Annotated in this window: 44 protein-coding genes (2 of these 44 running past the window's edge); 9 read left to right on the top strand and 35 right to left on the bottom strand. The window is 71.5% G+C overall.

Annotated elements, in window-relative coordinates:
• From IE250_RS06850 to topA, 4 genes are all read right to left on the bottom strand, one after another.
• Window positions 1–390, bottom strand: partial view of a DNA polymerase III subunit delta' gene (locus tag IE250_RS06850; RefSeq protein WP_189668551.1) — the 5' portion only. Its footprint begins 747 nt before the window's first position; 390 of the gene's 1,137 nt are visible here — the first part of the coding sequence; the start codon lies at window positions 388–390; the stop codon falls past the left edge of the window.
• Window positions 387–1,097, bottom strand: coding sequence for a dTMP kinase (gene tmk, locus IE250_RS06855; protein ID WP_189668552.1), 711 nt, complete (start codon window positions 1,095–1,097; stop codon window positions 387–389). Before tmk ends, IE250_RS06850 begins: the two co-directional genes overlap by 4 nt.
• Before the next feature lie 46 nt (window positions 1,098–1,143).
• Window positions 1,144–1,545 carry a pyridoxamine 5'-phosphate oxidase family protein gene (locus IE250_RS06860; protein WP_189668553.1) on the bottom strand — a complete coding sequence of 134 codons (402 nt, stop codon included), beginning with the start codon at window positions 1,543–1,545 and terminating at the stop codon, window positions 1,144–1,146.
• A gap of 111 nt (window positions 1,546–1,656) precedes the next feature.
• On the bottom strand, window positions 1,657–4,467 hold the full coding sequence (gene topA / locus IE250_RS06865) for a type I DNA topoisomerase (RefSeq protein ID WP_189668554.1): 2,811 nt from the start codon (window positions 4,465–4,467) through the stop codon (window positions 1,657–1,659).
• A 217-nt stretch (window positions 4,468–4,684) separates the two neighbouring features.
• On the opposite strand from topA, the gene IE250_RS06870 reads away from it, so the two are divergent.
• Window positions 4,685–5,776, top strand: a complete 1,092-nt coding sequence (locus tag IE250_RS06870; RefSeq protein WP_229872219.1) for a phosphatase PAP2 family protein — start codon at window positions 4,685–4,687, stop codon at window positions 5,774–5,776.
• Between the two features lie 92 nt (window positions 5,777–5,868).
• Here IE250_RS06870 and IE250_RS06875 read toward each other — a convergent pair whose 3' ends face one another.
• From IE250_RS06875 to IE250_RS06910, 8 genes are all read right to left on the bottom strand, one after another.
• Complete coding sequence (locus tag IE250_RS06875) at window positions 5,869–7,320, bottom strand: S1 family peptidase (protein ID WP_189668555.1); 1,452 nt, start codon at window positions 7,318–7,320, stop codon at window positions 5,869–5,871.
• A gap of 188 nt (window positions 7,321–7,508) precedes the next feature.
• Window positions 7,509–8,630, bottom strand: coding sequence for a S1 family peptidase (locus IE250_RS06880; protein WP_189668556.1), 1,122 nt, complete (start codon window positions 8,628–8,630; stop codon window positions 7,509–7,511).
• A gap of 165 nt (window positions 8,631–8,795) precedes the next feature.
• Window positions 8,796–9,737, bottom strand: coding sequence for a LysR family transcriptional regulator (locus IE250_RS06885; RefSeq protein ID WP_229872220.1), 942 nt, complete (start codon window positions 9,735–9,737; stop codon window positions 8,796–8,798).
• Window positions 9,738–9,879: 142 nt separating this feature from the next.
• Entirely contained in the window at window positions 9,880–11,463 is a 1,584-nt protein-coding gene (locus tag IE250_RS06890; RefSeq protein ID WP_189668557.1) for a DUF7059 domain-containing protein, read from the bottom strand.
• Between the two features lie 17 nt (window positions 11,464–11,480).
• Window positions 11,481–12,614: a hypothetical protein gene (locus tag IE250_RS06895; protein ID WP_189668558.1), complete on the bottom strand. Its 1,134-nt coding sequence runs from the start codon at window positions 12,612–12,614 to the stop codon at window positions 11,481–11,483.
• A gap of 79 nt (window positions 12,615–12,693) precedes the next feature.
• Window positions 12,694–13,026, bottom strand: a complete 333-nt coding sequence (locus IE250_RS06900; protein WP_189668559.1) for a CD225/dispanin family protein — start codon at window positions 13,024–13,026, stop codon at window positions 12,694–12,696.
• Between the two features lie 67 nt (window positions 13,027–13,093).
• Window positions 13,094–14,797 carry a M20/M25/M40 family metallo-hydrolase gene (locus tag IE250_RS06905; protein ID WP_229872221.1) on the bottom strand — a complete coding sequence of 568 codons (1,704 nt, stop codon included), beginning with the start codon at window positions 14,795–14,797 and terminating at the stop codon, window positions 13,094–13,096.
• 178 nt (window positions 14,798–14,975) lie between these two features.
• On the bottom strand, window positions 14,976–17,669 hold the full coding sequence (locus tag IE250_RS06910) for a M14 family zinc carboxypeptidase (protein WP_229872222.1): 2,694 nt from the start codon (window positions 17,667–17,669) through the stop codon (window positions 14,976–14,978).
• Window positions 17,670–17,838: 169 nt separating this feature from the next.
• On the opposite strand from IE250_RS06910, the gene IE250_RS06915 reads away from it, so the two are divergent.
• Window positions 17,839–18,417, top strand: a complete 579-nt coding sequence (locus IE250_RS06915; RefSeq protein WP_189668560.1) for a DinB family protein — start codon at window positions 17,839–17,841, stop codon at window positions 18,415–18,417.
• A gap of 94 nt (window positions 18,418–18,511) precedes the next feature.
• On the opposite strand, the gene IE250_RS06920 is transcribed toward IE250_RS06915, so the two are convergent.
• From IE250_RS06920 to IE250_RS06945, 6 genes are all read right to left on the bottom strand, one after another.
• Window positions 18,512–20,815 (bottom strand): sodium-translocating pyrophosphatase, encoded by a 2,304-nt coding sequence (locus IE250_RS06920; protein WP_189668561.1) that lies wholly within the window; start codon window positions 20,813–20,815, stop codon window positions 18,512–18,514.
• 188 nt (window positions 20,816–21,003) lie between these two features.
• The gene (locus IE250_RS06925; RefSeq protein ID WP_189668562.1) at window positions 21,004–21,756 is read right to left on the bottom strand and encodes an HAD family hydrolase; all 753 of its coding nucleotides are present in this window, start codon (window positions 21,754–21,756) and stop codon (window positions 21,004–21,006) included.
• The gene (locus tag IE250_RS06930) at window positions 21,753–23,249 is read right to left on the bottom strand and encodes a helix-turn-helix domain-containing protein (protein ID WP_229872223.1); all 1,497 of its coding nucleotides are present in this window, start codon (window positions 23,247–23,249) and stop codon (window positions 21,753–21,755) included. Before IE250_RS06930 ends, IE250_RS06925 begins: the two co-directional genes overlap by 4 nt.
• Window positions 23,250–23,673: 424 nt before the next feature.
• A complete protein-coding gene (locus IE250_RS06935; RefSeq protein ID WP_189668564.1) occupies window positions 23,674–25,047 on the bottom strand; it encodes a M18 family aminopeptidase in 1,374 nt (457 codons plus the stop codon).
• Between the two features lie 119 nt (window positions 25,048–25,166).
• Window positions 25,167–26,864, bottom strand: coding sequence for a hypothetical protein (locus IE250_RS06940; protein WP_189668565.1), 1,698 nt, complete (start codon window positions 26,862–26,864; stop codon window positions 25,167–25,169).
• Window positions 26,861–27,454 carry a sigma-70 family RNA polymerase sigma factor gene (locus IE250_RS06945; RefSeq protein WP_189668566.1) on the bottom strand — a complete coding sequence of 198 codons (594 nt, stop codon included), beginning with the start codon at window positions 27,452–27,454 and terminating at the stop codon, window positions 26,861–26,863. Before IE250_RS06945 ends, IE250_RS06940 begins: the two co-directional genes overlap by 4 nt.
• 112 nt (window positions 27,455–27,566) lie before the next feature.
• Here IE250_RS06945 and IE250_RS06950 point away from each other — a divergent pair, with 112 nt between their 5' ends.
• Window positions 27,567–29,078, top strand: coding sequence for an oxygenase MpaB family protein (locus tag IE250_RS06950; protein ID WP_229872224.1), 1,512 nt, complete (start codon window positions 27,567–27,569; stop codon window positions 29,076–29,078).
• On the opposite strand, the gene IE250_RS06955 is transcribed toward IE250_RS06950, so the two are convergent.
• The 6 genes from IE250_RS06955 to IE250_RS06980 form a co-directional block, all read right to left on the bottom strand.
• Entirely contained in the window at window positions 28,979–30,010 is a 1,032-nt protein-coding gene (locus IE250_RS06955; RefSeq protein ID WP_189668567.1) for a hypothetical protein, read from the bottom strand. The two genes, IE250_RS06950 and IE250_RS06955, sit on opposite strands and share 100 nt — an antisense overlap.
• Window positions 30,007–30,558: a sigma-70 family RNA polymerase sigma factor gene (locus IE250_RS06960; RefSeq protein WP_189668568.1), complete on the bottom strand. Its 552-nt coding sequence runs from the start codon at window positions 30,556–30,558 to the stop codon at window positions 30,007–30,009. Before IE250_RS06960 ends, IE250_RS06955 begins: the two co-directional genes overlap by 4 nt.
• Before the next feature lie 140 nt (window positions 30,559–30,698).
• Window positions 30,699–32,441, bottom strand: a complete 1,743-nt coding sequence (locus IE250_RS06965) for a hypothetical protein (RefSeq protein WP_189668569.1) — start codon at window positions 32,439–32,441, stop codon at window positions 30,699–30,701.
• Window positions 32,438–33,019, bottom strand: coding sequence for a sigma-70 family RNA polymerase sigma factor (locus tag IE250_RS06970; protein WP_189668570.1), 582 nt, complete (start codon window positions 33,017–33,019; stop codon window positions 32,438–32,440). The genes IE250_RS06965 and IE250_RS06970 overlap by 4 nt, the downstream gene beginning before the upstream one ends.
• A gap of 75 nt (window positions 33,020–33,094) precedes the next feature.
• The gene (locus tag IE250_RS06975) at window positions 33,095–34,867 is read right to left on the bottom strand and encodes an RNA polymerase sigma factor (protein WP_189668571.1); all 1,773 of its coding nucleotides are present in this window, start codon (window positions 34,865–34,867) and stop codon (window positions 33,095–33,097) included.
• Window positions 34,868–35,229: 362 nt separating this feature from the next.
• On the bottom strand, window positions 35,230–37,053 hold the full coding sequence (locus tag IE250_RS06980; protein ID WP_189668572.1) for an RNA polymerase sigma factor: 1,824 nt from the start codon (window positions 37,051–37,053) through the stop codon (window positions 35,230–35,232).
• A 113-nt stretch (window positions 37,054–37,166) separates the two neighbouring features.
• On the opposite strand from IE250_RS06980, the gene IE250_RS06985 reads away from it, so the two are divergent.
• Complete coding sequence (locus tag IE250_RS06985; protein ID WP_189668573.1) at window positions 37,167–37,664, top strand: GyrI-like domain-containing protein; 498 nt, start codon at window positions 37,167–37,169, stop codon at window positions 37,662–37,664.
• Window positions 37,665–37,675: 11 nt separating this feature from the next.
• Here IE250_RS06985 and IE250_RS06990 read toward each other — a convergent pair whose 3' ends face one another.
• The 8 genes from IE250_RS06990 to IE250_RS07025 all read right to left on the bottom strand — a co-directional run bounded on the left by IE250_RS06990 (window position 37,676) and on the right by IE250_RS07025 (window position 48,961).
• Window positions 37,676–38,827, bottom strand: coding sequence for a uroporphyrinogen-III synthase (locus IE250_RS06990; RefSeq protein WP_189668574.1), 1,152 nt, complete (start codon window positions 38,825–38,827; stop codon window positions 37,676–37,678).
• Complete coding sequence (gene cobA / locus IE250_RS06995; RefSeq protein ID WP_189669127.1) at window positions 38,820–39,647, bottom strand: uroporphyrinogen-III C-methyltransferase; 828 nt, start codon at window positions 39,645–39,647, stop codon at window positions 38,820–38,822. Before cobA ends, IE250_RS06990 begins: the two co-directional genes overlap by 8 nt.
• A gap of 2 nt (window positions 39,648–39,649) precedes the next feature.
• A complete protein-coding gene (gene nirD / locus IE250_RS07000) occupies window positions 39,650–40,060 on the bottom strand; it encodes a nitrite reductase small subunit NirD (protein WP_189668575.1) in 411 nt (136 codons plus the stop codon).
• Window positions 40,057–42,693: a nitrite reductase large subunit NirB gene (gene nirB, locus IE250_RS07005; RefSeq protein WP_189668576.1), complete on the bottom strand. Its 2,637-nt coding sequence runs from the start codon at window positions 42,691–42,693 to the stop codon at window positions 40,057–40,059. Before nirB ends, nirD begins: the two co-directional genes overlap by 4 nt.
• Before the next feature lie 261 nt (window positions 42,694–42,954).
• Window positions 42,955–44,622, bottom strand: a complete 1,668-nt coding sequence (locus IE250_RS07010) for an FAD-dependent oxidoreductase (protein ID WP_189668577.1) — start codon at window positions 44,620–44,622, stop codon at window positions 42,955–42,957.
• Entirely contained in the window at window positions 44,619–46,922 is a 2,304-nt protein-coding gene (locus IE250_RS07015; protein ID WP_229872309.1) for a molybdopterin oxidoreductase family protein, read from the bottom strand. The genes IE250_RS07010 and IE250_RS07015 overlap by 4 nt, the downstream gene beginning before the upstream one ends.
• A 65-nt stretch (window positions 46,923–46,987) precedes the next feature.
• A complete protein-coding gene (locus tag IE250_RS07020; RefSeq protein ID WP_189668579.1) occupies window positions 46,988–48,358 on the bottom strand; it encodes an MFS transporter in 1,371 nt (456 codons plus the stop codon).
• A gap of 213 nt (window positions 48,359–48,571) precedes the next feature.
• On the bottom strand, window positions 48,572–48,961 hold the full coding sequence (locus IE250_RS07025; RefSeq protein WP_189668580.1) for a VOC family protein: 390 nt from the start codon (window positions 48,959–48,961) through the stop codon (window positions 48,572–48,574).
• A 119-nt stretch (window positions 48,962–49,080) separates the two neighbouring features.
• On the opposite strand from IE250_RS07025, the gene IE250_RS07030 reads away from it, so the two are divergent.
• From IE250_RS07030 to IE250_RS07040, 3 genes are read left to right on the top strand one after another with little or no spacing between them, the layout of a single operon-like run.
• Window positions 49,081–50,484 (top strand): molybdopterin molybdotransferase MoeA, encoded by a 1,404-nt coding sequence (locus IE250_RS07030; protein ID WP_189668581.1) that lies wholly within the window; start codon window positions 49,081–49,083, stop codon window positions 50,482–50,484.
• Entirely contained in the window at window positions 50,481–51,131 is a 651-nt protein-coding gene (gene mobA, locus IE250_RS07035; protein ID WP_229872225.1) for a molybdenum cofactor guanylyltransferase, read from the top strand. The genes IE250_RS07030 and mobA overlap by 4 nt, the downstream gene beginning before the upstream one ends.
• Window positions 51,132–51,159: 28 nt before the next feature.
• Window positions 51,160–51,420 carry a DUF6457 domain-containing protein gene (locus tag IE250_RS07040; RefSeq protein WP_189668582.1) on the top strand — a complete coding sequence of 87 codons (261 nt, stop codon included), beginning with the start codon at window positions 51,160–51,162 and terminating at the stop codon, window positions 51,418–51,420.
• Here the strand turns inward: IE250_RS07040 and IE250_RS07045 are convergent.
• Entirely contained in the window at window positions 51,410–51,568 is a 159-nt protein-coding gene (locus tag IE250_RS07045; protein WP_189668583.1) for a hypothetical protein, read from the bottom strand. The genes IE250_RS07040 and IE250_RS07045 overlap by 11 nt on opposite strands.
• A 57-nt stretch (window positions 51,569–51,625) precedes the next feature.
• On the opposite strand from IE250_RS07045, the gene IE250_RS07050 reads away from it, so the two are divergent.
• Window positions 51,626–52,174 (top strand): methylated-DNA--[protein]-cysteine S-methyltransferase, encoded by a 549-nt coding sequence (locus IE250_RS07050; RefSeq protein ID WP_189668584.1) that lies wholly within the window; start codon window positions 51,626–51,628, stop codon window positions 52,172–52,174.
• 28 nt (window positions 52,175–52,202) lie between these two features.
• A complete protein-coding gene (locus IE250_RS07055; protein ID WP_189668585.1) occupies window positions 52,203–53,783 on the top strand; it encodes a UDP-N-acetylglucosamine 1-carboxyvinyltransferase in 1,581 nt (526 codons plus the stop codon).
• Between the two features lie 128 nt (window positions 53,784–53,911).
• Here IE250_RS07055 and IE250_RS07060 read toward each other — a convergent pair whose 3' ends face one another.
• On the bottom strand, window positions 53,912–56,221 hold the full coding sequence (locus IE250_RS07060; protein WP_189668586.1) for a hypothetical protein: 2,310 nt from the start codon (window positions 56,219–56,221) through the stop codon (window positions 53,912–53,914).
• A 49-nt stretch (window positions 56,222–56,270) separates the two neighbouring features.
• Window positions 56,271–57,671 carry the final stretch of a hypothetical protein gene (locus IE250_RS07065; RefSeq protein WP_189668587.1) on the bottom strand. 1,770 nt of this gene lie beyond the right edge of the window, so the window shows 1,401 of its 3,171 coding nt (coding positions 1,771–3,171); its start codon lies off the right edge, out of view — the gene reads right to left on this strand; the stop codon is at window positions 56,271–56,273.

Below are 57,671 nucleotides of genomic sequence, written 5' to 3' on the forward strand. Positions count from 1 at the left end.
GATGACCTTGAGCAGCACGTTCGTGGTGCGCTCCGCCATGCGGTCGGCGTCCTCGATCACGATCACGCGCCAGCGTCCGCCCGACGGCGACCGCGACGCCGTCATGATCAGGTCCCGCACCTCGTCGATGGTGATGACCACCTTCTCCGTGGCCAGCAGCGTCACGTCCGGGTGGGTGCCCGCCATGGTGGTGGTGCACGCCTGGCACACGCCGCACCCGCCCTGCAGGCACTGGAGAGCGGCGGCGAACGCACGCGCCGCCACCGACCGGCCCGACCCGGGCGGTCCGGTCACGAGCCACGCGTGCGTCATCGCGGCGGGGTTGGCCACGGCGCCCCGGAGCGCGGCGACGGCGGACTCCTGGCCGACGACGTCGTCCCACACCGTCATGAGGGTTCCTCGCTGCCCGACTCCGTGAGGTCGCCGGCCTCGGCGAGGCTGCTGGCCTCCGCGACGACGGGCGTGAGACCCAGCCGGGCCGAGACGTCCACCCGGATCTGCGCCTGGATGTCGTCGATGGGCGCCGCCGCGTCGATGATCACCCAGCGGTCCGGGTCCGCGGCCGCGCGCTGGAGGAACGTGTCCCGGACACGGGTATGGAACTCGACGCCGGCGCGCTCAAGGCGGTCCAGCGCGCCCTTGCCCTCGGCTGCGGCGCGGCGGGCCGCGGCGGCCACGGGCTCGAGGTCGAGCAGGACGGTGACGTCCGGCCGCAGCCCCTTGGTGGCCCACAGGGAGAGGTGCTCCACCTCGTTGCCGGGCAGGTCGCGTCCGCCCGACTGATAGGCGACGGACGAGTCGAGGTAGCGGTCGGTGATCACCACGGCGCCGCGGCCCAGCGCGGGCCGCACCACGGTCTCGACGTGGTGGGCGCGGTCCGCCGCGTAGATGAGCGCCTCGGCCCGCGCGCCCATGTCCTGGCCGTGCATGACGGCGGCCCGCAGCTCCTTGCCGAGCGCGGTGCCACCCGGCTCGAACGTGAGCACGACCTCGCGGCCGGTGAGCTCCGCCAGCCAGTCGCCGAGGAGGCGCGACTGGGTCGACTTGCCCACGCCCTCGCCGCCCTCGAAGGAGATGAAGTAGCCAGGTGCGTTCACGCCGTAACCCTAACCGCGCCCACCGACATCGCCTGGCTGCGCCGCTCTAGCGCTGCAGCCGACGACCCGTCACCTGCGTCGGCGTGATTCGCACCCACGTGTCCCTCGTGTCGTCGAGGTAGCTGACCAGGTTGGTCGACTCGGCCGCGGCGATGTCGGCGTCGTTCTCCAGGATCTCGGCGGTGCCCTTCACGACGACGCTGTACGCGATCTCGGGACCCCACTGGTCGACCTCGAAGGCAACCTTCTCGTTGATCGCGACCTCCGCGACCTTGGTTCCGGGGATGGTGTGGAAGTAGATGGTGCGGTCCGCCATGGCGAAGTTCAGGGGAAAGATCTCAGGCTCGCCGGCGACGGCGGTGCCGAGCCGCCCGATGGGCTGCATCGAGAGGAACTCCCAGCACTCGTCCTCGGTCATCGGCGTGATGCTCTGCTCGTTGAGGTCCATGGGTCCATCGTGCGCTCGGCGGGCGGACCACGCGCTGTGAGGGACCCGACACCGACCACAGCAGACGCCGGACGTGCAGGTCACCGGGTGACCTGCACGTCCCCACATTGGCTACTTCGTCGAGGTCGACGGCTTCTTGGCGGCCGGCTTCTTCGCCGGCGCCTTCTTCGCGGGCGCCTTGCTCGTCGACCGGGTGGTGCGCTTCTTCGCCGGGCCTTGGGCTCGCTTCTCCGCGAGCAGCTCGATGGCACGCTCCGGGGTGATGGACTCCGCCGTGACGTCGCGCGGCAGGGTGCGGTTGGTCTCGCCGTCGGTCACGTACGCGCCGAACCGGCCCTCCTTGACGTGGATCGGCTTGCCGCTGTTCGGGTCGTCGCCGAGCTCGCGCAGCGGCGGCGTCGCGGTCCGCCCGCGTCCGCGCTTGGGCTGCTTGTAGATCTCCAGCGCCTCGTCGAGGGTGACCGTGAACATGGCCTCCTCGGACGGCAGGGTGCGCGAGTCCGTGCCCTTCTTCAGGTAGGGGCCGTAGCGGCCGTTCTGCGCGGTGATCTCGTCACCCGTCTCCGGGTCCACGCCCACCACGCGCGGCAGCGACATGAGCTGCAGAGCCTGCTCAAGCGTCACCGAGTCGAGGGCCTGCGACTTGAGCAGCGACGCCGTCCTCGGCTTGGGCAGGGCGGCCAGCGCCCGCTTCTTCGCCGCGGCCGACAGGTCCGGGTCGAGATCCGGCTCGGGCAGCTGCTCCGTCACGTACGGGCCGTACCGGCCGTTCTTCGCCACGACCGGGTGACCCGACTCGGGGTGCATACCGAGCACACGGCCGTCGTCGGCCCCGGCAGCCAGGAGCTCGCGCGCCTTGGCGACGGTCAGCTCGTCGGGCGCTATGTCGTCCGGCACGGAAGCGCGGGGCGGGGTCTTGCCCTCCTCGACCTCGGCCGCGACGTCCTCGATGTAGGGGCCGTAGCGTCCCACGCGCACGCGGATGCCCTCGCCGATCTCGACGGAGTTGATCGCCGCGGCGTCGATCTCGCCGAGGTTCGCCACGAGCGCACGCAGGCCGCCGCCCTCGCTGTCCACGCCGAGCTCGTCGGACGTGCCGATGTTGCCCGGGACCTCGCCGAAGTAGAACTCCCGCAGCCAGGCCACACGCTCGCGCGAGCCGGCGGCGATCTCGTCGAGGTCTTCCTCCATCGTCGCCGTGAAGTCGTAGTCCACGAGCCGGTCGAAGTGCTCCTCCAGCAGGCGGATCACCGCGAACGCGAGCCACGTCGGCACCAGCGCCTGGCCGCGCGTGATCACGTAGCCGCGGTCCTGGATCGTCGAGATCGTCGCGGCGTAGGTGGACGGGCGGCCGATGCCGCGCTCCTCCAGCGCCTTGACCAGCGACGCCTCCGTGTAGCGGGCCGGCGGGGACGTGGAGTGGCCGTCCGCGGTGAGGTCGGTGCCGACCAGCGCGTCGCCCTCCGACATCGTCGGCAGGCGCGTCTCCTTCGCCGCCGTGGCGCTCTCGGGCGCCTCGGTGTCGACGTCCGCGCCCTCCTCGTAGGCGGCGAGGAAGCCGCGGAACGAGATCACCGTGCCCGACGCCGAGAACACCGCCTCGTTGCCGTCCTGCGCGCCGCCCACGACGACGGCGCCGAGCCGGACCGACGCCGTCGAACCCTTCGCGTCGGCCATCTGCGACGCGACCGTGCGCTTCCAGATCAGCTCGTACAGGCGGAACTGGTCGCCGCTCAGCTCGCCGGCGACCTGGGCCGGGGTGCGGAACGAGTCGCCCGCCGGGCGGATCGCCTCGTGCGCCTCCTGGGCGCCCTTCGACTTGCTGGCGTACAGGCGGGGCGCACCCGGCACGTACTCGGGGCCGTACAGCTCGGCAGCCTGCCGGCGCGCGGCGTTGGTGGCCTCGGCCGACAGCGACGGGCTGTCGGTACGCATATAGGTGATGTAGCCGTTCTCGTACAGGGCCTGCGCGGTGCGCATCGCCTGACGCGACGACATCCGCAGCTTGCGGCCCGCCTCCTGCTGCAGGGTGGAGGTGGTGAACGGCGCCGCGGGGCGGCGCGTGTACGGCTTGGTCTCCAGGCTGCGGACGGAGAAGTCGGCGGCCTGGAGCCCTGCGACGACAGCGTTCGCGGTCGACTCGGAGAGCTGCACCACGCCGGTGCGGACCTTGAGCCGCCCCCGGTCGTCGAAGTCGCGGCCCGAGGCGACCTTGTCGCCCGCGAGCTGGCTGAGCCGGGCGCGGAAGGAGGGCTGGCCGGGGGCGGCACCGCCGTCGGGCGAGACCGCGAAGGTGCCGGCGACGTCCCAGTAGTCCGCCGACACGAACGCCATGCGCTCGCGCTCCCGCTCGACGACGAGGCGCGTCGCGACCGACTGCACACGGCCGGCGGACAGCCCCTGACGGACCTTGCGCCACAGCACCGGCGACACCTCGTAGCCGTACAGGCGGTCGAGGATGCGCCGCGTCTCCTGGGCGTCCACGAGGTCCTGGTCCAGCTCGCGCGTGTTCTCCAGCGCTCGGAGGATCGCGTCCCGGGTGATCTCGTGGAACACCATGCGCTTGACCGGGACCTTGGGCTTGAGCTCCTGGATCAGGTGCCAGGCGATGGCCTCGCCCTCGCGGTCCTCATCGGTCGCGAGGAAGAGCTCGTCGGCGTCCTTGAGCGCCTTCTTGAGCTCGCTGACCTTCTTCTTCTTGTCCGCGTGGACCACGTAGTACGGGTCGAACCCGTTGTCGACGTCCACGGAGAACCTGCCGTAGGGGCCCTTCTTCATCTCCGCGGGCAGGTCCTTGGGCTGCGGGAGGTCGCGAATATGCCCGACGCTGGCTTCGACCTCGTAGTCGTCGCCGAGATAGCTCTGGATCTTGCGAGCCTTCGTGGGCGACTCGACGATCACGAGCTTGCGTGCCTGGGACATCCGGTCCTGCCTGCTTCCTGCGGGGTTTGGGGAGTGCGCCGAGCGGCGTTGGAGAGTTCACGGTACGCCAGGCGCGACGGATCGCACCCTATCCGGGCTCACAGCGGGCCGCCCGGCGTTTCTCATGACCGTGGTGATTTTCACCTGTGGCATTACGGACAGCGGAGCGTCACATCAGCCACACGGTCTCTTCAGGCGGCTCCCCTACGGTGAGCCTATGACCGACCGCACCCGCCCGCTGCCGGAGCTGCCGCAGCCCTCGCGGAGCCGCGTCACCGGTACGGCCAAGGGTTACACGCAGCCGGCCGCTTCCGCGCCCAGGGCCCGCAAGACCCGCCCGGTGCGACCTCCTGCGGGTCCGCCGTCGGGCCAGGTGGGCCCGCCCTCGGCTGCGCCGTCGCGCAGGTTCGGCGGCCGCCCGACGCCGGCCCGCGTGCCCGGCCTCCAGCCGCGGCTGCGGCCGCGCGTGATCGCCGGCGTCGTCGCGGTGCTCGCGCTGTGGGGCGTGTGGGCCACCTGGGACACCTTTGTCGCCTCGGAGCGCGGCCAGCGCGCCGACCAGCTCGCGCTCGAGGGCGCCGCCCGCGGGCAGGGCGTGCTGTGGGAGCTCGCCGAGCCGGTGCTGGGTGTGGTGTCGAACACGTTCGTCGGTCTGGGCCTGGCGGCCGCCGTGATACTCGCGCTGGCCCGCGGGCGCTGGTGGCTCGCGGCGCAGGTGGCGATCCTCGTGGCCGGCTCGAACCTCACCACGCAGGTGCTCAAGCACGCGGTCCTCGACCGGCCGGCGCTGCTCGACGTCGCCCGCGCGGATGTCAACACCCTGCCCAGCGGACATACGACGGTCGCGGCGTCCGTCGCCGCGGGCCTCCTCATCGCGGTGCCACGGCGCTGGCGGCCGGTCGTCGCGGTGGTGGGCGCCGCCTACACGGGGGCCACGGGGGTGTCGACGCTGATCGGGCAGTGGCACCGGCCCTCCGACGTCGTCGCCGCGATCCTCGTGGTCCTCGCCTGGGGCGCCGGCGTCTGCGCGGTGAGCTCGGCGTCGTCCCTGGACGCGCCGCGGGGCGGCGGGGAGCGGGGCGGCGTCGAGCCGGGATCGTCCAGCGCGGCCGGCCTGCTCCTGGTCGGCGCCCTGGGCACCGGGGCGCTCGCCCTCGGCGCGCTCGGGAGCGTGCGCGGCTATGGCTGGGCGCTGCCGATCGGCGGTGACGTCACCGCGTACACGGGTGGGTTGTTCGGCGTGGTGGCCGTGACGCTGGGCTCGTTCGCCCTGCTGCTCCTGGTCCGCCAGTCGACGGCGCGCCCCTGATCCGGCTTGTCCCGCTGGTCGAGCTTGTCGAGACCTGGGTCTCGACAAGCTCGACCAGCGGGCGGGCAAGCTCGACCAGCGGGGTCAGGACGTCACGGGGTGGAGTACCCGCCCGTGTAGGAACCGGACCCCGAGTAGGCGAGCACGCGCCACCGGTACGTGCCGGAAGTGCCCGAGTAGCTGATGCTCTCGTCGGGGGCCGAGGTGATGCCCTGGGCCACGTTGGACCACGTGCTGCCCGAGAGCTTCTGCAGGTAGAGGTCGAAGTCAGTTCCGCTGGGGCCGTCGAGGCAGCCCGTGATCGTGCCGGCCGACGACGAGAAGCCGCTGCTGCTCGGCTTGTAGGTGGAGGCACCGCTGCTCAGCGAGCCGCTGAACGCCGTCTCCTGGCTCGAGCAGGCCGAGCCGCCACCGCCACCACCACCGGTGATCAGCGAGACGCCCGCAGCGCTGAGTGCCTCACCCACCGGCTGGAAGTAGGTGGTGCCACCCGAGGAGCAGTTGCCGGAGCCGCCGGAGGTCATGCCCTGAGCCTGCGTGCCGGCCAGGAGCGAGCCGCCCGAGTCGCCGGGCTCGGCGCACACGTTGGTACGGATCAGGCCGGACACGGTGCCCTCGGCGTAGGTGACCGACGCGTTCAGGGCCTGGATGGTGCCACAGTGCCAGCCGGTGGTGGAACCGGAGCGACACACGGTCGCGCCGACGGCGGCCGCGGTCGAGCCCGCGACGCCCACCGTGCCGCCGGAGTAGTTGTTGACCGAGCCGACGGGGGTGTCGTCCGTGCCGACGTTCACGTACGCGTAGTCGTTGCCCGGGAACGAGGAGGTCCGGAATGTGCCGCTCGGGCTGGTCGTGGCGTTGCCGACGTCGCCGCAGTGGCCCGCGGTGACGAATCCGCCCGTGGCCGAGAAGCCGACCGAGCAGCGCGACCCGCCGATGTAGTACGCGTTGCCGCCGATCACGTTGATGAAGGTGCGGGGCATCTCCGCGACCTCGACGAGGGAGACGGAGCTCGCCGGGATACCGGCCTGCCTGACGGCGGTGGCGACGGCGGCCTTTGCGCCCTTGGCCACCTCCATCACCACCGCGTTGGACTCGACGTCCACGTAGGCGGCGGCGATCTTGGCCTCCGGCGCCGCCCGGTAGGCCTTGGTGGCGAGCCGGTTGAGCTGGCTCAGAGACTTGTCGACCGTGACCGCCGTGGCCCCGGCGGCACTGACCTCGGCCGCCCCGGCCTTGTCGGTGACGGCGACGAACAGCTCGGTGCCCTCCACCCAGGCGCCCGCGTAACCCTTGTCGAGGGACTTGGCGATGGCGTGCTGCGTGTCGGACAGGGCTGCGTCCGTCTTGAGGCGGGCCACGGCCTGCGAGGTGGTCAGGCCGAGGTCACGCTCCATGGCGGCGACCATGCCCGGCGCGTAGCTGGAGACCGCGGGCTTGTCGGGTCCGGCGGCTGCGCTTGCGGTAGCAGCGGTGATGCTGCCGGCGAGGAGCGTCATCGCGGCTGTAGCCACGCTGATCGCCTTGAAGGATGTGCGTCTCATGTCCTGCGACTCCCTGTCGTCGGGGCAATGGATTCACCCGGTGCGGCAAAGCGTAGGGTCGCTTCCAGGAAACTCCCAGATACCGATTGGGACATATCGGCACAATATGCGGGCATGTCGCAGGGCAGGTAGGGCGTCCCCTACCTGCCCCGCGAACCGACCGACAGGCAGCGCCTAGCGCGTCCGGGTCAGCTCGTGACGAGCGAGACGCCCGCTGCGCTCAGGGCCTCGCCCACCGGGTTGAAGTAGGTGGTGCCACCGGACGAGCAGTTGCCCGAGCCGCCCGAGGTCATGCCCTGGGCCTGGGTGCCGGCGAGCAGCGAGCCGCCGGAGTCGCCGGGCTCGGCGCACACGCTGGTCCGGATGAGGCCGGTGACGGTGCCCTCGGCATAGTTCACCGTGGCGTTCAGGGCCTGGATGGTGCCGCAGTGCCAGCCGGTCGTGGAACCGGACCGGCACACCGTGGCGCCGACGGCGGCAGGAGACGAGCCCGTGACACGCACCGTGCCGCCGCTGTAGTTGTTGACCGCACCGATCGGGGTGTCGTCCGAACCGACGTTCACGTACGCGTAGTCGTTGCCCGGGAACGAGGACACCTGGAAGGTACCGCTCGGCTGGCTGGTCGTGGCGCCTCGCGTTCCGCAGTGGCCGGCGGTGACGAAGCCGCCGGTGGCAGCGAAGCCGACCGAGCAGCGGGAGCCGCCGATGAAGTACGCGTTGCCGCCGATCACGTTGATGAGCGTCCTTGGGCGCTCCGCGGCCGCCGTCAGGGAGACGGCATCGGCGGGCACGCCTGCGTCGCCCACCGCGGCCTCGACGTCGGCCCGGGCGCCGTCGACTACGGAGATGACTATCTCGTTGGTCTCCACGTCCACGTAGTACGAGGTCACGTCCGACTCGGACAGAGCACCGTCCAGGTCCGCCGTCCAGGCGTCGAGCGCCTTGAGCGAGTTGTCCGCGATCACGGGGGTGGCCCCAGCCGCACGGACGTCGGCCGCATCGGCGGCATCGGTCACCGCGACATGGAGCTCGTCCGCACTCTCGACCCAGGCGCCGGCGTAGGACGCACCGAGCGACTTCTCCAGGCTGCGCTGCGTGCCCGCCAGGATCTCCTGGGTCTTGATCTGAGCCACTGCCTCAGCAGTGCTCAGGTTGAGGTCACGCTCCATGGCGGCGACCATGCCTGGGGCGTAGCGCGTCGAGGCGGTCTCGGCGTCGGACCGTGCAGCGGCGACGGCGTTGATGGTGCCGGCGAGGAGGCCCACGGTGGCGGTTGCCACGGCCAGGCCCCGGAGGGAAGTACGTCTCATCTCCAGCGACTCCTTGTGTCGTAGAGCAGCAGGTGAAGTTCCACCCCGCGAGCGATTTTTCACCCGCTGGCTCAACGTAGGAGAAACCGGGCTTCACGTACAGATCACACCCAGGTCATACATATCTCGTATGGAGGTCAAACCGCCACAGCGCCTCTGGTGCGGTCAGCCGAGCATCCCGTACATCGCCAGCCACTGTTCGTACTGCGGGCTGCGGCGGACGGCGTCGCGGTGCGCGCGGTGGGCGGCACCCTCGACGGCCTCCAGGTCCACCCGCAGGTCGGCGTCGTGCCGCCAGCCCAGGTAGTGGGTGCGGCGCAGCGGCGCCCCGGCGAGGGGGACCGTCACGACGCCCGGCGGGTCCGGCTGCCCGGGCTCGACGACCGCGACGGCGCGGCCGGCCCGCACCTGGTCGACGGCGGTCGTCCACTCGGCCTCGCCCATGCCGCGCGGCGTGAACCCCGCGCGCACGCAGGCCGACACGAGGCACTCCTCGAGGCAGCCGCCCGACGGCACGTAGAGCCACTGCTCCTCCGCCAGCTCGGCGAGCGAGACCTCGGGCTTGCCTGCGTACGGGTGGTGCTCGTCGATCAGCACGAACATCGGGTCGGTGCAGACCCGGGTCCACGCGACCTCCACCGCGGCCGGCGGCGAGGCGTCGGAGCACATCCCCACCAGCCCGACGTCGATGGTGCCCCGGGCGAGCTGGGACGCGACGTCGTCGGGCTGGTGGGGCATGGCCGTCGTGACCTCGGCGCCGGGGATGCCGACGTGCAGCTGGTTGACGAACAGGCCGCCCAGCCCGGTGCCGGTGATGCCCACCCGGACGGCCTCGCCGCGGGCGACGTCGCCGCTAAGGAGGCGCTCGGCGTCGTCGGCGAGGGCCGCCATGGCGGGGAGAAGCACGCGAGCGTGCCTGAGTACCAGCTCACCGAGCTCTGTCGCGCGCGCACCGAACCGGTCGCGGACGAAGACGTTGCCGCCCAGCGCCCGGTCGATGCGGTTGAGCTGCGCAGTCAACGCCGGCTGCGCGATGCCGAGGGCAGCGGCCGCCTTTGTGACGCTGCCCGACTCGGCAACGGCGACGACCATCCTCAAGTGCCGCATGTCGAGTTCCACACGGTGGAAAATATCTGTCATAACCCCGTATGTCTCTGATATCGACAAGATTTATCGGTCATCGGCAGGACTGTTACGTCCCGGAAACCGGACTGAGGCCAACTACAACAACGTTCGCCGGGGTCGGGTCTCACTCTTCGAGGAAGCCGTCACGGACCAGACCGCGCACCGCCGGGAGGAGCTCGGCGGCCAGGGCGTCCGCCGGGACCTCGAACAGCGAGGCGAGCGCGCCGACGATCTGGCCCACCGTGAGCTCGCCGTCGCACGCGCCGACCAGGGCCGCGAGCGGGCTCGACGCGTGCACGCCCCGCCCGAGCCCGTCCCCCTGCCGCAGGACCACGACGTTGGGGTCGGCCTCCCCCGGCGTCAGGTAGCGCTCCTCCGTGACGTCCGCGGCGGTGACCAGGTGGGCTGCGGCGAGCGCTGCGTCGTCGCGCTGCGCCAGCCAGTCGTGGCCGGCGAGGCTGCGGGCGATGTGCGCCCCGAGCGGCTGGCGGACCGACCCCGTGTGCTCTTCGAGACGCCGCAGCGTCGGCGCCCCGGCTCGGGGGCGCCGGAGAGTCACCATCCCGAAGCCGACCGCCTCGACGTCCCGCGACGCGAAGTCGTCGAGCCAGGCGCCGTAGGCGGCCGCCCAGGCTTCCGGCTCGCGGTCCGGGGTGGTGCCGCCGTCACGGATCCACGTCTCGGCGTACTCGGCCGGGTCGAGGACCTCACGCTGGATGACCCAGCCGTCCAGTCCGGCATCGTCGAGCCAGGCGCCGACCCGTTCGGTCCACGGCTCGCCCCGACGGTGCTCCCAGTTGCCGAGCAGCTGCGCCGTACCGCCTGGCACGAGCACGCCGCCGACGCCCAGGACCAGGTCGCGCACGAGGTCGTCGCCCGCCCGGCCGCCGTCGCGGTACTCGTAGTCCCCGAGCGCGTCGGCCACCGCCCGGCCGGCCGCCCCCGCGTGCGGCGTGATGACGAACGGCGGGTTCGACACCACGAGATCGAACTGCTCACCCGCGACCGGCTCCAGCATGGACCCGTGCCGCAGCTCCACGTCCGCGCCGGCCTGCGTGTTCAGCGCTACGTTGAACCCGGCGAACGACAGCGCCCGCCGCGAGATGTCCGTTGCCACCACCTGCCGCGCGTGCCGCGCCGCGTGCAGGGCCTGGATACCGCAGCCGGTGCCCAGGTCGAGCACGCGGGCGGTCGGGTTCCGCACGGTGACCTGGGCCAGCGTCAGGGAGGCGCCGCCCGCGCCGAGCACGTGGTCGGTGGCCAGGCGGCCGCCGGTCGCCAGCTCGCCCAGGTCGGAGGCCAGCCACCAGCGCGCGTCGCCGACGGCGTCCACCGACGCGTAGGGGCTCAGGTCCACGAGGGGGCGCACCTCGTCGTCGTCCCCGGAGCCCTGGGCCGCGACCAGGCCGAGGCGCTCCGCGCCCTGCGCGCCGGTTGCGGGCAGCGCCCGGTCCAGGGCGGCGCGCGGCACGGGCACGCCCAGCAGGAACAGCGCGGTCAGGGTGGCCCGCGGGTCCCGGTCCGACGGCGGCTTGCCGTCCACCGCCGCTGCCACCGCCCGGCGCGCAGGCAGCGACTGCTCCCGGTGCAGGGCGGCCGCGGCGAGCGGCCCGAGGAGGTCCTCGACGCCGTCGACGTCGTAGGCGGCGGAGGCCAGGTCGTCCCGGAGGGAGGCGACGAGGGCGGGGTCGGTCACAGGAGGCTGCACGGGGCCATCCTGACGGGCTACTGCTTGCAGTTCGAGTTGACGTAGAGGGAGATGGTCTCGGACGCCTCGACCATGGCCGCGGTGTCGAGCTCCTGCTGTGCGCCGCCCACTGCCGAGACCACCGCGGGGCCGTCGTTGGCCTTCACCTTCTCGATGTTGTTCGCCACGGTCGAGTAGTAGGTGAAGGCGACCGCCCAGTCCTTCGCTATCGCCTCGGGCGGGGTCACGCCCTCCAGCGCGTTGCGCGCGTTGATGAACCCCTTGCGCAAGGTCTCGGGCTGGTCCTCGACCATCGCCGACTGCGCGTTCGCGGCCTGCGTCCACGCCATCTGGGTCTGCGCGCACGACGCGGCGTCCGCCACCGGCAGGGAGCCGGCCGTCCGGTAGAGACTCATGCCCCAGCCGGCGCCAAGGCCCAGGACGGCGGCGATGACGCCCGACAGCACCAGGACCATCGGCTTGTCGAGGACCTTGGGCAGGCCGCGGCGCAGCGTCCTCTTGATCTTCCGCTGCTGCGCCGTGCTGGGGGCGGAGATGCGCCCCTTGGGACCCTTGGCGGCCTTCTTGGAAGCTGACTTGGACGCCGACTTGGACGCCGGCTTGCTGGGCAGGACGGACGGGGCGTCGTCCGGCAGCGGCGCGGGCAGGGCTTCGACGTCCTCTTCCACCGGGCCCGGGTTCGGCGGGAAGCCGCCGGCGGGCGTTGGAGCGGGGTCGCTCTTCGGTTCGCCCTTGGTGCCCGACTTGGCGCCCTTGCCCCGGGACCTGGTCTTGCTGACCTTGCCGCTCGCGTTCTTGCTCCGGCCGCGGGTCACGGAGGGCTCGGTAGCTGCCACCGAGCCCCACGGATTCGCGTCGCCGTCGCCGTCGCCGCCCGGCACGACGGGCGCCGGAACCGGCCCCCAGAGGGAGCTGGTGGCCTCCTCGACAGGCGTGGGATCAGCGGGGGCGGCGGCGCCCACGCTGCCCCACGGACTGGGCGCGGCGTCGTTCTCCGCGAGCCCCTCGGCCCACTCGAGGGCGCTGGAGCCGCGTGCGGCGTCCCCTGCCGCGAGACTCTCCGCCCACGTGAGCGCATTGCTTGCGGGGGGACCTCCAGCGCGGGAAGCAGCACGACCGCCCCGCGAGCCCTTGCGCCGTGTCGCACTCATAGCCGCGCACTTTACCCGCACCCCCGGCAGGACAGGAGGGGCAATCGTGTGATAGGTGACGAACGGCGGGTGAAGTTGCTTACCCGTTGAGGTAGTTGATGCTCGCCCAGAGCACCACGACCACAACCGCCACCATGCCGATGGCTAGCGTCAGTAGGCCCCAGTTGCGCGCGCGGCGGGATGCCTTCCGAGCCTTGTCGTGCTGCTGCCTCTTCCACAGCGAATTGACGCGCAGCGCGTTTCCGAGGGCGACGATTCCCGTTGGCGGGAAGCAGAAGAACGTCACCAGAACGGCGAACACAAGATACGACCGTGGCGGGTACTGCAGCTGCGCCGGGTAGGTGTGCACGTTGACGTTCACGGGCGCGCGCGACCCGCCCGGGACTACCGGCGGTACAGCGGAGCTGGTCATGGACGTCCCCCTCGCCTATGTAAAGGGAGAACTTAGTCTAATTTCGGTGATTTGTTGAATGCGCAGGTCAGCCGGGGATCTTGCGAAGCACCTCACGATAGAAATGCACTCCGCGGCCCAGGGAATCGACGCTCAGGTTTTCCCCTGCCCCGTGAATCGACTGCCGCTGCGCGCGCGTCATGGCGAAGGGGCTGAACCGGTAGACGTGGTCGCTGATGGGCGTGAACGTGCGAGCGTCGGAGGCGGTGAGGGTCACGTACGGCGCCACGACGGCGTCCGGGTACGACGCACCGATCGCCTCGCTGAGCAGCGCGAACTGCTGGCTGTCCGTGGGCGAGACCTCACTGGGCTCGCTGCTGTCCACGACCTCGATCTCGACCCTCTTGTCCCGGATGGTGCGCCGCAGCCGCGCCACGGTCCGGTCCACCGTCTCGCCGAGCGCCACCCTGATATCGAGGTGCGCGCGGGCCGACGACGCCGCGACGTTCGCCGCGGCGCTGCCCTCCAGCTCGGTGACCGCCACGGTGGTGCGGACCATCGCCGACGCCTCAGGGCCGCTTCGGGCCAGCGCCAGCGCCGCGAGCTTGCGGAACGGCCCGGAGGCCGCCCGGGTCACCATCCTGAAGAACATGCCCTTCAGGCCGGTGGTGCTCGGGGCGACTCGCTCCAGCATGTCGACAGTCGGTGCGTTGACCCGGGCCGCGTACCGCCGTCGGCCCACGCGCGTCACCGCGCGCGCGAGGCGCGTGGTCGCGGTATGCCGGCCGGGCGTGGCGGCGTGGCCGCCGACGCCGGTGGTGTACAGGTCGACCCCGACCAGGCCCTTCTCCGCGACGCCCACGAGGGCCGTCTGCCGGCCGAGGCCCGGGAAGGCTTCGGTCACGACGGCTCCGCCCCCGTCGATCACGAGCCACGGACGCACGCCGAGCTCGTACAGGCGGCGGACCGCGATCTGGGCCGACTCCCCAGCGGTCTCCTCGTCCGCGCCGAAGAACAGCCAGATGTCCCGCTCGGGCACGAAGCCCTCGCCCAGCAGCGTCTCCACGGCGTCGAGCACCGCCACGAGCGAACCCTTGTCGTCGAGCGTGCCGCGGCCGTGCACCGCGCCGTCGCGCACCTCGCCCGAGAACGGGTTCTCGGTCCAGACCATGCCCTGGACCGGCGCCACGTCCTGGTGCGCCATGAGCACCACGGGGTACGGGTGCAGCACGTCCTGGCGCCCCCGGCCGGGCCAGCGGTAGAGCAGGCCGTGGTCGCCCGACGGCTCGCTCTGCAGGGCGTGCACGCGGGGGTAGAAGGCCGCCAGCGCTGCTCGGTGGCGGGCGAACGCGTCGTGGTCGATGTACTGCGGGTCCCACGAGGACACGGTCGGGATCTGCACGAGCGAGGCCAGGTGCCCGGCCGCGATGTGGCCCGCGGAGAAGTGCCGCTCGCTGTACGGCTCCGACGCGACGAACGGGGAGGAGCCCGGCTGCTCGGGCAGCGCGGCGTCCGGCGCCGCAGGCTGCTCGGTGACCTTCTTCTCCGGCCGGCTCTTCTCGGGCGCGTCGCGCTCGGCCGACGTCAGGGACGCGGCCTGCGGAAGGCGCGCGCGCGACGTGTCCGGGCGCGTGGCCGACAGCAGTGGCGACGCCGTCGGCGCCGCCGTCTGCGGGCGCGCCTCGGGCTTGGGTTCGACGGCGGGCGACGGGGCCTGTCGGGCTGCCGTCTTCGCGATCATTTCGGCCGTGACCTGAGGGATGGCCTCGGTCGGGTCGATGTCGGCACTCACGGGACCTTCTCCTGCTCCGGGTCTCCCACGACGGGGGCTCCTGCATCGGGGCTCTCGTTCGCACCCGCGGACCGCGGGGCGTGCGGGAGCGCAACACCGCAGACGATAGCGGTAGCACCGGGTTTTCCACACAACCCGCGGTGATCCTGGATACCCCAGCCTCCGATGTCCATCGAGGTCACCGTGCCGCCCAGTGGATCGCCGTCGCCGCCTGGCTGAGACCACCCCGGGGGTGGGTGCGAAAGAACACCGAGGTGCCGAACACAAACGCCCGCGCCTGTCCTACTTTGCCTGATACTGCACCGATCTGCCCGTTGACCGCGGATGGCCCGGCCGCGTCGCCCGGCTCGGCCCAGTGGCCCGCCAGGAAGCTGCCGTACGTCAGTTCCGCCGTGGTCTCCCTGCCGAGGTCCGTGAACCACACGGCGGGGTAGACAAACCCTTGGTCCTGCGGGTGGTCGTCCAGCACCTCGCCCGCGACGTCGGTCTCGATGATGCCGTTGCCGGCCGGATCGCCCGTCACCGCAGTGCCGCTGACCAGCCCGTACGTCTCCGCGGCCGCGAAGGCGCCCGCCCCGCGCCCGACGATGGCGCCGCCGTCACGCAGCCAGGACCGGACGTACGCTCGGCCGGCCGAGCCGGCCGAGAGCCCCAGGGACGAGCCCACCCACAGCACGTCCGCGCGCTCGAGGCCGGTCGGCGTCCCGGCGGACGCTCCCGTCTCGATCCCCCTCGCCGAGACCGCCACCAGGTCGTCGAACCCGAGTGCCAGGAGCGACAGCCGGTCGTCCTGGTTGCCGGTGTAGGCGATGGTCAGGTCCTCGGCCGGCTCCCCCGCTCGGTAGTCCGCGCGTGCAGCGGCAGCGAAGTCGACGCCGTACCGGTCGGCCGCGTCGCGCGCCGCCCGCCGCCCGTGCGGCCCGACGACGGCGTTCCCGTCCGCCGTCAGCCGCACCGCCACGCCCTGTCCGAGCAGGTAGTTCAGGGTGCGGTGGTCCGCGACGCCGGCCAGGTCGAAGCGGACGTACCGTGCCTCGCGGGGGACGCTCCCGTCCCGGTCGGCGGCGCGGACCGGGGTGGTCCGCCCGACGGGGCCATCCGTCGTTGCGCCCACGCTGTCCACGGTCGCGCCCCAGAGAGCCGCGAGGGACCACGCCGAGATGTCGTACATCGTGGGGACCTTGGCGGAGATGTCGGAGCCGAGCGCGAGCAGCGAGCTCGCGAGCCCGCGCAGCGGCTGGTGCAGGTCGACCACGTACGAGCCCGCCGGGTAGGTGGTCCCCTCGACCCGCGTGGGGGCGACCAGCCGCTCCACCTCGACGCCGTGGAACAGCAGCGTGTCCACGAGGTCCTCGGCGTCGCTCGCCGACCGCTGCCCGGCGCCCACCGGGATCACATAGGCGCGCGGCAGACGCACCGGGTCCTGATCGTCCACGACGTCCCAGAGCGGCTTCCACTCGTCCGGGCCAGGAACGGCATCGACGTTCTCGGAGGTCAGTGGAACCCTTGGCGCACCAGCGACGCCGCGGCGGAACATCTCGATCTGGTCGGCGAGCATCGCTCCGGAGTAGGTGTGGACGTAGTCGATCATCGAGGTCATCGTCGTGACCGCCACCTGGGTGTCCACCGTCGAGTCCGCCGGCGTCGTGGTGGCGCCCGTCCGGCCCAGCGGCAGCTCGACGGTGGTGCTCACCGCGCCGTGGAGCGGCATGTACTGCGCGGTGAAGACCGGCGGGTAGTCGTCCCAGCCCGACGGCGTGTCCCGGTACGGGATCTTGATGAACCCCGTGTTGTCCTCGACGACGCCGCCCGTGTCCGGGTCGTAGTAGGTGTTGCCCTCGATCCCGGCCGCGACGACGACGTCCTCCACCTGGCGCGCTATCGCGTAGCTGTGCGGGATGAACAGGTCGTACTCGTAGTTCTCGCCGTGCGGTGGGCCGGCAGGCTCCACCTGGAGCACGTCCGTGTACCCGTGGAAGTCGGCCGCGTACAGCGGCTGCACCGCCTGCGCCGTCCGCACGAACGAACGCGCCTCCGGTGTGGCGAGCGTGATCATGTCGCGGTTGGCGTCCAGGCCGAGCGACGTCGAGCGGGTCGCGTGCGTGCGGCCGTCGGGGTTGAGCGTGAGGCTGAACGTGAGCCGGTGGTTCTCCAGCGTCTCCCGCGTGGCGGCGTCGTCCGCCGTCGCGAGGTCCTCGACGACGCGCAGCGCGGCGTCGGTGCCCTCCCACTCGTCGCCGTGGAGGTTCGCGCTGATCCAGATCGGGGTCTTGTAGCCCGACCGCAGCGCGCGGTCCCGCGCGGCGCGCGCCGGATGCTCCCTGATCTCCTCCCGCCAGGCGGCCTGCCGGGCGGTCTCCAACCGCCGCTCCGGAGCCGTCACGGTGACCAGGTACAGGTCACGCCCCTCGGACGACCGCCCCACGACCTGCGTCGATACCCGGTCGCTCCGCTCCATCAGCTTCGTCAGGCGCGGCGCGAGGTCCGCGTGGCTGACTGTCCCGTTCCGCTCCGTTGCGTCCCGGGCGTTCCGCGGGAAGACCCGGAGCTCCGGCTGGTACGGGTACGACGCCGGCATGCGGAGCTCGGCGCCGCGCGGGACCGGATCGGGCGGGTCGGGCGGGGTGTTCGTCGTCCGGTCGGGCGCCGCAGGGTCGTCGGCCGGGTCCTCGGGGCCGGACGGGTGCGCCGCCGTCGGACCGGCCGGGAGGTTCGCCTCGACGCCCCGGCCGAGGCCGGCCGGGGCCACGCCGGCGACGGACTTGCCGTCCGCGGGTGCCACCGAGGGCTGCGCGACGGCGGCCGCCGCGAGCGGGCCGACCGCGAGCACCACGCCGGTCAGCGCGGCGAGCGAGCGAGTACGAACGAGCAAGAGGTGCCTCCCCAGCGGCAAGTCGGCCAATTCTGGCCCATGGCCACGGCGAACGGGAGTGACGAAACAGAGAGTTCACAGCAGGTTCGGACCGCGCGCCGCGCGAGCGGCCGACCCGCCGCCGGACAATGCCGTTGACCGGGCCCGGGCGCCAGGGTGCACTGTGCCCATGACCACCGAGCGATGGACCTCCGCCACCGTCTACCCCGACATGTGGGCAGATCCGGACGACGACCCGCGCGCGGCGCTGGCGAATCCGGTCGGTGAGAAGGCAACCCTATGGAACTATCTCAAGCACTACCGGATCACGCTTGAGATGAAGTGCGACGGGCTCGACGCCGAGCAGCTGGCGCGGCGGTCCGTGCCGCCGTCGACCATGTCGCTGCTAGGGCTGGTGCGGCACCTCGCACACGTCGAGCAGAGCTGGTTCCAGCGCGTGCTGCAGGGTCAGCCGGACCTGCCCAAGCTGTTCGGCAAGACGGCGGAGAACCCTGACGCGGACTTCGACGGCGCCGTGGCCGACCCCGCCGTCGTCGAGGACGCGTGGGAGAGCTGGCGGCGCGAGGTCCGAGCCGCCGACGCCTGGCTGGAGACCCTCCCCGAGGACGACCTGGGGCGGACGGTCGCCCGCGGCGACGAGCAGATCCCGGTTCGCGACGTCCTGGTCCACATGGTCGAGGAGTACGCCCGCCACGTGGGCCATGCCGACCTGCTCCGCGAATGCATAGACGGCCGCGTGGGCCAGTAGCGGGGTTCCCCAGGGGTCCGCTTTGAGAACGATCTCGGGTACCGATCCGAGCTGGATTCGGTACCCGAGGTCGTTCTCGAAGGGGACTACCTCGTTAGACCGAGGCGATCGCGCGGTCCTGCTCCGCCTGCTGCTCCGCGTCCACGCGGGACGCCCGGACCCGGGACCAGATCACGGCGCCGAACGCCACGGCCGCCGCCACGAGGGCGATGCCGATGCGGAGCCCGTGGTTGGCGTCCGCGGGCACGCTGATCGCGACCACTGCCGGCGCGATCAGCAGCGCCACCAGGTTCATCACCTTGATCAGCGGGTTGATCGCCGGGCCGGCGGTGTCCTTGAACGGGTCACCCACGGTGTCGCCGATGACCGTCGCGGCGTGTGCGTCGGAGCCCTTGCCGCCGTACTTGCCGTCCTCGACGATCTTCTTCGCGTTGTCCCAGGCGCCGCCCGAGTTGGCCAGGAAGATCGCCATGAGCACGCCCGATCCGATGGCCCCGGCCAGGAACCCGGCCAGCGGCCCGACGCCGAGCCCGAAGCCCACCGCGATGGGCGCGAACGCCGCCAGCAGACCCGGAGTGATGAGCTCGCGCAGCGAGTCCCGGGTGCAGATGTCGACGACCTTGCCGTACTCGGGGCGCTCCTCGTACGTCATGATGCCCGGGTGCTCGCGGAACTGGCGGCGCACCTCGAACACGATGGCGCCGGCGGCGCGCGTCACGGCGTCGATCGCGAGCCCGGAGAACAGGAACACGGTGGCGCCACCGAGGATCACACCGACCAGGGTCACCGGCGAGATGATCTCGTAGCTGAGCATCGAGGTCACGAGCCCGGTGCCGACGTTCTCGACCTCGGCGAGCGCGTGCGTCACGGCGTCGGCGTACGAGCCGAACAGCGCGGTCGCGGCGAGCACGGCCGTGGCGATCGCGATGCCCTTGGTGATCGCCTTGGTGGTGTTGCCGACGGCGTCGAGGTCGGTCAGGATCTGCGCGCCCTCCTCGTCGACGTCGCCGGACATCTCGGCGATGCCCTGCGCGTTGTCGCTGACCGGGCCGAACGTGTCCATGGCGACGATGACGCCGACCGTGGTGAGCAGGCCGCAGCCCGCGAGCGCCACGAGGAACAGTGCGAGCGGCACGGAGCCGCCGGCCAGCAGGAACACGCCGCAGATCGCGGCGGCGATGATGCCTGCCGTGTATACCGCGGACTGGAAGCCCACGCCGATGCCGGAGAGCACGACTGTCGCTGCGCCGGTCCGGGAGGTCGCGGCCACGTGCAGGGTCGGCTTCTTGTCGGTGCCGGTGAAGTAGCCGGTCACCCAGAGGATGACGCCCGCGAGGACCACGCCGATGAGCACGGCGAGCGAGGACACGACGCGCGGGTCGGCGGTCACGCCGGAGAGGTCGGCGGTGCCGGGCGACTGGTCGAACGAGGAGGGCAGGTAGGCGAAGGCCGCGATCCCGGCCAGCACCGCGCCGACGACGGCGGAGATGTAGAAGCCACGGTTGATCGCGGCGAGGCCGCTCTCGGACCCGCGGACCCGGGTGATGAACACGCCCAGCAGGGCGACGAATGCGCCGATGGTGGTGACGATCAGCGGGAACACGAGACCCTGCTCGCCCATCGCTGCCTTGCCCAGGATGAGGGCGGCCACGAGGGTCACGGCGTAGGACTCGAAGAGGTCGGCGGCCATGCCGGCGCAGTCGCCGACGTTGTCACCCACGTTGTCCGCGATGGTGGCCGCGTTGCGCGGGTCGTCCTCGGGGATGCCCTGCTCGACCTTGCCCACCAGGTCCGCGCCGACGTCGGCCGCCTTGGTGAAGATGCCGCCGCCCACGCGCATGAACATGGCGAGCAGCGCGGCGCCGAAGCCGAAGCCTTCGAGCACGGCGGGCGCGTCGACGTCGTACACGAGCACGACGAGCGCGGCGCCGAGCAGGCCGAGGCCCACCACGGACATACCGACGACGCCGCCGGTGCGGAAGGCGATGCGGGCGCCCTCGGCCCGGCCCCCGGGACGGGTCGCGGCGGAGGCGACGCGGACGTTGGCCCGCACCGCGAGCCACATGCCCAGGTAGCCGATCGCCGCGGAGAACCCGGCGCCGAAGACGAACGCGATGGAGCGTCCGACCCGCACGCCGCCGTCGCCCGGCAGCAGGAAGAGCAGCGCGAACACGACCGCGGCGAACAGCACGAGGGTGCGCAGCTGTCGCTTCAGGTAGGCGGACGCGCCCTCCTGGATGGCCTGGCCGATGTCCTGCATCTTGGCGGTTCCGTCAGGCGCGGCAAGCACCTGGCGACGCAGCACGAAGGCACACCCGAGTGCGGCAACCGCGATGACGGCGATCACCGCCACCGTGGTGTAGCTGCCTGCGCCGAAAACAATGCCGTCTTCGAGCATTCGTCCTCCTCGACGAGCTCCGGGGCAGTTCCCCCAGAAAGTGTGTTGCCCTGTACAGGGTTGACCCGTACAAGGCCTATGCGTCCCGCCGGCAACGTCGATGGCGGGAAGAAGCCAGAGTCTACCCACATGTGACGGCAGTCACTATGTCGAAACCGCCGGGCACGACACCTCACCCGGCGGATCTTTTACGGCGGCCCCGCACTCGAAGTGAGCTCGTGGATCTCCTGGAGCAGCCGCACCGGGTCCGTGAGGTCCGGCAGCACCACGTCGGCGCCCGCCTCGGCGAGCACCTCCGCCGGCGTCGTGCCCGAGGCGACGGCGACCACCCGCGCGCCGCCCTCCAAGCCGCTCCGCACGTCCTCCAGGGAGTCCCCGACGATCACGGTGTTGCCCCGGTGGAAGGTGCAGGAGTACTGGTCGCCGGCGCGGCGCTGGGCGACGGCCACGAGAGCCGGCCGGTGCGCGTCGTCGGACGCGAAGCCGCCCACCGCGGCGTCGACGTACCGGTCCATGCCGAAGACGCGCAGCTTGATCAGGGCGTTCGCCTCGAGGTTGCCCGTCAGGACCGTCGCGACCAGGTCGGGCTCGGCCGCGACCGCCTTGAGCGACTGCATGGCACCGGGGAGCACGGCGCCGAGGCGCCGCACGTCCTCGGTGTGCGCCGCGAAGCGCAGCGGCACTACTTCGAGCATGTGCGGCAGGAGGTCGTCGACCTCGCGCTCGGTCACCCCGTTGTCCTCCAGGAGGCCACGGATAGCCAGCGGCATGGTCACGCCGGTGCCCTTGGCCGGGAGGCGTTCGGCGGGCCGTCCCACGACCTCGGCGAACGCCTCCCGGTATGCCGTCCGGTCTACCTCCCCGACGTACACGAGCGTCCGATCGATGTCCCAGAGCACGAGGGCCTTGGCATCACCGCCGGGGGTGACCGGTGCTGTCACGACGAGAGTGCCGCTATCCGCTCGGTCAGCACCTGCGCTCCCACGCCGGACCGACGCGTCGTGCTGCCTCGCCTCAGGTCCGCCGACAAGTCCCGCAGGTGCTCGCGCAGCCGCGCCGACTGCACGGTCTCCGCGATGCTCACGGCTTCCTCGCCGGTGGCGCAGGCCGCGTCGAGATCGCCCGCCCTGGCGTGCGCCTGGGCCGCCCGGCTGAGGAACAGCCCGTGGGTCCGGCGCTCGCCCGCGCGGTCCGCCTGGATCGCGTGGCCGAAGCTCTCCACGGCGCGCGCCGTGTCGCCGAGCGCGAGGTGCGCCGACCCGGACTGCCCGTGGATCTCGCCCTCGTTCATCCAGTACAGCCAGTGCGGGTCGTCCTCGCCGCGGCCGCGGGCGCACAGCTCCGAGGCCTCGCCGAGGGCACGGCGGGCTGCCTCGCCCTCGCCGGCGGCGGCGTGGCCGCGCGCCTGCCGGGTGAGGAGCGTCGCGGAGAGGTGCGGCGCGTCGAGCCGGGCGACCCGACGTCGGCCCGCCTCCGCGGCACGGACCGCGTCCCGCGGGTCGCCGCTGGAGTAGCCGTGGATCGCGAGGTAGGACAGCGCGCCCGCGCCGAGCCGGTCGTCCGCGGCCGCGTGCGCGGCCCGCAGCCCGGCGAGCATGTAGGCGCGTGCTGCGTCCGGCCGTCCGGCGTCGAAGGCGAACCAGCCCGCCTGCGTGGCGGTGTCCGCGGCGACGGCGGCGAGCTTGCGGCCCGTGACCTCGTCGTACGTGCTGCGCTCCAGGACCCGGACCACCAGGGCGAGGTGGGCGCGGGCCAGGTCGGCCACCGCCCCGCTGCCCGAGCCCTTGTCCATGACCCGCAGCTCGTCCAGCGTGCCCTGCAGGTGCCCGCACAGCTCGAGCGACACCCGGGTGCCGGCCGTGGCGCGACGCAGCGGCTCGGCCTGCTCGGCGTCCCACCGCTGGATCATGGAGTTCAGTGCGATGCCCGACGCCGGCCGCGGGGTGTCGGTGCCGGCCGCCTCGCTCATCGCCGTGGCCGAGACGGGGCCGTTCGCGTCCGTGGGCAGCCAGTCCGCCGCGTTGTCGGCGACGTGGGCCAGGCGGAGCGCGGTCAGCATGCGGTCCGCCGTCCACGGCAGGGCCGGGTCGGGTGCGGTAGGAGTCACCTGCTCCGGTGCGCTCACCTGGCCGGACATCGCTGTCCGCGCGGGCGCCGCGGCGTCGGGCAGGGGTGTGATTCCCGGGAGCGGGAGGCGCACCAGGTCCGGCGGCGTGCCCAGCCCCGTGAGGAACTGGACCACGCGCGAGACGTCGGTGAGACGGCGGTCGCCACATTCGAGCATCGACAGGTAGGACTGGCTGAGCCCGGTCAGGGCCGCCACATCCTCCTGGCGCAGTGGGACGAGCTGCCGCACCATGCGGCTTACCTGGCCGAAGTCCCAGTCGGCGAGTGCCGAGCGGACTGCTTCGTCCTGCCAGACCCGTGACGGCACGCTGGGTAGCGACACCACCGGGACTGACTCGGTGCGCCGGCAAGCGGCACACCGGGCTTCGGAGTTGTAACGGCTGAGTACACAACCGCATCGGGCACAAGTGCGAACGGTGGCACGAGGCAACGGGGGCTCCCTGAGGGTCCGGCATTTCTCTTTTGCCGAGAGTTCACGGCTCGGTTGACCACAGTGGTATCACCCCCCTGAGGCCGATGCATCCGGACCGTACTAGGTATTTTTCTTCCAGACCATCGGACAACCTAGTTCGCACGTTTTCGCAGGTCAGGCCCGGTCTTTATTGGACAAGTGTCCAACTCGCGCCCGATTTAAGTCAATTGTCGACCGGGACAGAACCAACGAAACATGCATAAGCGCAGGTCACTCCGATTAACGTCGCTTCCGTCGTGTTCCGGGAGGATTCGACGATTCAACGGGCCAGGACGGCCGCCATGGCCCGCATCAGGTACCACGGGTCGACGACGGCGGTGAGCTCTCGCGCCGAGTGCATCGACAAAATTGCTACCCCGACGTCCACAGTGCGGATGCCGAGACGCGTCGCCGAGATGGGTCCGATGGTCGAGCCGCACGGCATCGCGTTGTTGGAGACGAACTCCTGGGTGGGCACACCAGCGCCTCGGCAGGCCACGTTCCAGGCCGCCGCGCCGTGCGCGTCGGTCGCGTAGCGCTGGTTCGCGTTGATCTTGAGGATCGGGCCGCCGCCGGCAACGGGGCGGTTGGCCGGGTCGTGCCGCTCGGGGTAGTTCGGGTGCACCGCGTGCCCGACGTCGGACGACACGTGCAGCGACGCGGCGAACGCCTGCGCCCGCTCCTCCGGGGAGGCGCCCAGCGCGGTCGAGATGCGGACCAGCACCTCCTCCAGGAACGGTCCCGCCGCCCCCGAGCGGGACTCGCTTCCGATCTCCTCGTGGTCGAAGGCTGCGAACAGCTCGATCGAGCCACCGGTGGCCGAGCCTGTCGAGGCCCTGGTCTCGACAGGCTCGACCCCCGAGGAGACCCGGCCCAGGATCGCCGTCAGGCCAGCGTGGGTGGAGAGGAGGTTGTCCAGCCGGGCCGACGCGAACAGCGCCTGGCCGGCGCCGAAGGCGCGGGCCGGCTGCGTGTCGGCCAGCACCACGTCGTACCCGCCGATCGTCGCCGGGTCGACGCCCGCGTCCGCGGCGAGCGCCGCCAGGACGTCCGCGCTCTGCGCGTCCCCGAGCCCCCAGACGGGCTGCGTGTGGCGCTGCTTGTCCAGGGTGAGCCCGTTGTCGTTCACGCCCCGGTCCAGGTGGACCGCGAGCTGCGGGATGCGCAGCATCGGGCCGGTGCGCACCAGGTGCTCGGCGCCGTCGTGCGTGACGATCCGCCCGGCCAGCTCGAGCTCGCGGTCCAGCCAGGAGCTGAGCAGCGGCCCGCCGTACACCTCGACACCGGCCTGCCACCAGCCGCCGGCGCCGTGCGTCGTCGGCTTGGGCTTGAGCTTGAAGCCCGGGGAGTCGGTGTGGGCGCCGACGATGGTGAAACGCGTGGTGGGGCCCGCGGCGTCGGGCACGGTGAAGACGATGACCGAGCCGTCGCGGACCACGACGTACCGCCCGCCTCCGATCACGGACCAGGCGGCGTCCTCCGCAAGGAGGGTGAAGCCCGCCGCCTCCGCGCGGCGGGCCACCTCCGCGGCCGCGTGGTAGGACGACGGCGACGCCGACACGAAGGCGCCGAGGTCCGCGATGTGCTCGCGGGCCTCGGCGGGGACCTCCGGTGCCGACGCCTGCTGGGCGGGGCTGAAGCTCTGGTCCGTCATCCGACCATTATGTCCGGCCCGGCTGGGGCGTCTCGCACGTGCCAGACGCTCAGGTCACGTGGGTGACCTGAGCGTCTGACACGTCGGGGTCTGCTCGCTGGGCCAGTAGCAGCGCCAGGTCAGCCGCGGGTGGAGTAGGTCTTCCAGCGACCCGACATGTCCATGGTGACCCGCATCCCCAGGTAGCCGTCCGGCTCCGCCCGCTGGGCGTCGGCCTCCTCTGCCGTGAGCAGACCCGCAGCGACCACCTCGGCCCAGGCCTCATCCGAGTCGTGGAACGCCCCGGTCGCGACCCTGGGCCAGACGACAGACGCGTCGGGCATGCCCTCGCCGACGATGTGAGGGACGGTACCGGTCAGCAGTGCGGCAAGCGTCCGGTAGTGCTCCGTGCCGGGCTCGGGCAGCGCGAACGTCTGTTCCGGGGTCTCCGTGCCGTTCAGGATCTCGGTCTTCGAGTCGTTCGCCAGGGCGATCAGCGCTTCGGAGTCGCAGTTCATCGCCGCGATCACGATGGACCCGGCAGTTGCCGCGGTGCTCCCGGTCACCGAGCTCCCCGGAACGTACTCCGGCTCGAAGCCGGTCGCCGAGCACTCGGGGCCGGCGCCCCCGTCTTCGACCGTCTCCGGCTCGAGGGAGACCCAGAGCCGCACCACGCCGTCGGGCACGCTCGGCAGCCGGATATCGATGACCCCCCCGCTTCTGTTCTCGGACAGGACTCCGATCGCCGTCCCCGACTCGCCCCCGTCGCAGGAGATCTGGTCGGTCCCGACCACATCGCCTGTCGACGCCACCAGCTCGATCGGGAGCAATGCCTCCGGGTCCCCGCCCTCGCACTGGCCGATGACCCTCATCGGGATGTCCGACGAGTAGGCCTGCTGGGTCATCTCCGCGCTGACCCAGTCCGTGGTGCGGTCCAGCTCGAACCGCGAGACCTGGCCCTTTGCCGGCTTCGGGAACTCGATGGTCGGCACGGCGCGCGCTTCGCCCGGGCTGTGCGCGCCGTCGACATCGAGGCGAACCGGCACCGGGTCGCTCACCGCCGTGGCGTGCAGACCCGCGGACGTCTCCGGGAAGGCGACGACCCGCACCTCGTAGTCACCATCCGGAAGCTGTGTCTCGTGCTGCAGGTCGCCCCCGTACGAGCCCGGCACGCACGTCGTCATCGAGCTGCCCCTGGCCGCGACGGTGTTGCCACCCGTACCGAGGAGAGGGTCCGACTGCGCGTCCCACCCCTCGAAGACGTTCGGCCCCAGATCCAGCACCACGCCGTCCTGGCTCCACACCAGGACGGGTGGGGCGTCGAGCGTGCCCTTCCCCTCCTGGAGCGTCGCTGCCATGCCCCAAGCTCGCGAGCGTTCGCCCCCGAGGTCCGCCGTCCGGGCGTAGATGTCGCCGGCCGGCGCCACCGACCAGCCCGATGCCGTCGACTTCAGGTCGGCCACCGGCATACCGCACGTCAGGTCGCTCCAGTCGAGCCAGGGCGGCTGGTAACCGTCCTTCACCTGGAAGTCCGGGGCCGACGACGACGGTGTGGACGCCCCGGGCAGCAGCTCGGACTGCTCCGCGGGCGCTAGTTGCCCTGCCCCGAGCACCAGCGCGCCCGCCAGGGCGAGTGCTCCGCCGCCGAGCCCACCCAGCTTCGCCGTCCGACGCCGTCGCACCCGCCGGCTCATCGCCGTCATCGCAGCGGCCGGCCCCGTGGGCGACGCGGGGTCCACCCCGCCGGCCATCGCGCTGAAGGTCTGCTTCAGGAGCCCGCTCCCCGCCGGATCCACCCAGCCGTGGTCCTGGCCCAGGCCGTCGTCGTGCTGGTTCATCGCAATGCTCCTTCTGCCGTGGCCACTCCAGCCGGTTCCAGCACGTCGCGCAGAATGCGCAGCGCGTCATGCAGGTGGCGCTTGACGGTCCCCGGGGCGTTCCCGAGCGTTTCCGCCACCTGGTCGATCGTCATGTCCTCGAAGTAGCGCAGCACCACGCATGCGCGCTGCCGGGGCGAGAGCCTGCTGAGCGCCTGCACTACGTCCGCCCGGGCCGTGATACCCGAGTCGGGAAAGCGCACCCGGTCGTGCGTGGCGACCCTGGGCTCGATGTCGGCCCACTTCTTCTTGCGGCGCCAGCCGTCCAGGTACAGGTTCAGGACCGTGCGACGCACATACGCCTCCGCGTACTCCACGGGTGCGTGCCCGCCGTCGCTCCGTGCGCTCTCGTCGAGCGACAGCGTGTACGTGCCCGCCGCCGCCTGACCGCGGCGCCCGCCCCGTCGCACCAGGCGAGAGCAGTACTTGACCAGCGCCTCCTGCACCAGGTCCTCGGCCTGCCGGACGTCGCCGCACAACGTGTACGCGTACCCGACGAGCACGCTGCCGCGCTGTGCGGCGAGCGTCTCCAGGTCTTCGTGCCAGCCCATTGCCGGCTCCTTCCTGCCAACTTGAACGTACCGACGAACCACCCCGCCAGAAGGTTGGGGCACTTCGGCATCGATCCCTGTTCGTGCGGGGGCAGACGGGTCAGGATGGGGCATGGCCAGCACCGTGGACGACGTCGGACAAACGACCGGCTCGCCGTACCCTGCACGGTTCCGTGCCGCCGAGGCACGCGGGACCCGGATCGCCCGGCCGCTGCGCCTGCTCGGCCGGGTGCGCGGCGTGGACGAGGCGCTCCTGGACCGGATCGGCCGTGCCTTCTTCGAGCAGGACGACGCCGCGGCGGCGCTCGCCGCTGCCATGCGGCTGCCCGCCGGGACGCCGGGACGTGTGACGCACGCGCAGCTCCGTGCGGCGCTGGCTGGTGCCGGCACCTTGGACGGTGCCGCTGAGATCGGTCCGTCGCCTGGTGGCGGCGCTGAGATCGGTCCGTTGCCTCGAGATCGGTCAATCGATGGACCGATCTCAAGGCAAGCGACCGATCTCGGCGCAGGAATCCAGCAAACGACCGAGCCCAGCACGGGAACCCCGCAAACGACCGAGCCCAGCGCGAGAACCCAGCCAGCATCAGATGTCGGGTCGCACTCTCCGAAGGCACTCCGGGATTTTCTTGCCGAGGTCACCCCCGTGCCCAGCTGGGTGGACTGGGACCTCGTCGAGGCCGGCGCCGCCGTGCAGCGGCGGCTCGGGCAGAACGCGGGCGACGTGCTGCTGCAGCTGTCGCTCGTGGGCGGGTACCGGTTCAGCGGGCCCACGGACCTGCTCGCGGCGACCGGCGCGCTGACGGGCGGCACGCTGCGCCGGCTCGCGGAGACGCAGGAGTGGACGGTCGGGCTGTCCGAGCCCGGGGCGCTCCGGCCGTACGGCCCCGCCTGGCGGGCCACCGTGCAGGTCCGGGCGATGCACGCACTGGTCAGCGCATCCTTCGAGGACCGTTCCGGGCCGGAAAGGTGGGACACCGGCCGCTGGGGCCTGCCGATCAACCAGGCCGACCAGGCGGCGACGCTCGGGCTGTTCGACGGCACCCTGATCCTCGGGTGCCGGGCGCTCGGGGTGCGCATCCCGCCGTCGGACAGCCAGGCCCTGATGCACCTGTGGAAGTGGGTGGGGCACCTGCTGGGGGTGCACCAGGACTTCCTGGTCGACGACGAGTGGGCGCGGCACCGGATCAACTATCACGTGCTGCTCGCGCAGGCCGGGATCTCGGACGCGGGGCCGCGCCTCGCCCGGGCCGTGGTCGCCGCGCAGGCCGACCGGATCTACCCCGGCCCGTCCTGGTGGCAGCCGGGGCGGGCGCGGTTCGAGCGGGAGCGGCTGCTGTCGATGCTGACGGCGTTCCTCGGGGTGCGCAGCATGCGTGAGCTCGGCCTGCCGCTGCGTCCGCCGTGGGCGCACGCGTACCTGCTGCCGCTCAACGTGTGGCGGTACCACGTGTTCGGCCGCCTCCCCGGCGGACGGGACCGCCTCGAACGCCGGGGCCGACGCCGCAGCGCCGCCATCATCACGAGCTACCGCGCCTGGCCCGAACCGTCCGCCAGCGTCACGCGCACCGGCGCGGAGACAGGGAGCCAGACGACATCCTCACCGAATACCGGCATCACGGCGTAGACGTCGAACGTGCCGCCTTCGCGCAGGTGTGTGTACACCGCCGGCCAGTCCTCCTCCGAACCCTCGATCTCGGCAGCACACGCGTTGGTAGCCTCCGTCAGTGCCTCCAAGTCCCACGGCCCCTCCGGAGCGCCCACCTCGGGTGCGTAGTAGCTCAGTTCGGAGGCGTTGATGGCCGGGATGTCTACCACCACACCGTCCTGCACCCAGACCAGCATCGGGTCCAGATAGCCGCTGAGCGCGGCGGCGTCACCAGTGAGCCGCGTGCCCGCTCGCCAGCCCGGCCAGTCCTGTCGCATGCTCAGACCGCTCGTCATCTCGAGCCCGAAGCCCCCGTCCGGTGCGCTCAGCAGGTCCTCGACAGCCATACCGCAGTACGCGTCGAGCCCCTCGACCTGGAGGCTGTTGAGCCAGCCCTGCGGCACGTACCCCTTGACGTAGGTCGCGGTGATCGGGAACGTCTCGTCCGTGGCCACCGAGGAGGCACTCGGGTCGGCACTCGGCTCGACGGCCGCGGCGCCCGACGGCACCGGGTCCGGGGTCTCCGACGGCGACGCGGACGGCGTCGGGCTCGCGGACGCCGTCGGGCTCGGGGAAACGCGCGTCGTCGGGATCTCCGACGGCACCGGCCCTGTCTCGGTGCTTTGCACGGTGGGACGGCCGGGCAGCGGCTCGGACCGGCTCCAGGTGGTGGCCTGCGCCGTGCTGAAGGCGAGCGCGCCGACGACGATCGCGGTGGTCAGCCCGACTGCGCCGGCCTTGGCGAGGCGCCAGGTCCGCACCCTCCGGCGCAGGAGCCCGAGGTTCACCTCCGGTGCGCTGGGCACGTCGCGGGGTGTGGCGCCGTCGACCAGCGCGCCGATGGTCTGCTTCAGGACGTCGCGGCCGGGGCCAAGATCGGCGTCGAACCCGAGGTCGTCGTGCCCGCTCATAGGAGCTCTCCTTCCGGCACGAGCACGCCGCGCAGGGCGCGGATCCCGTCGGCCAGGTGTCGCTTGATGGTGCCCTGCGAGATCCCGAGCGTGGTGGCGATCTGGGGCACGGTCAGGTCGTCGTAGAAGCGGAGCACCACGCACGCCCGCTGGCGCGGGCTGAGGCCGCGCAGCGCGGCCGTCACGTCGGCACGGGCGGTGATGTCCGACGCAGGCGCTCGCACCCGGTCCTCCACCGCCACCTTGGGCTGGGCCTTGCGCCACAGCGCGAACCGCCGGGTCTCGTCGAGGTAGAGGTTGAGCATCGTCCGGCGCACGTACGCCTCGATGCCCGCGTGGCTTCCGCCGTCGTGCAGGGGGAACTCGGAGTAGCCCTCGGTGCCGGCGGCCTCGGGGCGGCGGAACCGCCGGAAGACGCGGACCAGGGCGTCCTGCACCAGGTCTTCCGCCCGGCGCACATCCCCCGTCAGCGCGTACCCGTACCCCACGAGGGCACGCCCTCGGCGCGTCACGAGCTCCGTGAGCTCATCGTCCCAGCGGGTGCTCACCACGCACCCCTGTTCTGACCCTGTCGGATCGCTTGCCTGGTCACATGCCCGTCCCCTCGCCCCGGCGGGCCCTGTGCCCCGCTCTCGCTACATACGAGCGGGGCACAGGAACCGTTGGGACGCCGACCGGGCTATTTGGGTCAGTCGCTGGCGGAGTAATACCGCCAGGTGCCGTCCTCGGCGATGCCGATCCGCATCCCCTGGTAGCCGAACACCTCGTCCGCCCGCCAGGACGCGGCCTGCTCGGCCGTGGCGAGACCCGCCGTGACTACCTCATCCCAGGCCTCGTCCGAGTCGGCGAACTCCTCGGTGGCGACCCGCGGCCACACGACCGTCTCGTTCCCGGCGTCCCCGCCGCTGGTCTGGCCACGGGTACCGGCCAGCAGCCGGACCAGCGTCTCGTACGGCAACGCGTCGTTCTCGGGCAGGCCGAAGACCTGCTCCGGGGTCTCGACGCTGAACATGAGCTCCGTACTGTCGTCCGTCGCGAGCTGGATCAGCCGTTCGGAGTCGCAGGCGACCGCGGCATCCACGATGGCCGCAGCCTTCGCCCCGGAGTTCGGGCTCGGCGAGTTCGCCGGGTCGTACTCCATGCCCAGATTGCTCGCCGAGCACTCGGCGGCGGCGTTCCCGGCGTCCGGCGTCGGACCGAAGGCGGCCCAGAACCGAGCGACGCCGTCGGGCACGGACGTCAGCCTGATGGCCACGACCTCCTTGCCGCCACCGACCACGGGCAGCGACTCGTACCAGGAACCGTCGCACAGGACCTCGCCTGATCCGAGCGCCTCGTTGGTGGATGGCTGCACAACCTCGTAGGTCACCATGTCTGCCGGGTCCGTGCTCTCGCACTCCGCGCTGACCAAGGGCGTACCCGTCGTCACATAGCCGCGCTGAGTCAGCTCCGCCGTGACCCAGTCGGTGCTGCGGTCGAGCACCAACCGCGAGAGCTCGCCCTCGGCAGGCTCGGGCGGCTCGATCGTCGCCGGGCCGCCGCGCGTCCCGGTCGCGGTGTGCGCGCCGTCGGCGTCGATGCGGACCGAGACCGGCTCGCTCACCGCCGTCGCCCACTGGCCCGCGGCGATCTCCGGATAGGCGACCACCCGGACCTCGTAGTCACCATCGGGCAGCGGCGTCTCGAACGTGTCGTTCGTCTCGGCCTCGGAGGGCTCGCACGACGTGAACGCGCCCCCTTCCGCCTCGACGGCTCCCGCGCCACCGCCGATCAGCGGCTCCGACTGCTTGCCCGGCGCCTCGAGGACGTTCGTCCCGAGGTCCACCACCACGCCGTCCTGGCTCCACACCAGGACCGGGGCGGCATCGAGCGTTCCCTCGCCCCCCTCGACCAGCGCTGACATCCCCCACGTCGTCGAGGGATCGCCGTCGAGATCCGCGGTCCGGCCGTAGATGTCGCCCGTCGACGTCGCCGACCAGCCCGGCGCCGTCGACTCCAGGTCCGCCACGGGCATGCCGCACTGCAGGTCGCTCCAGGTGAGCCAGTCGGGCTGGTATCCGTCCTGGATGACGCTCGTGGCTGGCGGTCCCGCCCAGCTCGCCTCCGGCGCCAGGGTCGAGGTGTCGCTCTGGGACTTGTCCGGGGTCATGAACGCGCTCTGGGACGATCCTGGGAGCACCGGACCGTTGCCGTCCAGCAGCGGCCCCTTCGTCGCGCCGAAGGCGATCCCGCCCACCAGCACGAGGCTCACGCCGGCGAGGCCGCCGATCTTGACGGCACGACGGCGTCGCACGCGGTCACGTACCACTCCGAATGAGATATGCAGATCGTTCACCTCCCCACCGGGCATCTCGTCGGCGGCTCCGCGGAGCACGCCGCTCAGGAAGTCGTTGTCGCTGTTCCAGCTCTCGTCTCGGTCGATGCTGTTCATCGGGCGGCCCTCCCTTCGGCGGCCGGACGGAAGTCGTCAGGGCGCAGGAACTCCTGCATGTTCTTGGTGGCGTCGGACAGGTAGCGCTTGACCGTGCCCTGGGCGGTGCCCAGGGACTCGGCAATCTGGGGCACCGTCATGTCCTCGAAGTAGCGCAGCACCACGCAGGCTCGTTCGCGGGCTCCGAGCTGGGCGAGCGCCGCCATCACGTCGACCCGCGCCGAAGCGGCCTGGTCGGCCCCGCGGCTGCTGGCGTCGTCGGCCAGGAGGTGCTTGACCCCGGTCCAGCGCTGCCGCTTGCGGTAGCCGTCCAGGTAGACGGTCAGGACGGCACGGCGCACGTAGCCCTCCGCGTTCGTGAACGGGGCGTCCAGGTCGTGCGCCCGGCTGCCCTCGGGCACACCCACTGGTCTGCCCCGACCGGGAACGCCGCGCAACCGCGAGTAGACCTTGACCAGCGCGTCCTGGACCAGGTCCTCGGCAAGCGCGCGGTCTCCGGAGAGCATGTAGGCATAGCGGACGAGGGCGCTTCCGCGCGTCCTCATGAGCTCATCGAGCTCGTTCTCCCATACCGCCATGACCACCTCCCCGGTGCGTGTGTCCTGTCATCGTCTCCACACGCACAATGACGCACACCGGGGAGGTTTCGTTGGTCAGTTTTCGGCGATGTGTTGCGATCCTGCAGCCACGGACATGAACTGCCGCTCGCCGCCCGAACCGGGGTCGAGCTCCGTAAGGGCGTACAGCTTGTAGTCCCCATCCGGCATCCCGGCGTCCGGGTCCGTGAGGCACGTCCGGTCGGGCTCGGTGATCGGCAAGACGGCGGACCACTCGCCGTTGGCGTCCACCCGGAAGCGCTCCACCGGGCCGGACCACACGTCGCTGCCGACCCCGACCACGCGCCCGTCACTTAGCCAGACCATGGTGAACGGCGTACGGGTCGTGTCGACGGCCTCCCCCTCGGTCTCGGTGAGCCTGATCGTTACTTCGTCGTCGGTGGAATCGATATTCAGCTCCAGGCCCAACGGCTCCCAGGGCGCCCAGCCGCCAGGGATATCGGACGCATAGACGCCGCAAGCCAGTCTCGTGCCCTCGAGCCACGGCGGCTGGTAGCCGTCTCTGATGTCGACGGTCAGCGGCGGCAGGGGCGGCACCTCGACCGCGGGGACCTCCATGGTGACCGGCTGGCTGACAGCCAGGCCGCTTGCCCTCGGGCCCTCATAGGCGGCCCACGGCAGCACCACGTATACGTCGTAGGTTCCGGCCGGACGTTGGTCCCGGTAGTTCTCGTGGATGTCCGAGATCGTCCACGCCCCGCACGCGGTGGTGGCACTCGCCTCGGCGACGTCGTCCGCGGACTCGCCGGCATCGGGCATGACGTACCCGCCCTCGTTCCAGCCCCCGCTGATATCGACCACCAGACCGTCTTGCGCGAAGACCAGCTGGGGGCCCTGGCCGTCGAGGGACGGGCCCTCGGCGTCGGTCCGGGTGATCCGGATGGGCGCCGCCAGATGGTCGTTCGGGTGCCCCTCGTTACCTTCCACGCCTTCCACGAGCTCGACGTCGCCGGTGAGCTCCACGCGTACGGTGTCTGACGACGACACCAGGGCCGTCACCTCCATGCCGCAGTAGAACTGCTCGCCCTTGCTCGTCCAGCCTTGGGGTGTCCACCCCGCGCCGACCGCGCCGTTCGACACCTCCGGGCTCGGAGTGGCCGGCGGCACCGGGTCCGACAGGAGCCGTGCGGGCCCCCACAGCGCGGCCATCGCCAGCAGGCCCGCCAGCACCAGCGAGGCGCCGCCGAGGGCGCCGACCTTCGCCGCCCGACGTCGGCGTACCGAACCCGACACGGCGCCGAGTCGCTCCTCCAGCGACGTCTCCATCTCGGGTGCCACGATCTCGGCGAGCGAGCCCCGCAGCAGCTCCATCGCGTTCGACAGGTGCCGCTTGATCGTCCCGGGCCTCGTCCCCAGCGTCTGCGCGATCTGCGGCACCGTCATGTCCTCGAAGAACCGCAGCACTACTGCCTCTCGCTGGCGCGGAGACAGCTTGGCGAGCGCCACGCCGACGTCGACCCGGGCTGTCGCGACGCGCTCCGCCCCGGGTGCATAGAGGTCGTCGGCCAGAAGGTGCTTGAAGCCGGTCCAGCTGCTCTGCCGCCTGTACCCGTCAAGGTAGATCGTCAGGATTGCCCGGCGGACGTACGCCTCCACGTTCGTCAGCCGGGGCTGATCCAGATCGACGGTCTGCCGCCCGACGTCGGCCATCTCGGGCGGACGCCGCAGCCGGGAGTAGACCTTGACCAGCGCGTCCTGCACCAGATCCTCGGCCTGCGGCTTGTCCCGCGTCAGCGAGTACGCGTACCCCACCAGCGCACCGCTGCGCCGCATCACGAGCTCCGTGAGCTCCGTCTCCCAGTGCGCCATGTCGACGCCTCCTCTCCCTCTCATGCTCCCTGACGGGTAGGGAGGGGAAAACGATGATGCCAGCGGCGAGAAATTCGCCGGAACCACGATGACGTGCCATCGGAAGTCTCCGTTTGGACTACGGCTTCGCTAACTACATCTGCTGCAGTTTGGTCGCTGGTGATGCTGCAGTTTCGTCGCTACCTCTGCTGCAGTCTCGTCGCAACGGATACCGCAGTTTCGTCGCTGGCCGGTGCGCCGCATCACGAGCTCCGCGAGCTCCGACTCCCACTGCGCCATGTCGACGCTCCTCTCGTCCGGCCGCCTGTAACGGACGGAGCGTACGAAACGTTGAGCCGTACCGATGGCGGAGACGCCGAAGGCTACCTGCACCCGTGTTCGGCGTCGGGACGGGAGCACCAACTGTCGTCGCCCACGTAGAAGTCGCTCCAGATCCGACGGACGGGATCCCCACCCAACGAGATGAAGCCGAGCTGCCAACCCGTGTACCGGCCGGCCGCACGATCCTCCGCCGCCTGCTCCTCGGTGACCACGCCGGCGTCGATCGCCTCCTGCCACGCCGCGTCGCTGTCGACCGACCTGTCCACTCGTGGCCAGGTCCCGTCGCTCCCGAGCTCATCGCTCACCGGCAGAGTTTCGGTGAGGAGCCGCGCGACTGTCGCATAGGGCGTCCGGCCGTCGGTCTCCGGCAGCGCGAAGACCTCGTTGACCTCAGGCATGGCCCACGTGGCATGCGGTTCGGTCTGCAGGCCCTCGCCGAGCTCGGCCACACGCCGCGCGTCACAGGTAGTTACCGCCTCGAGGAGGTCCAGGGCCAGGTCGCGTGCATCGTCCGGCAGGTCCTGCGCCTTCAGGCTCCGCCCCGCGTAAGCGGCCCCGCTGCATTCGTCCGACGGCGGCGGGAAGGTCGGTGCCGGGGCGACACCGCTGTCCAGCTCCACGGTGACCGGATCGCTGACGAGGAGGTCAGCCTTCCCGTCGGCCGCGGACGCCGAGCCGTCGGACATCACCACGCGCAGCTCGTAGCTCGCCCCCGGCCGCTCGTTGTCATATTCGTCGCCCATGGGGTTGTCTGCCACGAGGGTTTCTTCGCGGCACGTCGTCGAGTTGCCCGCCGTCGCCGGCCCACTCCAGGCGCCGTCCTCGGACAGCGCCCACGAGATCTCCGCGTCGGCCTCACGCCACCCGGTGCCGAGGTCGACCACCCGGCCGTCGTGGGCCCATACGATCAACGGCGACGTCATGAAGTACCCGCGCTCGTCGTCGGCCATGTCCTCGGGAACGGTCCCGGTGACCGTCACCGGAACCTCCCAGAAGGTGGGGATGCCATGCGCTCGCGGAGCAAGGCCACCGGTGATCTCCACCTCGAACCTGCCGGCGTCCAGCGCCTCGAGTTCCTCGACCGGCATCCCGCAGTACACGCCGTCGTCGGTGGACCAGCTGGCCGGCACGTATCCCGGCGTGTACTCGACCTTGTCGTCCGCGGGCAGCGGCTCCGACCGGATCCACGGCTTCACCGCGAAAGCACCCCACGCCAGCACCACGGCCAGCACCATCGACACACCAGCGACCGCGCCCACCTTCGCCGTCCGACGGCGACGCACCGCACCCGCCACCGTGTCCAGCCGCTCGTCGAGGTCCGTGTCCATGGCGGGCACCGGGGCGTCCGCGAGGGCCTGGCGCAGCACGGCCGTCGCGTCGAACAGGTGCCGCTTGATCGTGCCCTGGCTCGTGCCCAGCGCCTCCGCGATCTGCGGCACGGTCAGGTCGTCGAAGAACCGCATCATCACGGCCTCACGCTGCCGGGGCGAGAGCTGCTTGAGCGCCGTGCCGACGTCGACCCGCGCCGTCGCCACCCGGTCCGCCCCCGGCGCGGAGACATCGTCCGCCAGGAGGTGCTTCAGGCCGGACCAGTGGTTCCGCCGCCGGTAACCGTCCAGGTAGATCGTCAGGATCGCGCGCCGCACGTACCCCTCGGCGTTGGTCGCCTCCGGCCGGTCCAGGTCGACCTGCGTCTGCCCCGCGACCGACGGCGGACGCCGCAGCCGGGAGTAGACCTTCACCAGCGCGTCCTGCACCAGATCCTCGGCCTGCGGCTTGTCCCGCGTCAACGAGTACGCGTACCCCACCAGCGCACCGCTGCGCCGCAACACGAGCTCCGCGAGCTCCGCCTCCCACTGCGCCATGACCGACGCTCCTCTCGTCCCGCCGCCTGTAACGCACGGAGGGGGCAGAACGTTGAGTCGGGACCGCCGGGCAGAAACCGATGAGTCTCACCGACGCGGACAGTCCGCACCACATGAACTCTTACCGTGTTGAAACACGCCCCGAGGTTCCCACCGTCGGCATCACCGAGACCATCACCATGACGGAGTTCGGGAAGGTCGCGGACCGACTCTCCGAGCTCGTCGGCTGGCTCGCCGAGCGCGGCACGCATCCTGTCGGCCCGCCGTTCTTCCGCTACCACGTCATCGACATGACCACCCGCCTCGTCGTCGAGGGAGGCTTCCCCGTGCCCGACGACGCCGTGCTCGCCTCAGCCGGAGACGTCGCCGTGGGCGTCATCCCGGCCGGGCGGTACGTGACCACCGTCCACCACGGGCACCCGGACCAGCTGGTCGACGTCACCGGCGCCCTGCTGAGCTGGGCGGCCGCCGAGGGGCTCCCGTTCGACCGGCACGACACCGACGCCGGAGACGCGTGGGCCGGCCGGTTCGAGTTCTACCTCACCGACCCGGCCGAGCAGCCCGAAATGGCCGAGTGGGACACGGAGCTGGCCTTCAAGCTGGCGGACTGACCCCCGCGGGCTCAGGCCAGCTCGATGCGGTAGCCCCGCTTCACCACCGTGCGGATCAGGTCGCGGCGCCCGGCCGCCTCGCGCAGGCGCGCGATAGCCACCTCCGCCGCGTGCGTGTCCTGCGAGACGCCCGGCAGCGCGGCGAGCACCTGGTCGCGCGGCACGACGTCACCCTGGGCGGCGGCTAGCAGCCGCAGCACCGCGACGCCGGTCGGCGACAGCGGCAGCACCTTGCCGTCAAGGACCGCCACGCGCGCTCGGATCACCAGCGCCCCGGCGACGGTGTTCAGCGCTACGGAGTCGATGTGCTCGTAATGGCCCACCAGCGCCCGCACGAGCGCTCCGAGCCGGCCGCGCTCGGGCTGCAGCGGCACGATCCCGCGGTGCTCCAAGGGCTTCGCCGTCACGGGACCGACGGCGGCCGCTACCGTCCCGCCGTCGACGAACCGCGCGCGCACCCGGTCCATCAGCCCCTCGGCCTCGACGGCCTGCACCCATGCTTCGGCGGCCGGCGCGGACGTGAAGACCACGGCGTCGATCTCGCCGTCGGCCACGGCGTGCGCGGAGTCGCGTACCGCCGTCGGGTCCGGTGCCGGACCCCAGCGGTAGACGACGAGGCTCGCGACCTGAGCGCCGGCCTTCTCGAAGACGTCGTCCAGCCCGTCGGAGCCCGCGCCGTGGTGCTGGATCGCTATGCGCAGTCCATCCACACCCTCGCTGAGCAGCACTTCCGCCACCTCGGCGGACGTCTCGGACTCGGCGACCCAGTCGGCCCGCAGCCCGGCTGCCTGGATGGCGCCGCGGGCCTTGGGGCCGCGCGCCACGAGCCGGACCTTGCCGAGCATGTCGAGGAGCGGCTCGGCAAGCCCGTGCGCGTCGGCGGCCTCGATCCAGGCGCGGAAGCCGATCCCGGTCGTGACAACGACGACGTCGGGCCGGGCGGCGAGGATGGCGCGCGTGGCCGCGATCAGGGTCTCGTCGTCGACGTGCGGGATCATGCTGAGCGCCGGCGCGTGCCGGATCGTGGCCCCGCGCCGCTCCAGGGCGGCGGCGAGCTCCGTGGCCCGGCGCTCCGCCGTGACGAGCACCGTCGCGCCGGCCATGACCTGGCCCAGCGCGGACTGCGTCGCATGGGCGTGGGCGGGCGCTGCGACGTCAGACATTGGCACCTGCCAGACGTCGCTCATTCGTACCCTCCAGAAGTCCTTCTGCCGCCACGTGGCCGATGACGACCACCGCGGGCGACTGCACACCGCGAGCCGCTGACACCTGGGCCGCCTCCTCGAGACGGGCCCGCGTGACACGCTGCTGCGGCGTGGAACCGTTCTCCACGATCGCCACGGGAGTTCCGGGATCGGCGCCCGCGGCCAGGGCCTGCGCCACTATCGCGCCGAGAGACCGCACCCCCATCAGTACTACAAGCGTAGCGGTGGCATCGCGCACGCAGGAGAGGGCTGCGGCATCAAGTGGTCCGGATGTGTCAGAGGTCGTTCCCGAGGCGCAGTGCCCCGAGACCACGTGGAAACCCGTGGTGACCCCGCGGTGGGTGAGCGGGATCCCGGCCAGCCCGGGCACGGAGACGGCCGATGTCACGCCCGGGACCACCTCGACCGGCACGCCGGCCGCCGCGCACGCGGCGACCTCCTCGCCGCCCCGGCCGAGCACGAATGGGTCGCCACCCTTGAGCCGCACCACGTGCGCGCCCGCCCGGGCGTGCTCCACGAGCAGCTCGTTGATGCGTTCCTGCGGTACGGGGTGACGGCCGGGCTCCTTGCCGACGTCGACCACGCGGACGTGCGGCGGGAGGTCGGCCAGGATCTCGACCGGACCCAGCCGGTCGGCGACCACGACGTCGGCCGCCTGCAGCGCCCGCCAGGCGCGCACGGTGAGCAGGTCGGGCGCGCCCGGGCCGCCACCGACCAGGGTGACCTTCCCGAGCAGGTCAGGCGCACGGGTCGCCGGAGTGACCTGTGCTTCTGACATGGTCACGGCAGCCCCACGTGGACCACGCCGTCGCGCACCTCCACCGGGTACACCGCGAGGTCCGGCGCCAGCCCCTCCTTTGGGCTCTTGTCCGCCGTGACCAGGCACTTGCCCGTGACCAGGGAGAACACCTGCTTGTAGACCGGCGCGGCCACGGTGGGCTCGCCGGCTCGGGTGCCGACGATGCCCCGCGACATGACGTGCGCCGTGGAGAACGGGTCGAGGTTCTGGACCGCGTACACCTGCCCGGCGTGGGCCGCGTACGCGGGATCCTCGGGCAGCCGGAACAGGGCCACCTGGACGTCCCCGAAGAGCGCCGCCGCGCCGCGCTCGGGGAACAGGTCCGTGATCAGGCAGGCCCGCTCCCAGCGGACCGTGGTCTCGGTCGTGGCCTGTTCGGTCAGGGAGCTCATGCTCGTACCTCCAGCTTGGGGCCCGCGATGACGACGCCGGACGCGCGCTCCTCCGCCGTGGCAGGACGGCGCTGGCCGCGCTCCTCCACGTAGGCGAGGGACGGGTCGGCGTCCTTGGGGGCGTTGACGAACGACGAGAACCGGCGCAGCTTCTCCGGGTCCTCGAGCACGGCCTTCCACTCGTCCTCGTAGTTCTCGACGTGGCGCGCCATGGCGGCGTCGAGGTCGGCGCAGATGCCGAGCGAGTCCTCCATGATCACCTCGCGCACGCCGTCCAGGCCGCCGTCGACCTCCTCGATCCACGGCGCGGTGCGCTGCAGGCGGTCGGCGGTGCGCACGTAGTACATGAGGAAGCGGTCGATGGTGCGCAGGAGCTCCTCGGACGTCAGGTCCTCGGCGAGCAGCTTCGCGTGCCGCGGCGTCTGCCCGCCGTTGCCGCCCACGTAGATGTTCCAGCCCTTGTCCGTCGCGATGACGCCCACGTCCTTGCCGCGGGCCTCCGCGCACTCGCGGGCGCAGCCGGAGACGCCCATCTTGAGCTTGTGCGGCGAGCGCAGGCCGCGGTAGCGCAGCTCCAGCTCGACGGCCATGCCGACGGAGTCCTGGACTCCGTAGCGGCACCACGTGGACCCGACGCACGACTTCACGGTGCGCAGCGACTTGCCGTACGCGTGCCCGGACTCGAAGCCGGCGTCGACGAGGCGGCGCCAGATGTCCGGCAGCTGCTCGACGCGGGCCCCGAACATGTCGATGCGCTGGCCACCCGTGATCTTCGTGTACAGCCCGAAGTCCTTGGCGACCTGCCCGACGACGATGAGCCCTTCCGGCGTGACCTCACCACCGGGCATCCGGGGCACCACCGAGTAGGTGCCGTCCTTCTGCAGGTTGGCGAGCATGTGGTCGTTGGTGTCCTGGAGCGTGGACTGCTCACCGGCCAGGATGTGGCCGTTGCCCAGCGACGCAAGGATCGAGGCGACCACGGGCTTGCAGATGTCGCAGCCGCGGTTGCCGACGCGGGTCTCGACAGGCGCCGAACCGGGCTCGGCCACCGGGTGGCGCCCGAAACGGCCCACGATGTCGCTGAACGAGTGCAGGTCGGCGACCCGGACGGCGTCGAACAGCTGAGCGCGGGACATGTCGAAGTGCTCGCACAGCGCGGTGCTGATCTCGATGCCGGCGCGCTCCAGCTCGGTGTCCACGAGCTTCTTCACCAGCGGCAGGCAGGCGCCACAGGTGGTGCCGGCCCGGGTGCAGGCCTTCACGCCCGGGACGTCGGTGCACTGGTGCTCGGTGACCGCGCCCCTGATCGTCCCCGCGGAGACGCTGTTGCACGAGCAGACGTTGGCGTCGTCGGGCAGCTCCAGGCTCGGGGCGCCGCCGCCGCCCTCGGGGAGCAGGAAGGCGCTCGGGTCCTCGCCGGGCAGCTCCGCGCCGAGCATGGGGCGCAGGCTCGCGTACGGTCCGGCGTCGCCCACGAACACGCCACCCAGGAGGGTGCGGGCGTCGTCGGACAGGACGAGCTTCTTGTAGACGCCGGCCACGGGGTCGGCCCAGACCACCTCGACCACGTTCTCGGTCCGGGCGTGCGCGTCGCCGAACGACGCGACGTCGACGCCGGAGAGCTTGAGCTTGGTGGCGGTGTCCGCGCCGGGGAACTCCGCGAGGCCACCGAGCAGCCGGTCCACGACCACCTCGGCCATCGTGTTGCCGGGGGCGACCAGACCGATGCAGCGGCCCTCGATGCAGGCCACCTCGCCCACGGCCCAGATGTGCGGGTCCTCGGTACGGCACGACAGGTCGACGACGGCGCCGCCGCGCTCCCCGACCGGCAGGCCGGCCGCTCGCGCGAGCTCGTCGCGGGGGCGCACGCCGGTGGCCACCACGACGACGTCGACGTCGAGCCGCCCGCCGTCGGCGAAGTCCAGCCGGCCCACGTGGCCGCTGCGGCGGTGCGGCTTCATCTGGCTGGTCGCGGTCTCCGTGCGGACGCCGATGCCCTTGCCGTTGATGAGACGCTTCAGCGCCTGGCCGCCACCGAGGTCGACCTGCACGCCCATGAGGTGCGTGCCGAACTCGATCACGGTGGCCTGCGCGTCGAGCGCGGTGAGCGCGCCCGCGGCCTCCAGGCCGAGCAGGCCGCCGCCGATCACGGCTCCGCGTACCGGCTTGCCCTCCGGGTAGCTCTTACGCTTCTGCTCCACCCAGCCGCGCAGTGCCGCGACGTCGTCGATGGTGCGGTACACGAAGACGCCCGGGAGGTCGTTGCCCGGGATCGGCGGCATCGCGGCGCTGGAGCCGGTGGCGAGCACCAGCTCGTCGTACGCGTGGACGTGGCCGAGCCGGTCGGTGACCGTCTTGGCCTCGCGGTCGATCGACTCGATCTTGCGGTCGGTGTGCAGGGTGACGAGCGGGTCGGCCCACAGGGCCGGGTCGCCGAGCGCGATGCTGTCGGGGCCCTCCTGGAACCAGCGGGTCAGACCCACCCGGTCGTAGGGCGCGCGGGGCTCTTCCGCGAAGACGGTGACGCGGTAGCGGCCGGCGTCGTCCCGGGCGCGGAGCGCCTCGACGAGCCGCTGCGCGACCATGCCGCCGCCGATCACGACAAGGTGCTGAGATTCGCCGGAGTTGACCATGTCTTGACCGTAGAGTGCTGGTTTTTCGCGCTGGTGCGCCAGTGGTTACCCAGGCCGAACATCTTCCTCACAGGCTAGATAGCCGCCGAGTGAGTGTGCCCCGGGGCAGGCCCGCAGGACCGCCCACAGAGGCGCTTCGGGGGACGTCTTACAGGCCCAGAGGGGTAACGCTGAGGAAACAATGCTGTCTCAGCGTTACCCCTCTGGGCCGAGCAGGTCCTTGAGTGGACGCGGCCGGCCTGACTGCCGGCCGCGTTCAGCTCACGCCGGCTCCGGGACCGCCTCCTTGCTCTCCCGCAGCCAGTCCACCAGGCCGCACACGGCGTCCTTGCACGAGCCGCAGCCCGTCGTCGCCCGGGTCTCGCGGACTACCTCGTCGACCGAGTGCGTCCCCGCCGCGCACGAGTCCGCGATGTCGCCCTTGGTCACGCCGTTGCAGCGGCACACCACGGCGTCCTCCGGCATGTGCTCGGGGGACGACGCCGGCGCGGCCGCCGGCATCACCGGCGTCAGCAGCAGGAACGCGGGGTCGAGCGGGACGGGCGTGCGACGGGTGTAGGCGGCCGTGAGGTCGGCGGCAACCCGCGGGTCGCCCACGCACGTGGCGCCCACGAGGATCCCGTCGGACACCACCACCTCGATGTACCGGCCCGCTCTCGGGTCGGCCAGACGGACCGCCCGCTGCGTCACGCCGTTCGGGCGCGACGGCCCGCAGACCCCCATCGTCGTGACGCTGAGCGCGCCACCCTTGACCTTCACGACGTCGGTGCCGCGCGTGTCTATCCCCCGGTCAGACTGCGCGCGGGTGGTTGCGCCACCCGTCAGCAGGGCGCCGAGGCGGACGGCCATGCTGGGCTGGGCCTCGTCGCTGGGCAGGCGGAGGTGGGCCTTGGCCTCGACGTCCGCGGCAACGAGCTCGACCGCCGCGGACACGGGCTCCACCAGCGAGACCAGCTTCTCTGCCAGGCGGCGAGCCTGGTCCCAGCCCTCCGCGACGAGGCCCCGCGAGCCGTTCGGCGGCTGCGCGCAGTCGCCGATCGCGTACACGCGTGGATCGTCGGGACTTGCGAGATCGTGGCCGACGACGATGCCCCGGTCCGTCGACAGCCCCGCCGCCGCGGCGAGCCCGGTCTCGGGAATGGTGCCTACGGAGAAGACGATGAGGCGGGCAGCCACTACTTCCTCACGCCGCCCTGAGCCTGTCGACGGGTTGCCGGCCTGACTCGCGTTGTCCTTGACGCGGACGCCGACGGCGTGGCCGCCCGCCACGAGCACCTCGCTGGACAGGCTGTCCGGCCGCACGGTGATGCCCTGCTCCTCGAGGCCGGACCGGACCACGGCCGCGGCCTCCGGGTCGAGCTGGCGCTCCATGAGCGACTGCACGTTGTGGATCAGCGTCACGCTCAGCCCGCGGCCGGCGAGCCCGACGGCAGCCTCGAGCCCCAGCACGCCGCCGCCCACCACCACGGCACGCGGGGAGTTCACGGTGGCGGCCACGATCTCGCGGGCGTCGTCGAGGTTGCGCAGCGCGTGGACGCCGGCGGGCAGGCTGCCGTCGGACGTGCGCAGGCCCGGGATCGGCGGGATGCGGGCCGCCGCTCCGGTCGCGAGGACCACGTGGTCGTACGCGTGCGAGCTGCCGTCGTCGGCGATCACCGTGCGCGACTCCCGGTCGATCGATGTCGCGGTGACGCCCCGGCGCACGTTGACCCGGGCGCCGTCGGGCAGCGGCATCGTGATGGCGGCGACGTCGGTACGCCCGGCCACCACGTCGCTGAGCAGCACCCGGTTGTACGGCTCGTACGGCTCGGCGCCGAGCACGGTGATGTCGAACGCCTCGGGCTCGCGGCGCAGCAGCTCGTCGACGAGCCGCGAGCCGACCATCCCGAAGCCGACCACGACGACTTTCACGGGGACACGTAGGTTCATGTCGAGAGCTCCTTCTGTATGGGACCCCGCTGGGCGAGAGGACCCCGCTGGTCGAGCTTGTCGAGACCCGTCCTGGTCTCGACAGGCTCGACCACCGAGGTGTCAGGCTCGACCACCGAGACATCTACGGCGCAGACCTTGAACTCTGGCATCCCGGAGATCGGGTCGGTGGCGTCGGTCGTCACCTGGTTGACCGACCCGATGCCGCTCCAGTGGAACGGCATGAAGACGGTGTCGGGGCGTACGGCGTCGGTCCAGCGGGCCGTCGCCTCGACCCGGCCGCGAGAGCTGGTGAGTCGCACGCGGGCGCCGTCGGGCACCCCGATGCGGAAGCCCAGCACCGGGTGCAGCTCGACGTACGGCTCGGCCACGAGGCGCTCCAGCTCCGCGACACGGTGCGTCTGCGCTCCGGACTGGTAGTGCTGCAGCACCCGGCCCGTGACCAGGTAGAACGGGGCGCCGGGGCGCACGTCGTCGCTCGGCCCCACGTGGTCGACGGCGACCATGCGCGCCCGCCCGTCCGGCGTCGCGAAGCGGTCGAGGAAGAGCCGGGGCGTGCCGGGGTGCTGGAGTGGGTCAGCGGTTGCGACCTGCGTGCCTGACCCGGCAGAGGGAATCGCCGGGACCGGCCAGAACAGGCCCGGGCCGCTGGATGCCTCGTCGGCGTCGAGCCGGGCGTGGGACAGCCCGGAGTAGTCGGCGGGGCCGCCCGCGGAGGCGCGGGCGAGCTCGTCGAACACCACGGCAGGGTCGGTCGAGAAGGCGAGCGACTCGGGCGCGCCCAGGCGGCGCGCCAGCTCGGCGAGGATCCACAGCTCGGAGCGCGCCTCGCCGGGCGCGGCGACGGCGGCCCGACGGCGGATGACGCGCCCTTCGAGCGACGTCATCGTGCCCTCCTCCTCGGCCCACTGGGTCACGGGGAGGACGACGTCGGCCAGCAGTGCCGTCTCGCTCGGGACGAAGTCGCAGACCACCAGGAGGTCGAGGCTCTTGAGGCGGTCGATCACGTTGCTCGCGTTGGGCGCGCTGACCACGAGGTTGGAACCGTGCACCAGGAGCGCTCGGGGCCGGACCGGGCCGCCCTTCCGGCTCGCCTCGTCGCTCCGCGCGCCGAGGGAATTGAGCAGCTGCACCGCGGGGAGCCCCGGGCCCGGCAGCGTCTCCGGGTCCACGCCCCATACGGCCGCGACGTGCTCGCGCGCCGCCGGGTCGTCGATCTTGCGGTACCCCGGGAGCTGGTCGGCCTTCTGCCCGTGCTCGCGGCCGCCCTGACCGTTGCCCTGTCCGGTGATCGCGCCGTACCCCGAGCCGATCCGGCCCGGCAGGCCGAGCGCGAGCGCCAGGTTGATCGACGCCGTCACCGTGGCGGTGCCCTGCGTGGACTGCTCGACGCCGCGGCCGGTCAGCACGTATGCGCCGCTCCCGCCGTGCACCGGGGCGGCGGCCGCGAGCAGCCGGGCCACGCGGCGCAGGTCGGCGGCGGGCACGCCCGACACGGACTCGACACGCTCGGGCCACCAGGCGGCGACCGACCGGGCGACGTCGTCGAACCCGGTGGTGCGCTCCTCGAGATACGCCCGGTCGGCGAGCCCCTCCGCGAGCACCACGTGCAGCAGCCCGAGCAGCACCGCGAGGTCCGTGCCCGGCACGGGCGCCAGGTGCACACCCTCTGCGGGCTGACCCGAGCCCGGGTCCTCCGCGAGCCGGGCAGTCGCGGACCGCCGCGGGTCGACGACGACCAGCCCGCCCGCCGCCCGTGCCCCCGCGAGGTGCTGGACGGCGGGCGGCATGGTCTCGGCGACGTTCGAGCCGAGAAGCAGCACGGCCTGGGCGCCGCCCAGGTCGGCCAGCGGGAACGGCAGGCCGCGGTCGACGCCGAACGACCGGTTCATCCCGGCCGCCGCGGACGCCATGCAGAACCGCCCGTTGTAGTCGATGTTCGGGGTACGGAGCACGGTGCGTGCGAACTTGCCGAGCGCGTACGCCTTCTCGTTGGTGAGGCCCCCGCCGCCGAACACGGCCACGGCCTCCGGGCCGTGCTCGGCGGCGATCGCCCCGAGCCGGGACGCGACCAGGTCGAGGGCCACGTCCCAGCTCGTCGGCTCCAGATCCCCGGAGGCGCCCCTGACCAGCGGGGTCACTATCCGGTCGGACGTCCCGAGCACAGCCGCGGACGTCCACCCCTTCTGGCACAGCCCGCCCCGGTTGGTGGGGAAGTCGCGAGGCTGTACCACCGGCAGGCTCGGCACGGACGTTCCATCGCGCAGTCCTGTCGAAGGACCGGGCGTCGTCAACGACATCCCGCACTGCAGAGCGCAATAGGGGCAGTGCGAGTCGACCAGGGTTCCGGGGGTGGCAGGCATGGTCAGACCCGCGCCTCGGCCATGGCGCCGCGGCCGTAGACGAACCAGGTGACGGCGGCCATGACCACGTACGCCCCGATGAACACGTACAGCGCCGGCACGAGCGACCCGTACACCGTGGTGGACATCGCGAACCCGCGCGGGATCAGGAAGCCTCCGAACGCACCCACCGCACCGGCGATGCCGATGCAGCCGGCGGCGGCCTTCAGCGTGCCGCCCGAGACCCGGAAGACCGCCGGGATCATGCGGTAGACGGACCCGTTGCCGATGCCGGTAGCGACGAACAGCAGCAGGAAGGAGCCGAAGAACAGGGGGAAGCTGTGGGTGCCGAGCGCGTAGATCGCGCCGAGGGTACCGATCGTCATCACGGCGAAGGCTGCGATGGTGACGCGGACGCCGCCGATCTTGTCGGAGAGGATGCCGCCGAGCGGACGCGACACCGAGCCCACGAGGGCGCCCATGAACGCGATCGAGAGCGTCATCTCCGGGAACTGGCCCTTGAGCAGCGTCGGGAACGCGCCGGAGAACCCGATGAACGAGCCGAAGGTGCCGATGTAGATGAACGAGATGATCCACGTGTGGCGGTCACGGACAGCGACGCCGAACGAGCGGGGGTCCGCCTTCGCGGTGGTGAGGTTGTCCATGTAGCGCCACGCCAGGAACGCGGCGAGCAGGATGAACGGGATGAAGATCAGGCCGGCACGCTCGAGCGAGACGCCCGCGGCCGTGACGATGACGAGCGGCACCACGAGCTGCACGGCCGCCGTGCCGAGGTTGCCGCCGGCGGCGTTCCAGCCGAGCGCCGCACCCTTCTCCTTCTCCGGGTAGAAGAACGAGATGTTGGCCATCGACGAGGCGAAGTTGCCGCCGCCGAGGCCGGCGAGCGCCGCGACGCCGACCATCACCATGAAGGGGGTCTGCGGGTTCTGCACCACGATGGCGAGCGCGCCGACCGGCAGCAGGAGCAGCAGCGCCGAGACGATCGTCCAGTTGCGGCCGCCGAAGACGGGCACCGCGAACGTGTAGGGGATGCGGAGCGTGGCACCGACGAGGCTCGGGACCGCGATGAGCCAGAACATCTGGTCGACGCTGAGCGTGAAGCCGGCGGCCGGCAGCTGCGGCACGACGATCGACCACAGTGCCCAGGCGGCGAAGCCGAGGAACTCGGCGAAGATCGAGGCGATCAGGTTGCGGCGGGCGATGCGCTTGCCGCCGTCGTGCCAGAGGGTCGAGTCCTCGGGGTCCCAGTTCTCGATCCAGCGGCCGGTGTGGCGCTGGATGGCCGACGTCGGAGCCGCGGTCTCGGCAGCTGCCGAGGATGCGGTCCCGCTCGGAGCGGCGGTCTGGTCGTCGCGTGTGGTCGGAGTGGACATGTTTGTCCTCCCTAAATGGGGGGGTATGCCCGACGACGCCGGGCGTGCCCAGACCGACAGGTGCCGGATCCGGGGCCGGCCCGACGTCGGACCGACAAGGAGGAACCTAGGGAGAGGGTGTTTCATCGCCCAACAAAGAGCAGTTAATCGACCGTAAGGAAGAACGCACAGCGCCCTGGGTCACACTGTGAGCGATTCCACTCGGTCGACTGGTCACACGACGGGGGTCAGGACCTCCACGCGGTTGCCCGCACCGTCGAACGCGTGGAAGCGCTCGTAGCCGTCGAAGGTGTGGCGGTCCTTCCAGGTGATCTCGTACCCGAGCTCTTCGAGACGGGCGCCGATGGACTCGAGGTGGGCGACGTCGTCGGCGACGAGGGCGGGGTGCGCCTTCCGGGCGGGAGTGAACGGGTCCTCGACTCCGACGTGGATCTCGGCGGTGGTGCGACCGTCCTCGTCGAAGTCACGGAACCAGCAGAGAGCCCGGCCCGCGAGCCCCTCGGGCCTGGGGACCTCGGTGAGGCCGAGTCCGTCGGCGTAGAAGCGGCGGGCGGCGTCCTCGCCTCCGGGCGGGCAGGTGACCTGCACGTGGTGAAGCCTCATAGCGGCAACCCTCCCCAGCCGATATCTTGATGTCAAGAGATTGCGCGCTCACAACGACCGACACAGCGTTGTGAGACACAGGAAATCCCGTTCGAACGCGGCTCGCCTAGCGTCGACTTATGGAGTCCAGGTTGCGGAGCGTCACCGAGCACGTCGAGCGCGTGCTCGCGCTCGTCTCTCCGCTGCCTGTCGTCACGCTGGGCCTCGCGGACGCCGACGGATCGGTGCTCGCCGAGGACATGCACGCCGCCGTCTCCGTCCCGCCCTTCGACAGCGCCGCGATGGACGGGTACGCCGTGCGGCTGGCAGATCTCCCGCCCGGCGGCGGCTCGGTGACCCTCGACGTGACAGGCGACGTCGCCGCCGGCCCGAGCGATGTCGCGAGCGATGTCACTAGCGATGTCACTAGCGATGGTCCGGGCTATATGGCTGGGATCGGGCCGGGGCAGGCCGTGCGGATCATGACCGGCGCCCCGCTCCCGCCGGGCGCGGACGCCGTGATCCCCGTCGAGCACACCTCGACCGGCGGGTTCGTCGCCGGCGCACCCCGCGCAGAGGTTTCGGTGACTCTGGCCCGGCGGCAACGGCCGCACGTCCGGCGCGCCGGCGAGGACGTCCGCGCGGGACAGCTCCTCGCGCACGCCGGGACCGAGGTGACGGCGGCGCTGGTGGGCGCGCTCGCGGCGTCGGGCACGGTGCGCGTTCCTGTCCGACGGCGTCCGCTGGTCGCCGTCATCTCCACCGGTTCCGAGCTGGTGCCGGTCGGCGGGGCGCTCGGGCCGGGGCAGATCACGGACTCCAACGGGCCGATGCTCGCGGCAGCCGCCCGCGCGGCCGGGGCCGACGTCGTACGGCTCGGGCCGGCCTCCGACGACCCCGCTGCCCTCCGCGCGGCGCTCGACGACGCCGTCCTCGACGGACCTGCTGCTAGGGGCGGTCCTGCTGCCGGGGGCGGGCCGCCCGTCGACCTGATAGTCACCGCCGGGGGCGTATCGGCCGGCGCCGCGGACGTGGTGCGGGAGGTCCTGGCGGCGCCGTCCTCCGCGGGCGAGGACGACGGCGGAGCGACTGACGTCGACGTCGCCACCGTGGCCATGTCCCCCGGCAAGCCTCAGGCGCTGGCTCGCTGGCGCGGCGTGCCGTGGCTCGCGCTGCCGGGCAACCCGGTGGGGGCGTACGCGTCGTTCGAGCTGTTCGCGCGCCCGGCGATCGACCGGCTCCGGGGGCTGGGGGTCGCTGGGGAAGGCTCACCCGGCCGAGGAGGTAACGCAGAGCTAGCAATGCTCCCTCAGCGTTACCCCCTCGGCCGGGTATGCCGTTCCCTCCCGGCCGCCGTGGCATGGTCGAGCCCGGCGGGCAAGCTCCAGGTGCTCCCGGTACGGGTGTCCGACGGCGCCGCCGAGCCCTGCGGCTCGCACCACGCCCTCTCCGCGCTCGCGACGGCCGACGGCCTGGCCCTCGTCCCGCCCGACGTCGAGAAGGTGCGCGCCGGCGACCTCGTCCAGGTGCTGATGTTGCGATGACCGCACGGATGCCCGAGATCGTGTACGACGCCGTGGTGCTGGCCGGCGGCCGGGCCTCCCGCCTGGACGGCACGTCCAAGGCCGGCCTCGTCGTCGAGGGCGCGCGGCTGCTCGACCGCGCGCTCGCGGCGAGCGCGCGGGCACGTCGAGTCGTGGTGGTGGGCCCGCCGGAGCTGGCGGGTGCGCTCCCGGTCTCGGATCCGGCGTCGGGCTATGCGGGCCCGGCGCCCGGCCTCACCAGGGAGGACCCACCGTTCGGCGGGCCCGTCGCGGGTCTCGCCGCCGGCCTGCGCGCCCTGCCGGACTCGGGTGCGCCGTGGGTGCTGCTCCTCGCCGTGGACGTGCCGCGCGCGGCCAGGGCGATCGCCCTCCTGGAGGACGCGGTCTCCCGCGCACCGGTGGACGGTGCCTACCTGGTGCGCGACGGTCGGGCCCAGTGGCTGGTCGGGCTGTACCGCCGCGCGGCACTCGACGCCGCCCTCGACGGCATCGAGACCGACGGGGCGCCGATGAAGCACCTGGTCGGCGCGCTCCGCTGCGTCGAGGTCCCGGACCGGGCAGGCTGGAGCGACGACATCGACACCCCCGCCGACGCGGCCCGCCTGGGCGCGCGCGTCGCCGGAAGGGGAGCCGACCGAGACCGCTGACCGGCGAAGACCGGCGAAAGGACACGAGATGGCAGAGCTCGACAGCTGGGTGGAGGCCCTGGAGGCCGAGCTCGGCCTTCCCCCCGGGACGGTCGACGTCGGTGCGGTGCTCGACCTCGCCCGCGACGCCGCGCACGCCGTCGCCCGGCCGGCCGCGCCGGTCACCACGTACGCGGTGGGCTACGCGGAAGGTCTCGCCGCGGCGAGGGACCTGGCCACGACCGCGCGGAAAGGGCCGGACGCCGCGGAGAAGGCGAGCGACCTCGCGGCGCGCTGGGTCACCGACTGACCGGCTCGGTCGCGTCGGAGTCGGAGTCGGCGTCGGCCGGGGTGCCCGCCGGACGGGCCGCCCGCCGCGCGACGGCCGCGCAGCCCGCCCCGACCAGGAGCGCCGCCGCCGTCGTGCCGAGCGCCCAGGCCATCTGCTGGAGCTGCATCAGCGCCGCGATGACCGCACGGATCGGATGTCAGAGTCCCGGCCTATCGTGGGGCGCATGGCCCAGAACAGCCTGGAGTTTGCTGTGATCCCCACGGCGATCGGCGAGTGCGCGCTCGTGTGGAACGAGAGCGCGGAGATCGTCGGATCGACCCTGCCCCACGGCAGCGCCGACCAGGTGCGGGGCGCCGTGCGCGGCTGGTACCCGGGCGCCGTCGAGGCATCGCCCGCCCCCGTCGCACCGGCCGTCGCCGCGATGACGCGCCTGCTCGACGACGGCGTCGGGGACCTCGCGCAGATCCCCTTGGACATGAGCGCCGCCCCTGACTTCGACCGTCGCGTGTACGAGGTCGTGCGCGCGATCCCGCCCGGCGAGACGCGCACGTACGGCGAGGTCGCGGCCGCGCTGGGCGCACCCGGAGCGGCTCAGGCCGTGGGGCAGGCCATGGGCCGCAACCCGTTCCCGCCGATCGTGCCGTGCCACCGCGTGCTGGCGGCGGGCCGCCGCATCGGCGGGTTCTCTGCCCGCGGCGGCCCGCGCACCAAGCTGCGCATGCTGGAGAACGAGGGCGTCTACCTGAAGCAGCCCACACTCTTCGACCTGTGAGCAGCCCAACGGTGCCTCTATCTCATATATGAGTTACGGTCCTACCGTGACTATCGCCAGCACAGAACGCCCACTGACCGGATCGATCCCCGCCGTGGACGCTGCCCAGGTAGGTGCCCTGGTCCGAGGAGCCCGGCAACACCGCGGGCTCACCCAGGCACAGCTCGCCGAGCGGCTCAACACGAGCCAGAGCGCCGTGCACCGCATCGAGCAGGGTGCGCAGAATCTCAGCCTTGAGATGATCGGCCGCATCAGCGCCGCCCTCGACTCCGAGCTGATCACCGTCGGCGCGCCCAAGCGCACGCACCTGCGCGTCGAGGGCGGGCACCAGCTCTCGGGCCGGATCGAGGTGAACTCGTCCAAGAACGGCGCAGTGGCCCTGCTGTGCGCTTCGCTGCTCAACCACGGTCGGACGGTGCTGCGAAACGTCGCCCGGATCGTCGAGGTGGATCGCATCCTCGACGTGCTCCGCTCCATCGGGGTGCGCGCCACGTGGGCGCCGAACGGGCGTGATCTCGAGATCGTCCGGCCCGAGTCGCTCGACCTGGCTGCCATCGACGTCGACGCAGCTGTCCGGACGCGTTCGATCATCATGTTCTTCGGTCCGCTGCTGGGGCTCGAGCCGGCCTTCGAGCTTCCGTATGCCGGTGGCTGCGACCTCGGCACCCGCACCGTCGAGCCGCACATGATCGCGCTGCGCCGGTTCGGGCTCGACGTCACCGCCACGGCCGGCCACTACCAGGCGCGGGTCACGCCCGGCAGCGGCGACCTGTCGATCGTCCTCACCGAGCGGGGCGACACCGTGACCGAGAACGCGCTGATGGCGGCCGCGGGCCGCGACGGTGTGACCACGCTCCGGAACGCCAGCCCCAACTACATGGTCCAGGACCTGTGCTTCTACCTCGAGCAGCTGGGCGTGCGGATCGAAGGCATCGGCACGACCACTCTGCGTGTCCAGGGCCGCACCAGGTTCGAGAACGACGTCGAGTACACGGTCTCCGAGGACCCGGTCGAGGCGATGAGCCTCCTGACGGCCGGCATCGTGACCGGATCCGAGATCACCGTCGCGCGGGTGCCGATCGAGTTCATGGAGATCGAGCTCGCCACGCTCGCCGAGATGGGCCAGGAGTACACCTTGAGCCCGGAGTACGTGGCCTACAACGGGCGCACCCGGCTGGTCGACGTCACCGTCCACCCGAGTGAGCTGCGCGCGCCGATCGACAAGATCCACTCGATGCCGTTCCCCGGCCTGAACATCGACAACCTGCCGTTCTTCGCCGTGATCGCGGCTCGTGCAACCGGCAGCACGCTCATCCACGACTGGGTCTACGAGAACCGGGCCATCCATCTCACCGACCTCACCCGCCTCGGCGCGGACGTGCGACTCATGGACGCCCACCGGCTCCAGGTCAACGGCCCGACGCGCTGGCGCGGCGCCGAGGTGAGCTGCCCGCCGGCCCTGCGGCCGGCCGTGGTCATCCTCCTCGGGATGCTCGCGTCCACCGGGACGTCGGTACTGCGCGACGTCGACATCATCGCCCGCGGTTACGAGCAGCTGGCCGAACGCCTCATCGAGCTCGGCGCGCGGATCGAGACCTTCCGCGACTGAGCTGGTCCGCCGGCCGCTGACCGACCGCCAGCTGACCGGGGCGACTCATGTGGGTCGCTCCGGTCAGCTGGCCGAGCCCGATCTTGAGGACGGGATCCGACGTCCGCGGACAGTCGGGCCAGGCACGTTCAACGGATCACGCTGGTCGGCTCAGCCGTGACGGTCTTGGTCGTGTAGCCCGCGCGCAAGCCCGTCACGGTCACGACGATCCGCTTGCCCCTCGCGGAGGCCGGCACCCTGAACAGATAGTCCGTGGCCCCCCTGACCGCGACGCCGCCGACCTTCCACTGGTACCTCACCGTCGTCGGCTGCGGAGACCACGTGCCGCGAACCACCCTCAACGTGGAGCCCACGCTCGCGGTACCCGTGATCGTGGGACGAGGCGCGACAAACACGCCCGCCCGCACCGCCTCCGTCGCGGGGCTCACGAGGGTCTTGGTCGCGTAGCCCACCTTGGAGCCCGTGATCGCGACGGTGACCCGCTTGCCCCTGGCCGACGCCGGGACCGTCCAGGTCTTCGAGGTCGCACCGGAGACGGCGTTGCCGTCGAGGCGCCACTGGTACTTGACCGTCGTGGGCGTCGGCGCCCAGGTCCACCGGTTTGCCGTGAGGGTCTTACCGACCTGGACAGTGCCCGAGATGGAGGGGGACCGGGAGGCCACGAAGTTCGTCCCGACGGTCAGCGTTCCTCGCCACTGCGCCGGAGCGGTCGGGGCGTACCAACCATAGAATCGGCTCTCGGGGATGTACTTCGCCTTGATGGCGTACTGCCCGTCCGGCAAGGCATTCGAGTCGATGTCCACCACGACAGGATCGGTCGATTCCACACTTACATAGCCAAGGTTCACGTCGTCGTCCGTGTATCCGAGGTCATCGTCATCTTCTCCAATGACCGCTCGCAGCAAGACCTCGCCGGCGGGAACCGTCTCGTCCTCAACGTTCACGATGAAGGACGCAGTGACCTCAGTACCCGGTGCATAGTTCGCCGGCACGCTTGCCGTAAGCTGCGTAGCTGCCGGCGGGAGCACCTCGAACGTCGCTGTCGTGTAGGTGAACCGGCCGACCGGGCTGATGAAACCGAAGCCGAACTTACGAGTACCAGGTCCCTGGATCGAGCTCGCGATGCTTTCGTCCGTCTCGATCCGGATGGTGCCTACGCCATCCGACACCACGAACGCGCACAGTGCGTCCGTGCTCTCGCTGTAGTCCACGAGACAGAGTTTCCCGTTCGGACGATAGACGCCGTCGAGCGCAACCTCGACCCTTGCGTTCACCGGCTGACCGATCCGCACGCTCTCCGGAACGGTTACGTCGATGCTTAGATCCAGGACTTCATGTGCCCAGATGGCGTACGTGCTACCCCACGAGTCTTCGCTGACCGCGATGAATCGATCTGTTCCCACAGGTAAGTCGGGCATTGTGAGCGGCTTGCCCCACGTCGTCAAAGAGCCGTCGCTCAGGATGTATGCGCCGGTCCTGGCTCCCGCTGAGAGCCCGACGACCGAAGACCCATCCGGCGGCTGCGGCGGAACCAGGCTGGTGGAGCCGAACGACATGACCGCACCTGTGGTCGAGGCGGCCAGTCCGTAGACCCGGCCGGCGTCGACACCCACGTATGTCGAGCCACTCGGAGCAGCATGGACTTCGCCGACGTAGGGGTCTGGGCCTTCTGCGTAACCGCACGTCACGACAGCGCCATCAGATCGGAGCGCCATCCAGCTCCCGCCCGCCGCGCTGATCGCCGTGTACCGAGTCCCGCCAGCCGGCACCCAGTGGTCCAGGCACTTGAGCCGCGGCCTGTCGACGGGCTTGGCGAAACCGACAACCTCTCCGTTACCGCGGAGCGCATAGACGAGGCCGTCGCCGGCAGCGACGGCGGAGTAGCCAAGATCCTGCGGATCCTCGGGGAGAATCTGCTGCCACTCCCAGTAGGCGGTGGTGAGATCGCCGTCACCCGTGACAACGAACGCGGACCCGAAGCTCGAGCTGCCTGCCATGCTGAGTACGTCGCTCTCTGCCGGCACGTCCGGCATCCAGTTGCCGCCATCGTCGAACTGTTCGATCGAGCCATCGCTCCGGTAGACCGCCGCGATCCGGGAGAACGACACGAATGCCGTGTCCAGCACACCGTCCTCGACGCTCATCTCACCAGAGAACGGATACCCGCCGCCCTTCGTCATCGAGTACGACGGGCCTTCGATGGAGAACGGATCGAGCTGGATGAGGCGCCCGCCAACCGGTGCCGGGGTGCCCTCCTGGACGAAGCTGTCGATGTACGTGTTCTCCATTGCCTGGGTGTCAGCAGGTTCGCTTGGTGAGACATCCTGCGCAATCGCCGTGGACGGGAACATTGCTGCAATGAGCGCACCCGTTATTGCTCCGGCAAGGACGCCTCGCGTCGTCGCACGGTGTGAAGCCCTGTTGTCCGTAGCGTGCATAGAGTTTCCTAGCTGGTGAGGGACTACCTGAAGAATTGCGGGGAGTTCGTCAGCGGACCATGCTGGTCAACGCGCTGGTCACCGTCTTCGTCACGTAACCCGTCCGCGAGCCGGTGACCACGACGGCAACCCGCTTGCCCTTGGCCGAGGTCGGCACCTTGAACCAGTAGTTGGTCGCCCCCTTGACCGCGACACCGCCGACCTTCCACTGGTACTTCACCGTGGACGGCTGCGGGGTCCACGTGCCGCGCACGGCCTTGAGCGTGGAGCCGACCTTGACCGTGCCCGTGACCGTCGGCTTCGGCGCGACGAACGCGCCGGCCTTGACAGCCGCTGTTGTGGGACTGACGAGGGTCTTCGTCGTGTAGCCCGTCCTCGCTCCGGTGATCGCGACGGAGACCTTCTTGCCCTTGGCCGACGCCGGGACCGTCCAGGTCTTCGAGGTCGCACCGGAGACGGCGTTGCCGTCGAGGCGCCACTGGTACTTGACCGTCGTGGGCGTCGGCGCCCAGGTCCACCGGTTTGCCGTGAGGGTCTTACCGACCTGGACAGTGCCGGAGACGGACGGCAACCTCGATGGGGCAAACACCCCAAGGACTGGCACCGTCTGGGTGCTCGTTCGCGTCAGGTTCGTGTAGTTCGCACGAGCTCCGGTCACGGCCACGCTGATCCGCTTGCCCAGCGCTGACTCAGGAACAGTGAGACTCGACGTCGTGGCGCCGGCGATCGGTACGCCGTCGGCCATCCACACATAAGTCATCGAAGAAGGGACCGGCGTCCACGTTCCTCGGTTCGCGGTGAGCGTTGCGCCGACCTGGGCTGTCCCGACGACCGTGACGGCAGGAGCGGAGAAAGCTGCTCGAGCCACCTCGATCTGCTGGGAAACAGCAGACGGCTTCAGCCGATCCGATCCGAGGTAAGAGATCTCAAGCTGATGCGTACCCGCCGACACGCCGCTCAGCAGCACCGGAACGGACACGCCCACGCCGGAAGTATCAGTACGGTCGCGCACGACGTCAGCGCGACCAACTTCCACACCATCGATCTTGGCCACGAGCTCACCTTCGACATCAGTGATGGTGCTGGGGACGACCGCGACGCTGACCGACGTGTCTCGGCCGTACTCGAACCCGTTGGAGGTGGCGACACGCGTCGAGGTAGGAGCCTTGCGGATCGTCAGTGTCCCGGTCCACTGGGAAGGCAGCGTCTCACCTGTGGGATGAGCAAGGTCCCAGTCGTGTGTCGGGACCCAGGCGACGGTGACCGGGTACTCACCGGGTGGCATCTCGTCCAAGTACACGTACACCGAGTCGGTCAGAACGCCCGATTCGTCGTCCCAGAGCTGTCCGGATGAACCCAGCACCGTTCCGTCCGCGGCACGGATCTCGAAGCTGCCAACCCCCAGACGTGAGCCATCGCGGGTCCTGACCGAGACATCGACATCGAGCAG

The sequence above is a fragment of the Promicromonospora soli genome (assembly GCF_014653785.1).
In the GTDB taxonomy this organism is placed as follows: Bacteria; Actinomycetota; Actinomycetes; order Actinomycetales; family Cellulomonadaceae; genus Promicromonospora; species Promicromonospora soli.

Coding starts and splice junctions, on each gene's coding strand:
- mobA (WP_229872225.1), top strand. CDS start 50,481: ATGACCGCACGGATGCCCGAGATCGTGTACGACGCCGTGGTGCTGGCC.
- IE250_RS06980 (WP_189668572.1), bottom strand. CDS start 37,053: ATGGCGCAGTGGGAGGCGGAGCTCGCGGAGCTCGTGTTGCGGCGCAGC.
- IE250_RS06895 (WP_189668558.1), bottom strand. CDS start 12,614: ATGAGTGCGACACGGCGCAAGGGCTCGCGGGGCGGTCGTGCTGCTTCC.
- IE250_RS06880 (WP_189668556.1), bottom strand. CDS start 8,630: ATGAGACGTACTTCCCTCCGGGGCCTGGCCGTGGCAACCGCCACCGTG.
- IE250_RS06970 (WP_189668570.1), bottom strand. CDS start 33,019: ATGGCGGTATGGGAGAACGAGCTCGATGAGCTCATGAGGACGCGCGGA.
- IE250_RS07055 (WP_189668585.1), top strand. CDS start 52,203: ATGAGTTACGGTCCTACCGTGACTATCGCCAGCACAGAACGCCCACTG.
- IE250_RS07020 (WP_189668579.1), bottom strand. CDS start 48,358: ATGTCCACTCCGACCACACGCGACGACCAGACCGCCGCTCCGAGCGGG.
- cobA (WP_189669127.1), bottom strand. CDS start 39,647: ATGTCAGAAGCACAGGTCACTCCGGCGACCCGTGCGCCTGACCTGCTC.
- IE250_RS06955 (WP_189668567.1), bottom strand. CDS start 30,010: ATGAGCGGGCACGACGACCTCGGGTTCGACGCCGATCTTGGCCCCGGC.
- IE250_RS06900 (WP_189668559.1), bottom strand. CDS start 13,026: ATGACCAGCTCCGCTGTACCGCCGGTAGTCCCGGGCGGGTCGCGCGCG.
- IE250_RS07030 (WP_189668581.1), top strand. CDS start 49,081: ATGGAGTCCAGGTTGCGGAGCGTCACCGAGCACGTCGAGCGCGTGCTC.
- IE250_RS06965 (WP_189668569.1), bottom strand. CDS start 32,441: ATGAACAGCATCGACCGAGACGAGAGCTGGAACAGCGACAACGACTTC.
- topA (WP_189668554.1), bottom strand. CDS start 4,467: ATGTCCCAGGCACGCAAGCTCGTGATCGTCGAGTCGCCCACGAAGGCT.
- IE250_RS07015 (WP_229872309.1), bottom strand. CDS start 46,922: ATGTCGTTGACGACGCCCGGTCCTTCGACAGGACTGCGCGATGGAACG.
- IE250_RS06875 (WP_189668555.1), bottom strand. CDS start 7,320: ATGAGACGCACATCCTTCAAGGCGATCAGCGTGGCTACAGCCGCGATG.
- nirD (WP_189668575.1), bottom strand. CDS start 40,060: ATGAGCTCCCTGACCGAACAGGCCACGACCGAGACCACGGTCCGCTGG.
- IE250_RS06870 (WP_229872219.1), top strand. CDS start 4,685: ATGACCGACCGCACCCGCCCGCTGCCGGAGCTGCCGCAGCCCTCGCGG.
- IE250_RS06950 (WP_229872224.1), top strand. CDS start 27,567: ATGGCCAGCACCGTGGACGACGTCGGACAAACGACCGGCTCGCCGTAC.
- IE250_RS06975 (WP_189668571.1), bottom strand. CDS start 34,867: ATGGCGCACTGGGAGACGGAGCTCACGGAGCTCGTGATGCGGCGCAGC.
- IE250_RS07010 (WP_189668577.1), bottom strand. CDS start 44,622: ATGAACCTACGTGTCCCCGTGAAAGTCGTCGTGGTCGGCTTCGGGATG.
- IE250_RS07025 (WP_189668580.1), bottom strand. CDS start 48,961: ATGAGGCTTCACCACGTGCAGGTCACCTGCCCGCCCGGAGGCGAGGAC.
- IE250_RS07045 (WP_189668583.1), bottom strand. CDS start 51,568: ATGCAGCTCCAGCAGATGGCCTGGGCGCTCGGCACGACGGCGGCGGCG.
- IE250_RS07040 (WP_189668582.1), top strand. CDS start 51,160: ATGGCAGAGCTCGACAGCTGGGTGGAGGCCCTGGAGGCCGAGCTCGGC.
- IE250_RS06985 (WP_189668573.1), top strand. CDS start 37,167: ATGAACTCTTACCGTGTTGAAACACGCCCCGAGGTTCCCACCGTCGGC.
- IE250_RS06915 (WP_189668560.1), top strand. CDS start 17,839: ATGACCACCGAGCGATGGACCTCCGCCACCGTCTACCCCGACATGTGG.
- IE250_RS06945 (WP_189668566.1), bottom strand. CDS start 27,454: ATGGGCTGGCACGAAGACCTGGAGACGCTCGCCGCACAGCGCGGCAGC.
- IE250_RS06990 (WP_189668574.1), bottom strand. CDS start 38,827: ATGTCTGACGTCGCAGCGCCCGCCCACGCCCATGCGACGCAGTCCGCG.
- IE250_RS06885 (WP_229872220.1), bottom strand. CDS start 9,737: ATGCGGCACTTGAGGATGGTCGTCGCCGTTGCCGAGTCGGGCAGCGTC.
- IE250_RS06920 (WP_189668561.1), bottom strand. CDS start 20,815: ATGCTCGAAGACGGCATTGTTTTCGGCGCAGGCAGCTACACCACGGTG.
- IE250_RS07050 (WP_189668584.1), top strand. CDS start 51,626: ATGGCCCAGAACAGCCTGGAGTTTGCTGTGATCCCCACGGCGATCGGC.
- IE250_RS07060 (WP_189668586.1), bottom strand. CDS start 56,221: ATGCACGCTACGGACAACAGGGCTTCACACCGTGCGACGACGCGAGGC.
- IE250_RS06935 (WP_189668564.1), bottom strand. CDS start 25,047: ATGACGGACCAGAGCTTCAGCCCCGCCCAGCAGGCGTCGGCACCGGAG.
- nirB (WP_189668576.1), bottom strand. CDS start 42,693: ATGGTCAACTCCGGCGAATCTCAGCACCTTGTCGTGATCGGCGGCGGC.
- IE250_RS06860 (WP_189668553.1), bottom strand. CDS start 1,545: ATGGACCTCAACGAGCAGAGCATCACGCCGATGACCGAGGACGAGTGC.
- IE250_RS06940 (WP_189668565.1), bottom strand. CDS start 26,864: ATGAACCAGCACGACGACGGCCTGGGCCAGGACCACGGCTGGGTGGAT.